The organism is Corynebacterium sp. HMSC29G08, from assembly GCF_001806875.1.
Taxonomy (GTDB): Bacteria; Actinomycetota; Actinomycetes; order Mycobacteriales; family Mycobacteriaceae; genus Corynebacterium.
Genome location: NZ_KV786260.1, coordinates 1 through 55,621, shown reverse-complemented (window position 1 = coordinate 55,621; position 55,621 = coordinate 1). Strand labels below are relative to the sequence as shown.

General features: G+C 60.6%; 57 protein-coding genes, 4 tRNA genes and 1 pseudogene (1 of these 62 cut by a window edge). 37 read left to right on the top strand and 25 right to left on the bottom strand.

The window, feature by feature from the left end:
- On the top strand, positions 1–313 hold the end of the coding sequence (locus HMPREF3101_RS08090) for an ATP-dependent Clp protease ATP-binding subunit (RefSeq protein ID WP_070464237.1). Its footprint begins 2,534 nt before the window's first position; the window shows 313 of its 2,847 coding nt (coding positions 2,535–2,847); its start codon lies off the left edge, out of view; it ends in the stop codon at positions 311–313.
- Between the two features lie 19 nt (positions 314–332).
- Here HMPREF3101_RS08090 and HMPREF3101_RS08085 read toward each other — a convergent pair whose 3' ends face one another.
- On the bottom strand, positions 333–1,670 hold the full coding sequence (locus HMPREF3101_RS08085) for a lipase family protein (RefSeq protein WP_141737402.1): 1,338 nt from the start codon (positions 1,668–1,670) through the stop codon (positions 333–335).
- A 122-nt stretch (positions 1,671–1,792) separates the two neighbouring features.
- Between HMPREF3101_RS08085 and HMPREF3101_RS11780 the strand changes: the two genes are divergently transcribed.
- On the top strand, positions 1,793–1,963 hold the full coding sequence (locus HMPREF3101_RS11780; protein ID WP_083280166.1) for a DUF4236 domain-containing protein: 171 nt from the start codon (positions 1,793–1,795) through the stop codon (positions 1,961–1,963).
- 6 nt (positions 1,964–1,969) lie between these two features.
- Here the strand turns inward: HMPREF3101_RS11780 and HMPREF3101_RS08080 are convergent, their stop codons facing one another.
- Positions 1,970–4,465, bottom strand: coding sequence for a hypothetical protein (locus HMPREF3101_RS08080; RefSeq protein WP_141737401.1), 2,496 nt, complete (start codon positions 4,463–4,465; stop codon positions 1,970–1,972).
- A gap of 183 nt (positions 4,466–4,648) precedes the next feature.
- The gene (locus HMPREF3101_RS08075; RefSeq protein WP_070464232.1) at positions 4,649–5,494 is read right to left on the bottom strand and encodes an HhH-GPD family protein; all 846 of its coding nucleotides are present in this window, start codon (positions 5,492–5,494) and stop codon (positions 4,649–4,651) included.
- Between the two features lie 22 nt (positions 5,495–5,516).
- Between HMPREF3101_RS08075 and HMPREF3101_RS08070 the strand changes: the two genes are divergently transcribed.
- Entirely contained in the window at positions 5,517–6,119 is a 603-nt protein-coding gene (locus HMPREF3101_RS08070) for a carbonic anhydrase (RefSeq protein ID WP_070464263.1), read from the top strand.
- Positions 6,120–6,128: 9 nt separating this feature from the next.
- Positions 6,129–6,854, top strand: a complete 726-nt coding sequence (locus HMPREF3101_RS08065) for a hypothetical protein (RefSeq protein ID WP_070464230.1) — start codon at positions 6,129–6,131, stop codon at positions 6,852–6,854.
- A 20-nt stretch (positions 6,855–6,874) separates the two neighbouring features.
- Here the strand turns inward: HMPREF3101_RS08065 and disA are convergent, their stop codons facing one another.
- The 3 genes from disA to HMPREF3101_RS08050 are packed head-to-tail and all read right to left on the bottom strand — an operon-like array spanning position 6,875 to position 9,856.
- Positions 6,875–7,912: a DNA integrity scanning diadenylate cyclase DisA gene (gene disA, locus HMPREF3101_RS08060; RefSeq protein ID WP_168160175.1), complete on the bottom strand. Its 1,038-nt coding sequence runs from the start codon at positions 7,910–7,912 to the stop codon at positions 6,875–6,877.
- Complete coding sequence (gene radA, locus HMPREF3101_RS08055) at positions 7,909–9,294, bottom strand: DNA repair protein RadA (RefSeq protein ID WP_070464225.1); 1,386 nt, start codon at positions 9,292–9,294, stop codon at positions 7,909–7,911. The genes disA and radA overlap by 4 nt, the downstream gene beginning before the upstream one ends.
- A 25-nt stretch (positions 9,295–9,319) precedes the next feature.
- Positions 9,320–9,856 carry a hypothetical protein gene (locus HMPREF3101_RS08050; RefSeq protein ID WP_070464224.1) on the bottom strand — a complete coding sequence of 179 codons (537 nt, stop codon included), beginning with the start codon at positions 9,854–9,856 and terminating at the stop codon, positions 9,320–9,322.
- A 138-nt stretch (positions 9,857–9,994) separates the two neighbouring features.
- Between HMPREF3101_RS08050 and HMPREF3101_RS08045 the strand changes: the two genes are divergently transcribed.
- The 6 genes from HMPREF3101_RS08045 to rlmB all read left to right on the top strand — a co-directional run bounded on the left by HMPREF3101_RS08045 (position 9,995) and on the right by rlmB (position 15,347).
- The gene (locus HMPREF3101_RS08045) at positions 9,995–10,579 is read left to right on the top strand and encodes a CarD family transcriptional regulator (protein ID WP_070464222.1); all 585 of its coding nucleotides are present in this window, start codon (positions 9,995–9,997) and stop codon (positions 10,577–10,579) included.
- Positions 10,569–11,312, top strand: coding sequence for a 2-C-methyl-D-erythritol 4-phosphate cytidylyltransferase (ispD, locus tag HMPREF3101_RS08040; RefSeq protein ID WP_070464220.1), 744 nt, complete (start codon positions 10,569–10,571; stop codon positions 11,310–11,312). Before HMPREF3101_RS08045 ends, ispD begins: the two co-directional genes overlap by 11 nt.
- Before the next feature lie 116 nt (positions 11,313–11,428).
- Positions 11,429–12,535 (top strand): HNH endonuclease signature motif containing protein, encoded by a 1,107-nt coding sequence (locus HMPREF3101_RS08035; protein ID WP_083280169.1) that lies wholly within the window; start codon positions 11,429–11,431, stop codon positions 12,533–12,535.
- An 11-nt stretch (positions 12,536–12,546) separates the two neighbouring features.
- A complete protein-coding gene (ispF, locus tag HMPREF3101_RS08030) occupies positions 12,547–13,047 on the top strand; it encodes a 2-C-methyl-D-erythritol 2,4-cyclodiphosphate synthase (protein ID WP_070464217.1) in 501 nt (166 codons plus the stop codon).
- A 5-nt stretch (positions 13,048–13,052) separates the two neighbouring features.
- On the top strand, positions 13,053–14,405 hold the full coding sequence (gene cysS / locus HMPREF3101_RS08025; RefSeq protein WP_070464215.1) for a cysteine--tRNA ligase: 1,353 nt from the start codon (positions 13,053–13,055) through the stop codon (positions 14,403–14,405).
- Positions 14,406–15,347, top strand: a complete 942-nt coding sequence (gene rlmB / locus HMPREF3101_RS08020) for a 23S rRNA (guanosine(2251)-2'-O)-methyltransferase RlmB (protein ID WP_070464213.1) — start codon at positions 14,406–14,408, stop codon at positions 15,345–15,347. It abuts the gene before it with no gap.
- 149 nt (positions 15,348–15,496) lie between these two features.
- Here rlmB and HMPREF3101_RS08015 read toward each other — a convergent pair whose 3' ends face one another.
- Positions 15,497–16,111, bottom strand: a complete 615-nt coding sequence (locus tag HMPREF3101_RS08015; RefSeq protein ID WP_246816703.1) for an alpha/beta hydrolase family protein — start codon at positions 16,109–16,111, stop codon at positions 15,497–15,499.
- Positions 16,112–16,133: 22 nt separating this feature from the next.
- Here HMPREF3101_RS08015 and HMPREF3101_RS08010 point away from each other — a divergent pair, with 22 nt between their 5' ends.
- Positions 16,134–17,141, top strand: a complete 1,008-nt coding sequence (locus tag HMPREF3101_RS08010) for a LacI family DNA-binding transcriptional regulator (RefSeq protein ID WP_246816702.1) — start codon at positions 16,134–16,136, stop codon at positions 17,139–17,141.
- Between the two features lie 19 nt (positions 17,142–17,160).
- Here HMPREF3101_RS08010 and HMPREF3101_RS08005 read toward each other — a convergent pair whose 3' ends face one another.
- From HMPREF3101_RS08005 to HMPREF3101_RS07995, 3 genes are read right to left on the bottom strand one after another with little or no spacing between them, the layout of a single operon-like run.
- The gene (locus HMPREF3101_RS08005; protein ID WP_070464209.1) at positions 17,161–17,595 is read right to left on the bottom strand and encodes a hypothetical protein; all 435 of its coding nucleotides are present in this window, start codon (positions 17,593–17,595) and stop codon (positions 17,161–17,163) included.
- A 2-nt stretch (positions 17,596–17,597) separates the two neighbouring features.
- Complete coding sequence (locus tag HMPREF3101_RS12145) at positions 17,598–17,993, bottom strand: histone (protein WP_070464207.1); 396 nt, start codon at positions 17,991–17,993, stop codon at positions 17,598–17,600.
- On the bottom strand, positions 17,993–19,447 hold the full coding sequence (locus HMPREF3101_RS07995; RefSeq protein ID WP_083280164.1) for a threonine/serine exporter ThrE: 1,455 nt from the start codon (positions 19,445–19,447) through the stop codon (positions 17,993–17,995). Before HMPREF3101_RS07995 ends, HMPREF3101_RS12145 begins: the two co-directional genes overlap by 1 nt.
- A 68-nt stretch (positions 19,448–19,515) precedes the next feature.
- Between HMPREF3101_RS07995 and HMPREF3101_RS07990 the strand changes: the two genes are divergently transcribed.
- From HMPREF3101_RS07990 to HMPREF3101_RS07980, 3 genes are all read left to right on the top strand, one after another.
- Positions 19,516–19,591: transfer RNA gene (locus HMPREF3101_RS07990), tRNA-Thr, on the top strand.
- 218 nt (positions 19,592–19,809) lie between these two features.
- Complete coding sequence (locus tag HMPREF3101_RS07985; protein ID WP_070464205.1) at positions 19,810–20,514, top strand: response regulator transcription factor; 705 nt, start codon at positions 19,810–19,812, stop codon at positions 20,512–20,514.
- Positions 20,514–21,887: a sensor histidine kinase gene (locus HMPREF3101_RS07980; RefSeq protein WP_070464203.1), complete on the top strand. Its 1,374-nt coding sequence runs from the start codon at positions 20,514–20,516 to the stop codon at positions 21,885–21,887. The genes HMPREF3101_RS07985 and HMPREF3101_RS07980 overlap by 1 nt, the downstream gene beginning before the upstream one ends.
- On the opposite strand, the gene HMPREF3101_RS07975 is transcribed toward HMPREF3101_RS07980, so the two are convergent.
- Positions 21,862–22,269: an HIT family protein gene (locus HMPREF3101_RS07975; RefSeq protein ID WP_070464201.1), complete on the bottom strand. Its 408-nt coding sequence runs from the start codon at positions 22,267–22,269 to the stop codon at positions 21,862–21,864. The two genes, HMPREF3101_RS07980 and HMPREF3101_RS07975, sit on opposite strands and share 26 nt — an antisense overlap.
- A 31-nt stretch (positions 22,270–22,300) precedes the next feature.
- Between HMPREF3101_RS07975 and purD the strand changes: the two genes are divergently transcribed.
- Positions 22,301–23,563: a phosphoribosylamine--glycine ligase gene (gene purD / locus HMPREF3101_RS07970; protein WP_070464199.1), complete on the top strand. Its 1,263-nt coding sequence runs from the start codon at positions 22,301–22,303 to the stop codon at positions 23,561–23,563.
- Positions 23,560–24,993 (top strand): adenylosuccinate lyase, encoded by a 1,434-nt coding sequence (gene purB / locus HMPREF3101_RS07965; protein ID WP_256365751.1) that lies wholly within the window; start codon positions 23,560–23,562, stop codon positions 24,991–24,993. Before purD ends, purB begins: the two co-directional genes overlap by 4 nt.
- 9 nt (positions 24,994–25,002) lie before the next feature.
- On the opposite strand, the gene HMPREF3101_RS07960 is transcribed toward purB, so the two are convergent.
- The gene (locus HMPREF3101_RS07960; RefSeq protein ID WP_141737400.1) at positions 25,003–25,527 is read right to left on the bottom strand and encodes a hypothetical protein; all 525 of its coding nucleotides are present in this window, start codon (positions 25,525–25,527) and stop codon (positions 25,003–25,005) included.
- A 52-nt stretch (positions 25,528–25,579) separates the two neighbouring features.
- Between HMPREF3101_RS07960 and HMPREF3101_RS07955 the strand changes: the two genes are divergently transcribed.
- From HMPREF3101_RS07955 to HMPREF3101_RS07945, 3 genes are read left to right on the top strand one after another with little or no spacing between them, the layout of a single operon-like run.
- Complete coding sequence (locus HMPREF3101_RS07955) at positions 25,580–26,470, top strand: phosphoribosylaminoimidazolesuccinocarboxamide synthase (RefSeq protein ID WP_070464196.1); 891 nt, start codon at positions 25,580–25,582, stop codon at positions 26,468–26,470.
- On the top strand, positions 26,471–28,600 hold the full coding sequence (locus tag HMPREF3101_RS07950; RefSeq protein WP_070464194.1) for a S9 family peptidase: 2,130 nt from the start codon (positions 26,471–26,473) through the stop codon (positions 28,598–28,600). It begins immediately after the preceding gene.
- Between the two features lie 5 nt (positions 28,601–28,605).
- Positions 28,606–29,280, top strand: coding sequence for a DUF2334 domain-containing protein (locus HMPREF3101_RS07945; RefSeq protein WP_070464192.1), 675 nt, complete (start codon positions 28,606–28,608; stop codon positions 29,278–29,280).
- Positions 29,281–29,336: 56 nt separating this feature from the next.
- On the opposite strand, the gene HMPREF3101_RS07940 is transcribed toward HMPREF3101_RS07945, so the two are convergent.
- The 6 genes from HMPREF3101_RS07940 to HMPREF3101_RS11910 all read right to left on the bottom strand — a co-directional run bounded on the left by HMPREF3101_RS07940 (position 29,337) and on the right by HMPREF3101_RS11910 (position 33,763).
- Entirely contained in the window at positions 29,337–30,158 is an 822-nt protein-coding gene (locus tag HMPREF3101_RS07940; protein ID WP_070464190.1) for a metal ABC transporter permease, read from the bottom strand.
- Entirely contained in the window at positions 30,155–30,832 is a 678-nt protein-coding gene (locus tag HMPREF3101_RS07935; protein WP_070464188.1) for a metal ABC transporter ATP-binding protein, read from the bottom strand. Before HMPREF3101_RS07935 ends, HMPREF3101_RS07940 begins: the two co-directional genes overlap by 4 nt.
- Positions 30,833–30,843: 11 nt before the next feature.
- Positions 30,844–31,806: a metal ABC transporter solute-binding protein, Zn/Mn family gene (locus HMPREF3101_RS07930; protein ID WP_070464187.1), complete on the bottom strand. Its 963-nt coding sequence runs from the start codon at positions 31,804–31,806 to the stop codon at positions 30,844–30,846.
- A gap of 277 nt (positions 31,807–32,083) precedes the next feature.
- Positions 32,084–32,854, bottom strand: a complete 771-nt coding sequence (locus HMPREF3101_RS07925) for a Rib/alpha-like domain-containing protein (RefSeq protein ID WP_070464185.1) — start codon at positions 32,852–32,854, stop codon at positions 32,084–32,086.
- Between the two features lie 13 nt (positions 32,855–32,867).
- Positions 32,868–33,542 carry a hypothetical protein gene (locus tag HMPREF3101_RS07920; RefSeq protein WP_070464183.1) on the bottom strand — a complete coding sequence of 225 codons (675 nt, stop codon included), beginning with the start codon at positions 33,540–33,542 and terminating at the stop codon, positions 32,868–32,870.
- On the bottom strand, positions 33,539–33,763 hold the full coding sequence (locus HMPREF3101_RS11910) for a hypothetical protein (protein ID WP_141737399.1): 225 nt from the start codon (positions 33,761–33,763) through the stop codon (positions 33,539–33,541). The genes HMPREF3101_RS07920 and HMPREF3101_RS11910 overlap by 4 nt, the downstream gene beginning before the upstream one ends.
- A 136-nt stretch (positions 33,764–33,899) precedes the next feature.
- Here HMPREF3101_RS11910 and purS point away from each other — a divergent pair, with 136 nt between their 5' ends.
- From purS to purL, 3 genes are read left to right on the top strand one after another with little or no spacing between them, the layout of a single operon-like run.
- Positions 33,900–34,130 (top strand): phosphoribosylformylglycinamidine synthase subunit PurS, encoded by a 231-nt coding sequence (gene purS / locus HMPREF3101_RS07915; RefSeq protein WP_070464181.1) that lies wholly within the window; start codon positions 33,900–33,902, stop codon positions 34,128–34,130.
- Entirely contained in the window at positions 34,127–34,807 is a 681-nt protein-coding gene (gene purQ / locus HMPREF3101_RS07910; RefSeq protein ID WP_052206206.1) for a phosphoribosylformylglycinamidine synthase subunit PurQ, read from the top strand. The genes purS and purQ overlap by 4 nt, the downstream gene beginning before the upstream one ends.
- A gap of 6 nt (positions 34,808–34,813) precedes the next feature.
- The gene (gene purL, locus HMPREF3101_RS07905; protein ID WP_070464179.1) at positions 34,814–37,087 is read left to right on the top strand and encodes a phosphoribosylformylglycinamidine synthase subunit PurL; all 2,274 of its coding nucleotides are present in this window, start codon (positions 34,814–34,816) and stop codon (positions 37,085–37,087) included.
- Between the two features lie 9 nt (positions 37,088–37,096).
- Here purL and HMPREF3101_RS07900 read toward each other — a convergent pair whose 3' ends face one another.
- Positions 37,097–38,116, bottom strand: coding sequence for an acyl-CoA thioesterase (locus tag HMPREF3101_RS07900; RefSeq protein WP_070464177.1), 1,020 nt, complete (start codon positions 38,114–38,116; stop codon positions 37,097–37,099).
- A gap of 52 nt (positions 38,117–38,168) precedes the next feature.
- Between HMPREF3101_RS07900 and HMPREF3101_RS07895 the strand changes: the two genes are divergently transcribed.
- From HMPREF3101_RS07895 to purM, 3 genes are read left to right on the top strand one after another with little or no spacing between them, the layout of a single operon-like run.
- The gene (locus HMPREF3101_RS07895; protein WP_070464173.1) at positions 38,169–38,564 is read left to right on the top strand and encodes a sterol carrier family protein; all 396 of its coding nucleotides are present in this window, start codon (positions 38,169–38,171) and stop codon (positions 38,562–38,564) included.
- A gap of 18 nt (positions 38,565–38,582) precedes the next feature.
- Entirely contained in the window at positions 38,583–40,049 is a 1,467-nt protein-coding gene (gene purF, locus HMPREF3101_RS07890; protein WP_246816701.1) for an amidophosphoribosyltransferase, read from the top strand.
- On the top strand, positions 40,050–41,111 hold the full coding sequence (purM, locus tag HMPREF3101_RS07885; RefSeq protein ID WP_070464170.1) for a phosphoribosylformylglycinamidine cyclo-ligase: 1,062 nt from the start codon (positions 40,050–40,052) through the stop codon (positions 41,109–41,111).
- A 93-nt stretch (positions 41,112–41,204) separates the two neighbouring features.
- Here the strand turns inward: purM and HMPREF3101_RS07880 are convergent, their stop codons facing one another.
- Positions 41,205–41,444, bottom strand: a complete 240-nt coding sequence (locus HMPREF3101_RS07880; protein WP_070464168.1) for a DUF3073 domain-containing protein — start codon at positions 41,442–41,444, stop codon at positions 41,205–41,207.
- Between the two features lie 91 nt (positions 41,445–41,535).
- Positions 41,536–42,576: a CAF17-like 4Fe-4S cluster assembly/insertion protein YgfZ gene (locus HMPREF3101_RS07875; RefSeq protein ID WP_070464258.1), complete on the bottom strand. Its 1,041-nt coding sequence runs from the start codon at positions 42,574–42,576 to the stop codon at positions 41,536–41,538.
- A gap of 40 nt (positions 42,577–42,616) precedes the next feature.
- On the opposite strand from HMPREF3101_RS07875, the gene HMPREF3101_RS07870 reads away from it, so the two are divergent.
- Complete coding sequence (locus HMPREF3101_RS07870; RefSeq protein ID WP_070464166.1) at positions 42,617–43,513, top strand: aminodeoxychorismate lyase; 897 nt, start codon at positions 42,617–42,619, stop codon at positions 43,511–43,513.
- On the opposite strand, the gene HMPREF3101_RS07865 is transcribed toward HMPREF3101_RS07870, so the two are convergent.
- The gene (locus HMPREF3101_RS07865) at positions 43,510–44,163 is read right to left on the bottom strand and encodes a heme-binding beta-barrel domain-containing protein (RefSeq protein ID WP_070464165.1); all 654 of its coding nucleotides are present in this window, start codon (positions 44,161–44,163) and stop codon (positions 43,510–43,512) included. The genes HMPREF3101_RS07870 and HMPREF3101_RS07865 overlap by 4 nt on opposite strands.
- 23 nt (positions 44,164–44,186) lie before the next feature.
- Between HMPREF3101_RS07865 and mshD the strand changes: the two genes are divergently transcribed.
- The 5 genes from mshD (at position 44,187) to pstB (ending at position 49,321) form a co-directional block, all read left to right on the top strand.
- The gene (mshD, locus tag HMPREF3101_RS07860; protein ID WP_070464164.1) at positions 44,187–45,005 is read left to right on the top strand and encodes a mycothiol synthase; all 819 of its coding nucleotides are present in this window, start codon (positions 44,187–44,189) and stop codon (positions 45,003–45,005) included.
- A 189-nt stretch (positions 45,006–45,194) separates the two neighbouring features.
- The gene (gene pstS / locus HMPREF3101_RS07855; RefSeq protein WP_070464163.1) at positions 45,195–46,343 is read left to right on the top strand and encodes a phosphate ABC transporter substrate-binding protein PstS; all 1,149 of its coding nucleotides are present in this window, start codon (positions 45,195–45,197) and stop codon (positions 46,341–46,343) included.
- Between the two features lie 148 nt (positions 46,344–46,491).
- Positions 46,492–47,556 carry a phosphate ABC transporter permease subunit PstC gene (gene pstC, locus HMPREF3101_RS07850; protein WP_070464161.1) on the top strand — a complete coding sequence of 355 codons (1,065 nt, stop codon included), beginning with the start codon at positions 46,492–46,494 and terminating at the stop codon, positions 47,554–47,556.
- 18 nt (positions 47,557–47,574) lie between these two features.
- Complete coding sequence (pstA, locus tag HMPREF3101_RS07845) at positions 47,575–48,510, top strand: phosphate ABC transporter permease PstA (protein ID WP_070464159.1); 936 nt, start codon at positions 47,575–47,577, stop codon at positions 48,508–48,510.
- A gap of 37 nt (positions 48,511–48,547) precedes the next feature.
- Complete coding sequence (gene pstB / locus HMPREF3101_RS07840) at positions 48,548–49,321, top strand: phosphate ABC transporter ATP-binding protein PstB (protein WP_070464157.1); 774 nt, start codon at positions 48,548–48,550, stop codon at positions 49,319–49,321.
- Here the strand turns inward: pstB and HMPREF3101_RS07835 are convergent, their stop codons facing one another.
- Positions 49,322–49,993 carry a phosphate signaling complex PhoU family protein gene (locus tag HMPREF3101_RS07835; RefSeq protein WP_070464155.1) on the bottom strand — a complete coding sequence of 224 codons (672 nt, stop codon included), beginning with the start codon at positions 49,991–49,993 and terminating at the stop codon, positions 49,322–49,324.
- Positions 49,983–51,122 carry a tRNA dihydrouridine synthase DusB gene (gene dusB / locus HMPREF3101_RS07830; protein WP_070464153.1) on the bottom strand — a complete coding sequence of 380 codons (1,140 nt, stop codon included), beginning with the start codon at positions 51,120–51,122 and terminating at the stop codon, positions 49,983–49,985. The genes HMPREF3101_RS07835 and dusB overlap by 11 nt, the downstream gene beginning before the upstream one ends.
- A gap of 164 nt (positions 51,123–51,286) precedes the next feature.
- Between dusB and HMPREF3101_RS07825 the strand changes: the two genes are divergently transcribed.
- From HMPREF3101_RS07825 to HMPREF3101_RS07800, 6 genes and pseudogenes are all read left to right on the top strand, one after another.
- Positions 51,287–52,789 carry an acetyl-CoA hydrolase/transferase family protein gene (locus tag HMPREF3101_RS07825; protein ID WP_070464151.1) on the top strand — a complete coding sequence of 501 codons (1,503 nt, stop codon included), beginning with the start codon at positions 51,287–51,289 and terminating at the stop codon, positions 52,787–52,789.
- Between the two features lie 129 nt (positions 52,790–52,918).
- Positions 52,919–52,991: transfer RNA gene (locus tag HMPREF3101_RS07820), tRNA-Lys, on the top strand.
- Between the two features lie 124 nt (positions 52,992–53,115).
- A pseudogene (zupT, locus tag HMPREF3101_RS07815) lies at positions 53,116–53,927 on the top strand (zinc transporter ZupT).
- 33 nt (positions 53,928–53,960) lie between these two features.
- A complete protein-coding gene (locus HMPREF3101_RS07810; RefSeq protein WP_210386188.1) occupies positions 53,961–54,365 on the top strand; it encodes a YccF domain-containing protein in 405 nt (134 codons plus the stop codon).
- Between the two features lie 68 nt (positions 54,366–54,433).
- A tRNA-Glu gene (locus tag HMPREF3101_RS07805) sits at positions 54,434–54,506 on the top strand.
- 1 nt (position 54,507) lies between these two features.
- Positions 54,508–54,584: transfer RNA gene (locus HMPREF3101_RS07800), tRNA-Asp, on the top strand.
- Between the two features lie 78 nt (positions 54,585–54,662).
- Here the strand turns inward: HMPREF3101_RS07800 and HMPREF3101_RS11775 are convergent.
- Positions 54,663–55,621 (bottom strand): IS1249 family transposase (locus tag HMPREF3101_RS11775; protein ID WP_083280160.1); only part of this gene is annotated, 959 nt, incomplete at its 5' end.

The following is a 55,621-nucleotide window of genomic DNA, read 5'->3' as shown; positions in this document are numbered from 1 at the left end:
CGACGAGGCTGACATCGAGCTGGAAAGCGAAGTCCGCGAGATCGACCCGTCCCGCGTTGAGCCGGCAAGCCCGGCCTCAGAGTTCCCGGACGAGGCTGACACTGTGGACACTGGTGCTGATCAGGAGTCGGCAGGCACTGTCCTGGACCGGGACCTGGAGCGGGACCTGAACACGGACGACGCTGCTGACTCCGACAACAACACCGGCAACGGTGACGACCGCGACAACGGCAACGGCACCGGCACCGACAACAGTGAGGGCGAGGACGGCGAGGCCGGCCCGAGCGGCCGCGGCCCGATGGAACCGGCCTAAGCGCCAGCCGGCCTAAACGCTAAAGCTGCGGCACCATCCCCAGCCACTCGCTGGGGATAAGTCCCAGGTTGTAGGCGGCCCAGCCGCCCAACCCGACAATCCCCGCCACCGCCGCGAGCACGCCTAAGGCAACGGCGGTTTTCTCCACGGAATTCAACTCACCGTCAAGCTCTACCGGGGTGTCCTCACCGGGGCAAACCTGCGTAAATTCTTTGCCCGCCATGCGATCGTCTAGCCAGGCGATCGCATGTTTCGTTTGCAGCAGCACCGGCACCGCATGCCCGCTGCCGGGAAAACGCTTCGCGGGGTACGACGAGCCGCCACTGGAAGCGGTGAACAGCGGCGCTGACGCGGTACCCGGTACCAGTACCTTGCGGTACTCAACCGGCGCACCAATCGAGCAGTAATCACGCGCAAGCTGCGTGGCCTGCGGTTCTGGCACCAAATCATCATCCGGGTTCGTCAGCACCATAATCGGCGCGGACGTGGTTGCATGGCCAAGCGCGTTGCGGGCCAACACGGAAGAGATACGTTCGTCTGAACGCGCCAGCTGCGCTAGCGACATCCCAGTTTTGGTGTACGCCTCAAACGGTTTCGGGGCAATCTTCGGTCCGTCGAGCACGCACGCGGTGCGCAGCTGCTCAAGCATTGCCAAGCCCTCATCATTCATCACCTCTTCGATGGCTTTTTTGAACTCGGGGTTCGAATCGGAAAAACCGATCACGCCGAAACCGGCGACGGTGGTGAGCAACGCACCACTTGGCTGGTCCAACACGCGCAGCGGGTCGGCCGGGGGAGCGCCCGCAAACGTGCCCACCACGTTCAGCTCCGGCGCGTAATCCGCAACAAGCTCGGCTGCCGCAGCGGCCGCGCCGCCGCCCTGGGAGTAGCCCCAAAACGCGACTTTTTCGTTTTCGTGGGCGGTGTGGCGTGCGGCGTCGATAAGCGCATGGCCCTGATCAATCCTGTTGAGATACGTGTGTGTCCGGACGGTGCCGCGCTCACCCAAGCCCATGTAATCCGTGACAACCACCCGGTAGCCGGCGTCATTGAGCATGCGCACCACCGGCGCCTCATAGTTCACATTCACCGAGCTGCCACTGAGTGAAGACACACCATTTTTCGGCGAGCTCGGCGCGCAATGCACCCCCATGCCGCGTGTACCCGGCGCCAGCGCCACCAACCCCTTGGCGTTATCCACATCAAACAAGGCACCACTGACCCGCACAGCCTCCCCCCGCTCATCTACCGAGTCGTACACAATACGCTCACCAGTGCGCTGCTTGCCGACGCTCGACAACACCCCCGCCATCGACGAACCAAAATCAGCGCCCGATGACAGGGAATCAGCACTCAAATCTGGAGTAGTGGAAGCATCTGAAGCAGAAGCATCAGGAGCGCAGAACAAAGGGACTGTGACGGCAGCTGCGAGCGCCAAGGGGAGGAAACGAGATATAGACAAAGTGTAAGCTTTCACGCATGGGCCTTCAGTATCGGAAGAAACACAAAGTGGGCAAAAACGTCTGGATCAACCAGACAGGCACCGGCGCCTCAGTATCCACCAAGGTTGGGCCGGTGACGTTTAACTCGCGCGGCGGCGTGTGGGTCAAATTGCCCGGCGGCATGACCTACCGCGGCCGCTGGAAGTAAAACCTCTTACATTCGGGACAGCACTTCAACATACGGCGCCGGGTCTCCGACGTTGTCCCACTCAGCAAACTTTTTGAGGTGAGACACGGCGAAGTCCATCAGATGGCTGGCACCAGCGTCCCTTGAACGCTGCCACATGGTCTCAAGCACCAACGCCGCATCCTTATCACGCCCCGCGTTACCAAGCGCAATGGCGTACTCGCCCATAAGCAGCACACTTTGGTCAGTCTCACCGTCCTGGCTGAACACCGAGCGCGCCCACACACTGAAATCGATCGCCTCTTCGTGGCGATCCTGCCAACTCAACCCGCGGATCAGCAAAACTGCAACATTTGCAAGCGTGTCCATCATGTCTGGCGCATCCTCATCCTCTTCAAGGACCTGGATGAGCAAACGCTGAACACGCTCCCGCGCCTGCGGCCATGACTGGCCAAAAAACGGATCCTTCAACAGCGTGATGAACCGAGCAATTGCTTTGGCGCCTTCAAGCTGCGCCCACGGCTCAGCACCGAGATTGGGGTCATCGATAATCTCAGTCAGCTCATTATGTAAGACGCCGGCGCGTTCAAACTCCATGTAGTCCATCAGCAAGTTGGAGGCGGAAGCAAGGTTAGCCAAAAAATTGGTCATATCCCCGCGCTGCAGGCACATTCGCGCAGCCTCGACCAGTTCCTTTGAGCCTCCCACAGGGTTGCCCAGGCGCGTGAGGCGAATCCCCTTCAAAGCTCGGTTGGTGATGAGGTCAGCTTCAGCATCTTCTGAAAGCTCAGGGTCGATAGCAAGTGCCTCCTGAGTGACACTGATGAAGGCTAGGACGTCCATGCCGCGATTCGCCGCAAGAGCTTGCTGCTTTAAGTACTCCGACACTTGCACAGTGATTGCGCCAGTGCGCACCAGCCCACCAACGAAATCGAAAACGGTATGCGCTTCCGGGGAAGAAAGATGACCGTCGCGCTTCCACAGGTCCTCCAACACGCCAACTGCAAACGCCGCAGCCTGTTGTGGAATGACGTGCGCAGCCGCAGGCAACGCTGCAATCGCCACTGAGCCAAGATGGAGACCCTCAAAACCAACGTGGCTCAATATGAAGACTTCAGTGACCTGACGGACAAAAGGGTCAAGTTCCCGGCTGCTGACCCACTGGCTCAGCTCTTGCATGATGTCGTGAAGCTGTCCCAAGCTGTCCACCGGAAACTGCTTCCAGAGATGTCCTACATGCGGATCATCCAGGACACGTTGCGGGATCATATCGAAGTTAAATGAAGCCCTGTTGCCCAGCAGTGCCTCAGTAAACGCAACCAGCTCAGGGTGAAGTTCAGTGCCCACAGCGTAGTAGTGCAGCGAGCGGTCGGCCATGGTTTGAGCTAAGGCTGCGACAGTGAGTGCGTACACTTCCGGGTCAAGTTGCGGCACAGAGAAACGCTGCTCAAAACGCCGCAACGCCACCTCCGACCCGGTGGTTTCCTTCGTCTTGAGCGCCTCCGCACGTGCAGCGCGTTCGAAACCCTCCGCTAGATCAGCTACCAGTGGGGATGCCGAAATTCCCAGCTCCATCTGCCAACGCGGCGAGCTATAGCGTATCGACGCCCGGTCGCCGTAGCCATTTTCCGTAGCAAAGCGGAAGAAGCGGTACAAAGCCTCAACTGCGTTTTCCGTCTGTGCAATGAATGGTTCCGTGAAATGCACAAGATTAAACGCCTCCTGGACAAGCCCGCCGAGCAGAAGAAACGTCGCCGCCTGAATTGTCGCCTCGGCTTTTTCTGGGGATGCGAAGCAGCCTTTCAACACGAACAGGCTGCGGTCTACCGAGGTTTCAAGCGGGATGTGTTCCGCCAAGGGCAGCAAGGATTCAGCCACCATCACAAGCGGCTGCGTGTCATGTGCAATTCCGGAGCGAAGCATCTGATCGACCGTGGTGTTGCATTCCTCCAGCATGTCTTGCTGCAGGTAGGCCATCGCCGCCATGTCATAGCGCTCTAACCAATCATCCGCGCTGATCTGCTGGTTCTCATACGCCTCTACAGGAGGCAGGTAGCCGCGCAAAAGCGGAATCACTTTTTCGCCTTCGCCCAGGTTTGTGTAGGCAATGATTTGAAGGTGGCGAAGACCCTCCGGGTCATGGAAAACCCGCGGAGCAAGAAACATCAGCCGTTCGACTGCTTCGCGGCCGGACTTCTGCGTGAGCCACCAGATGAGGTACTCCGCTATGGTTTCAAACCAGCTACCCTCCTGCTCAAAAGGGTGCGCCGCATAGGTTTGCGGGTTTGACTCATGTATGGACAAAAGCGCCTCAAACTCGTCCAGTGCCGCAACTGGGTCGAGGGAGGTGCGGGGGTAGATGGCGTGCAGGCGCATTGCGTATGCCAAGGGGTCAGCCGGGTCGAGCTGATCAAGCAGCCCTTCAACTCCGACGAGGAAATCCACCTTTGGCATACCATCGTAGAGCTGTTGAACGAGGGTGTCCCATTGCTTCTCAATAGCCGCATTATCTGAAGATGACATAAGAGGGAGTGTAGAGAGGTCTTGGGAAAAAGGTGGCGTGTAGGGGGTCTTTGATCGTAACCTTCAGGGGTGGGTCGTAGGCTCAGCATCTACCCAAAGATTCTCCGTCGCTGCGCCCACGCTATATATCCACGGAAATCCACAGATATCCACCGAGCCCCGCTGCCACGACAAGCATCAAGCTCAGTGCGGCAAATGGAAGTAGCCGCGTTCGTTTTGGACGGCAAGGCCGTCTTCAAGCAGGGAGTACAACGCTCGCGAACGTTGCGCATCGTCGGGCCACACCACGTCGATGTCGGATTGGGGGACAGGGTCGGGGGCCTGGCGAAGCACGCGCATGATTTTGCCGCGCACCTGTCTGTCGGTGCCGGCGAATTTCTGCGAGGGAGCTTTCACAAACGCTTTGGGGCAGCCGCGCTCGCGCCACAGACACGAGCTGACCGGACACACCTGGCACAGCGGTTTGGTTTTGCAGACCAGCGCGCCGAGCTCAATGAGCCCCTCGGAGAACACCGGACCTTGCTCAGCGGGCAGCAGCTCAGCAAGGTCGGCGATTTCTGATTTGCGGGGCTTTTGGTTTTCCTCACCAAGCACCACACGGGCATGGACGCGGCGCACGTTGGTGTCCACCACCGCTACGTTCTGCCCGTAGGCAAAAGCGGCGACGGCCCGCGCGGTGTACTCACCAATCCCTGGAAGGGCCAGTAGCTTATCGACGTCACGTGGAACCAGCCCACCGTAATCGTCCACAAGAACCTGCGCACACTCCTTCAACCGCAGCGCACGGCGGGGATAACCCAGCGACCCCCAGGCGCGTAGGACGTCGGCGGTGCTGGCGGCGGCAAACGCTTCGGGGGTGGGCCAGCGCTGCATCCAGTCGACCCAGATGGGTGCCACGCGTTCAACTTGGGTTTGGTGGCTCATCACTTCACTGACCAACACGCCCCACGGGGTGGTCGCTTCATTACGCCACGGCAGGTCGCGGGCATTGTTGGAATACCAGTGGATGATTTCGTCTTGCAGGCTCACAATGAGTGCAACAATAGTGGCTATGGAACATTCTTCCCCACGTCAGGTTTGGAACAGCCTTTTGGAAGGCAACGAGCGCTTCGCTTCAGAGCAGGCAACGACACCGCATAGGGATCCGCGGCGCCGCGCAGAGATCATCGAAGGCCAAAACCCGGTCGCTGCGATCGTGGCGTGCAGTGACTCCCGCGTGCCGGTAGAGCTGCTGTTTGATGCCGGTTTCGGAGACCTGTTTGTCATCCGTACCGCAGGAGGCTGCGTGGACGCGGCAGTTTCGGCGAGTGTGGAGTACGCCGTTGAGGGCCTTGGCGTCCCACTGGTTGTAGCGCTAACGCACGAGTCTTGTGGCGCTATCGGTGCAGCAATTGGTTCGGTGGAGGACCCGGAACACGCCCCACACGGCTTGACCCGCGTGTTTACGGAAAAGATCGCACCGTCCGTGTTGGCTGCGCGTGCGGCGGGCGAGAACTCCCGTGAGAAGATCGAAGAGACCCACGCAAAGATCACGGCGCAGCACCTGGTGGAGCGCATCCCCTCCATTAACAAAGAGGGCACGGGTGTGGTGGCTGCACGCTACCTCCTTGACTGCGGCCGCGTCGAGACCGTCTGGGAGCATTTCGCGAACTAGAGTGAGGGCATGACAAACCAGCGCCCGCTCCCAGATGAGATCTATGTGCGCCGCAGGGTCGGTGCGCTTGTCATTCTTTTGGTCCTTGTTGCCCTGGTGATCTGGGGTTTAAGTGCGGTAGCGAAGTCCGGAAATAGGTCCGGCGACGGCTCCGACGCTGCGGTGTCCACCACTGACTCCACCCCGAGTGTCACACCTGTGACCGAGCCGACGGTACCTGCCCCGGAGGATGCCGAATCCACCACCAAATCCACCACCGGGGCCACGACTGCGGCAACCAAGGAAGAGACGGAGGGGGAGGGCGAGGAGGCGTCGGCAAGCGACGAGCCCATCGCGAAAGGCTCCTGCGAGCTGTCTGACCTGCGCATCACCGCACTGACGGAGTTCCCATCGTTTAAGGTGGGCGATTCGCCGAAGATCTTCATGGAGGTGGAAAACCCCACCGATACCGACTGTGTGCTCGACCTTAACGACGGCGACATGCGCTTCGAAGTCTACGACATGGCCACCAACGCCCGAGTGTGGAGTGATACGGACTGCTACGCCTCTATCGTGGTTGGCCAGGAGACCTTCCCAGCAGGCGAGAAACGCCCGTACCAGGCAGTGTGGTCCGGCACCGCATCCGCGCCGGGTGTGTGCACTGACCGCAAGACCGTGCCGACGGGCTCTTACTACCTGCACGCGGTGATCGGTGACAACGCTTCGGACGCCGCACCGTTCAACTTCACGGCTTAGCCGCTCACCTCCAACCTGCGCTAGCTAATCCGGCGCAGGCCTTCTGCGATGTGGCGCGCCCACAGGCCGGAAACGTGGTTGGCGCTGGCGAGCTCCTCGGGCGTGGCGTTGACAATCGCGGGCAGCTCGCCGAAGGCCGAAACGATGTGATCCATGAGGAACTTCTGCACACGCGGTACGCGCGAAAGCGCGCGGTAGCCGCGCGGCACCACTGATTGCATGAGGTTTTCCTCGGAAGCCGGAAGCCCAAGTTGGCGCGCGAGTGCAGAGCTGTGCAAAAGCTCAGCGTCCGGAAGCGCTTCGAGTGCGCGCACGGCGTGGGCGACCTGCTCATCGGCTGGCACCGTGTCGGCGGCGATGTAGTCGCGCACCAGCATCTCAATGTCGGTGGCGTTGGAGCCTTCCAATTCAGTCAGTTGCAGGATCAGCTGGCGGGCGTCTGAACCAAGCTCCACAATCGTCAGGTCTAGGTCCATGGCGGCGCGCTCAAGCATCATTTGGCGCTGCAGCGTGCCCACCACATCACCTACGGTGGCGTAGCCGTTCATCTCTGCGACGAACAGGCGCTGGTTTGCCATGTCCAAGCGTTGACGGTAGCGCTCAATGGTGGAAAGCGCCTGGTTTGCGCGTGCAATCAGCACGGCGGATTCTTCCAAGCGGTGGCGGGTGCCGTCGTGGTACAACGTCACCGTGTTCATGGATGCGGACACACTGACCACCGGAACGCCGGTCTGCAGGGCGGTGCGTTCGGCGGCGCGGTGGCGGGTGCCGGATTCAACCGTCAAATACTCCGGCGAGGGCACAAGTTGGACGTTTGCACGCGTGATTCGTGAGCCGTCGGCAGAAAGGATTACCGCGCCGTCCATTTTGGAAAGCTCGCGTAACAAGGTGGGGGAGAAGGGGGCGTCGAAGGTTACGCCGCCGTCGCAAATCTTGGTTACCTCTGGGGGATCTCCCAGCACAATCAGCCCTCCGCTGCGGCCGCGTTGGATGCGCTCCAAGCCGTCGCGAAGCGGAGTGCCGGGGGAGAGCTTGGCCAAGATTTCACGCAGTGTCACGCAAGCAACCCTATCGCCTCGGCCACCGTGGATACTTGCTGGACGCGCATACCCTTCACGCTGATCTTCTCGCCGGCGGGCACGATCGCACGCGTGTAGCCCAGGCGCGCGGCCTCCTGCAGGCGACGGGCAAGGTTAGGCACCCGGCGCAACTCGCCTGCAAGGCCAACTTCGCCCACCACCACCGTCTTTTCCGGCAGTGGTTGTTCGTGCAGCGAGGACCATGTGGCCAGCGCCACCGCCAGGTCCGTGGCCGTTTCCGTAATGCGCACGCCACCCACAGTGGCTACGTAGGCGTCCTTATCGTTGGTGCGCTCCCCGCAGCGAGCCTGCAGCACCGCAAGCACCATGGGCACGCGGTTGCCGTCTAGGCCCGTGACCACGCGGCGTGGCGACTTATTTACCGGGTCTACCGTCAGCGCCTGCACCTCAGCCAGCATGGGGCGCACACCATCCATGGCTACGGTTACCGCCGAGCCGTCCGGGGTTTGGCCGCGGTGGCTCAAAAATAGCCCCGATGGATCCGACACTTCACGGATACCGTCCGCGGTCTGCTCGAAACAGCCAACCTCATCGGTGGCGCCGAACCGGTTCTTCAGCCCGCGGAGCATGCGCAGGCTGGACTGTCGGTCGCCTTCAAAGTTCAGCACCACATCCACGAGGTGCTCAAGCACCCGGGGGCCGGCTACGTTGCCGTCTTTGGTCACATGCCCCACCAGTAGCACTGGCAGGTTTGTGGTTTTGGCCAGCGTGGTCAGGGCGGCGGTCACGGCGCGCGATTGCGCCACACCGCCGGCTACTCCTTCCACTCCGGAGGCGTGGATGGTCTGTACCGAATCCACAATCAGCAGACTGGGTTTGACCTCTTTGACGTGCCCAAACACTGTATCTAGGTTGGATTCTGCGGCTAGAAACAGTGTGTCCTGCAGTGCGCCTGTGCGCCCTGCTCGCCCGCGCACCTGTCCGGCAGATTCCTCGGCGGTGACATAAAGAGCCTTTTTGCCTATCGACGCCCACCTTGACGCCACCTCCAACAACAACGTGGATTTACCCACGCCAGGCTCACCGGCAAGCAAAATAACGGAGCCGGGGACCACGCCGTTGCCAAGTACGCGGTCAAGTTCGCCGATACCGGAAGGCACAGCATGGGCGGCGTCGGCCGCAACTTTGGTGATTGGGCGTGCCGGGGTGGCAGGAGTCAGTGCTCCTGCGGTCACGCTGACGTTTCCCCCGATGCCGCTTTTTGCGGCACCACCAGTGCTGACAAGAGTTTCTTCTTGCAGCGTCCCCCAAGATCCACATTCGGGGCACCTCCCCAACCATTTGGGGGAGGAATACCCGCATTCAGAGCAGGTGTGGATTACCCGCGCCTTTTTGGCCAAGTGTTTCTACTTTGCCTTTGCGTGCTTACTTGGTAACGTCGCGGTCTTCTTGGCCGGAAACCACGTTTGGTGCGGACACGGTTGCGTCCACCTCAACGGTCGAATTGTCAAAGGTGAAGGAAACCGGGACGTTGCCTGCGAATGCGAAGTCCTTGTTTACAACAGTGTTGGGCACGTACTGGATGCAGGGATCATCAGACTGCGGGATGCGGTTCAGGCCCTCAGCGGAGTCAGATACCAGGGTGCAGTTGTAGGTCACCGGCTTGGACACGCCCAGGTTGACCGGGGTACCTGCAACGCTGACGGACTGCAGGGTGTGGTCCTTCATAGAGGTGTCCTGGTTGGTTGCCACAAACTTCAGTGCAGCATGGCCGTCCTCGGTGAGAACCAGGGTGACATCCTGGACGGACACTGCGCCGTCTTCGGTGAATGCGGTGGCGCCATCAACAGCAGCGACCTGGTCTGCGGTCTGGGTGATCTGACCTGCAGAGCAGCCAGCCAGGACCAAAGCGCAAGCGATTGCAGCAACCGGCTTCAGGGACTTCACGGGGAGTGCCTCCATAATCTTTTTGGATATTCTTTCGCGCAAGGCAATAACCAAGGCAATGACAATGGGAATAACTCTAGTCTCCGCTGCCAGTTATTTCTAACTTTCCCAGTGGTAGTCTTGTGGGGCAATTGAGCCACTAAGGAGTGACGTATGGAGTTCAAGGTCGGGGAAGTCGTGGTGTACCCGCACCACGGTGCCGCAAAGATCGCAGATATTGAACAGCGTGAGATTGGCGGGGAAACCCTCGACTACCTGGTGTTGCAGATTCTTCAGTCCGATCTTGAGGTCCGTGTGCCGATCAAGAACGCTGAGCTTGTCGGCGTGCGCGACGTGGTCAATGAAGTGGGTTTGCAGCGTGTGTTCTCGGTGCTGCGTGAAACCGACGTTGAGGAAGCTGGCAACTGGTCTCGCCGCTACAAGGCAAACCAGGAGCGTTTGGCGTCAGGTGACATCAACAAGGTTGCTGAGGTGGTGCGTGACCTGTGGCGTCGCGACCAGGGTAAGGGTTTGTCTGCGGGCGAGAAGCGCATGTTGGGCAAGGCCCGCCAGATTCTGGTGGGTGAGCTCGCGCTGGCTGAGCCGGTGGATGAGAAGAAGGTCGAGGAGATGGAGTCCGGCATTGCCAAGATCATCGAGGAGCAGGTAAAAGCCGGTATTAGCGAGGATCCGAATGTAGTGGACGATGAGGATCTGGATCTGGATGACCTAAGCTTCGACGATGAGGATGAGGATTAAGCCCTCCGTTATCGCTATTGTGGCGGCGGCGGGCTTGGGCACTCGTCTGGGTGCTGCGCTGCCGAAGGCTTTTGTGGAGCTTCGCGGCCGCAGTTTGCTTGAGCGTTCTGTGAGTGCGATGGCGCAATCGGGGGTAGTTGACGCTATTTACGTTGTGGTGTCCCCCGAGATGGAGCCGCTCGCTGCACGTTTGCTGCAGGGCCATGATGTGACGTTTATCCACGGTGGGGCCGAGCGCGCCGACTCTGTGTGGAATGCGTTGCAGAGCATTCAGCTTGACGACGCAACGGTGCTCATCCACGACGCCGCCCGCGCCCTTACCCCGTCTGCCATGATCGCGCGCGTTGCCGCCGCTGTTGAAGACGGCGCTCAAGCGGTGATTCCGGTTGTGCCGGTGGCTGACACCATCAAGGTGGTGGACAACGGATTCGTGGAGTCTACGCCCGATCGTTCTCGCCTGCGTGCGGTGCAAACGCCGCAGGGTTTTGACCTGCGTACACTTCGTGAGGCGAACAGGGCTTACTTCGCGGCTTCGGCGTCCGGTGATGGCGTGGATTTTGTGCCTACCGACGACGCGAGCCTCATGGAATGGTTCGATATTCCCGTGTTCACGGTGCAGGGCGACCCGATGGCCTTCAAGATCACCACTCCGATCGACCTTGTGTTGGCACAGCGCATTACCGACGAGGCGCAACCTGCCGTTCTGGGCGCGCCCGACAATCCGGGCGCTTAAAACCCCCATCCTTACTTAGACTGCCTGTATTCCTTGTTGGTTCCATAAATTTTGGAAATGTGGGAAATCTCAAAAACCCTTGTAGAAGGGCACTTTTGATCAATATCTTTGGGGGCATGAACTTCAAAAATGTGATCGCGGCCTTATCGGGGGGCGCAATAGAAATGTTGGAAGGGTTTGACCGCGAAGCCGCGTTGGACGCCGGGATGTCGCAGACAACTGCGAATAACTGGAAGCTCGTGCACGAGGCGTATTACGGTCCGACGACGTCGCCGTCGAAGCAACGACAGGCGCGGGAAAAAGCTCGGGCGGAGGGGGTGAGCCTTGACAAACTTGTGCATATTGAGAAAAAGCTCAAGCAGATTAAGAACAACCGGACGCGCAACAAGCTCCGGCTGACTATGCTTTCCGTGCGCGGCACGTACACGGCGCTTCTCGCGCTGGTCAGGAAGATTCTGCCGAGTGCGGACAAGGCGCCGGAGAAGAAGATGACTATTTCGGCGTCGCGTTATGGTCGGCGTCGGGTGATGTTTTGGGCGGATGAGCGCGATGTCGCCGACTTGGAGCATGCGTTGCTGCAGAGGGTGGACCCAGACTTACCTCTTGCGGAGCAATTGCTTGAACATTTCCTTGCGCTCATACGCAGTGGCGGGGGAGTGCCGCACGCCGTTCCGCGGCCGCAGCTGCTTATCCCGTTGCCAGAGTGGGTGCGCATTATCCGCGGCGAGGGCGATGATGTCGTGCTTGGTCTTACTGACGGTACCACCATCACCGGCGCCGAGTTCCTCACTGCCCACACCGCCAATCCGGACAACGAATTGGAAGCGGTGGTCTTCCACCCCACGGAAGGCGCGGTGAACCAGTACCGTCTGGGTCGCTTCGCCAACGCGAAGCAGCGTGACATGTCGAGGGCTACGCAGCCGATCTGCACGAGCCCGGACTGTCGCCGTGGCGCGGACCAGTGCGAGATTCACCACATTGAAGCGTGGAAGAACGGTGGTGAGACCAATGTGAACAACCTGGCGCCGTTGTGCCGCTACCACAACCGCGTCAACGACGATGACGCGCACTTGGCTCGTCGCGGCCACGTCGAAATGCGTGGCGGGGCACCGGTGTGGGTCTCCCCACGTGGGTTCGCCCGGGCGAACAAGTTGCACCCCTTCGGCGGGATGCGATCCCTGTTCAACCACGACCCGGCGAAGGTGGTAGTTCACGCCAACTAGGATCGTGGGTCATGGAACTTACCCAGACCCCGAACCTGCTTTCCGTCCTCCGCGTTGGTACCGCCTTTGACGCCCATCAGATCCAGCCTGGCAAGGATTGCTGGATCGCTGGCATTCTTCACCCTGATCAGGATGGCTGTGAGGGCCATTCTGATGGAGACGTGGTCAGCCACGCCATCGTGGATGCTGTGCTTTCAGCCGCGGGGTTGGGTGATCTCGGTTCCTTTGTTGGTGTCGGCCGACCGGAGTATGACGGTGTGCGCGGTGTGCAGTTGTTGCAGGAGCTGAGGCAGCTTTGCGACGCTAAAGGCGTCACCATCATCAACGCCTCTGCCCAACTCATCGCGCAGACCCCCAAAATGGCGGCAGTGCGAGAGACATGCGAGCGGGTGTTGAGTGATGCGTTGGGCGCGCCGGTGTCTGTGTCTGCAACCACTACGGACCACATGGGTTTCACCGGGTCTGGTCAGGGGCGCGCTGCGATTGCGACGGCGCTGGTCAAAGTAGGGTAAGAAACGTGCAACAAAAGATTTTCGACACTGCCACCAAAACGCTTCGAGATTTCGAGCCGCTAAAACCCGGCCACGTCTCCATGTACGTGTGCGGAGCCACCCCGCAATCCGCCCCACATATTGGGCATTTGCGCTCCAGCGTGGCGTTTGACATTGTGCGTCGCTGGTTTTTGGCCAACGAGTATGACGTGGCGTTTGTCCGCAACGTCACCGATATTGATGACAAGATTTTGACCAAAGCTGCAGACAACAACCGGCCTTGGTGGGAGTGGGTGTCCACCTATGAGCGCGAGTTCACCCGCGCTTACAACGCGCTTGGTGTCATGCCGCCAAGTACTGAGCCGCGCGCCACTGGGCACGTGACCCAGATGGTGGATTACATGCAGCGCCTGATTGACAAGGGCTTTGCCTACGCATCTCAAGGGTCGGTCTACTTCGACGTCAACGCGTGGGTCTCGGCTGGCGGAGACTACGGTTCGGTTTCCGGTAATAGGGTTGAGGATTTGAGGGGTGAGGGGGGCGTCGATAAGCAAAATGCCCTGGACTTCGCCTTGTGGAAAGCGGCCAAGCCGGGTGAGCCGCACTGGCCAACTCCCTGGGGTGACGGACGGCCGGGCTGGCACCTGGAGTGCTCGGCAATGTCCACCTGGTACCTGGGCCCAGAGTTTGACATTCACGGCGGCGGGCTTGACCTGCAGTTCCCGCACCACGAGAACGAGCAGGCACAGTCACACGCAGCGGGCGATGGCTTTGCCAACTTCTGGATGCACAACCACTGGGTGACCATGGCGGGCGAGAAAATGTCCAAGTCTTTAGGCAACGTGCTCTCCTTAGATGCCATGCCGGTGCGACCGGTGGAGCTGCGCTACTACCTGGGCTCCGCGCACTACCGCAGTGTACTGGAGTACTCGCCAGAAGCACTTCAAGAGGCGGCTGCGGGCTACAGGCGCATTGAGGAGTTTGTGAAGCGCGCCGGCTACCCTGAGCCGACAACCTGGACCGATGCGTTCGCAGCCGCGATGTGCGATGATTTCGCGGTACCGCGCGCGCTGGCAGAAATCCACAACACGGTGCGCGAAGGCAACAAGGCGAAAGACGCTGAGGCAGTCACTGCGGCTGCGGCACAAGTGCGCGCAATGTCGGCAGTGTTGGGCATTGACCCAGGCCAGTGGCGTGACAACGAGGCCGCTGACAGCACCAAGGCACTCGACGTGCTGGTCAGCGCAGAGCTTGAGAGGCGTGCCACGGCACGTGCAAATAAGGACTGGGCCGAGGCGGACGCAGTGCGTGACAGGCTGGCCGCGGCCGGCATCGAGGTCACGGACACCCCCGAGGGACCGAAATGGGAGATGAAGTAAATGGCGAAACCGTACGGCCGTCCCGATAAACAGAAGAAAAACAAGAAAGGCGCAACGAAAGGCTCTGGCGGGCAGATCCGCCGCGGGCTGCGCGGCAAGGGCGCTACGCCGAAGGCGGAGGACCGCGTGTACCACGCGGCACACAAGCGCAAGTTGGAGCAGCAGCGTCGCAACCAGGGTCGCCACGAAAAGGAGCAGGCTGACCTGGTTGTTGGCCGCAACCCAGTGGTGGAGTGTCTGCACGCCAAGGTGCCTGCAGAAGCACTCTATGTTGCGTTTGGCACCGGCCACGATGACCGCTTGAGCGAAGCCGTGACCTTGGCACACTCTCGTAACATCCCGGTGCATGAGGTGCCGCGCCAGCAGCTGGATGACATGACCGGCAACGGTATGCACCAGGGCGTGGGTTTGAAGATCCAGCCGTACAAGTACGCTGACGTCTTCAACCTGATCGCTGGTGTGAAGGAGCGTGGCGAGGTCGGCATGTTCGTCGTGCTGGACAACATCACAGACCCGCGCAACCTGGGTGCGGTGATTCGTTCAACCGCAGCGTTTGGTGGCCACGGTGTGGTGATCCCGGAGCGTCGCTCCGCACAGGTCACGGGTGTGGCGTGGCGTACCTCTGCCGGTACTGCGGCTCGCCTTCCGGTGGCGCGTGAGACGAACCTGACGCGCACCATCAAGCAGTTCAAGGACAACGGCTACATGGTCGTGGGCCTCGATGCCGGTGGGGAGCACACCTTGGATACTTTCGACGGTGGTACTGACCCGGTGGTCATTGTGGTTGGCAGTGAGGGCAAGGGGATTTCCCGCCTGGTACGTGAAAATTGTGACGTGATCATGTCCGTGCCGATGGCGCCGTGGGTGGAGTCCCTCAACGCTTCTGTTGCCGCGGGTGTTGTGCTCAGTGAGTTTGCGCGGCAGCGTCGAGGAAACGCGTAAGCAGCTGCGCCCCGGTCACTTTGTCGGTTCCTGGTCCGAGCCGGGGGTCTAGTTTCTTATCGACGGGCACGAGATGCCCCACCCCCGCCACCGACACCAGCCTCACCGGCTGGGCGCCTGGCGCATGCCAGGTATCTTGCGTGTAGCCGTCATGCTGCGTGTGGGTGTGCTGGGTTGTGGCGGCATCCGGGTCCGCACCGTTGTAGCGTGCCAGGCGCCTTGCGGAATCCATGGCGGACATTGTCGCCCCCGCGGTTGGCGTTGCCGATGCCAGCCATGCCGCCGTGGTACGGCACGAGCGGGTCCTCAGTGCCTTGGACAATCAGCAGCGGAGTGGGGGTGAAGGGGGTGGTAAGGGGGATGACGTTGGCGTCGATAGGCAAAGAGGCTCCGAAGAGCGCTGCCGCCTGGAAGCTGACCGGAGACTCCCACAAGAGCCTGAGCACCATCTGCCCGCCGTTGGAAAACCCGCAGGCGATAACCCGGTCGAAGCGGCTAGCCAGTGCGGTGAGAAAGCCCACATCATCGATGTTGTTGCGGCGGGCACGCTCCTGGAACCCAACCCGCAGATCGTTGAAATGATGGTGGTAGCCATCCGGGTAAATCACCGTGGTTCCAAGGCCCTCAAACTGGCGGTTTGTGAAGTTACGCACCACGGACGCCGACTGGCGTGAGCCGTGAAGAAACATGATCGCCGTGTCATGCTTGCCGTCGATCTGAATCCAAGTGCGTTCATGCCCGCCGTAGTCCATGGAGTGCCGCATGGGACGCGATACTATCGGCTGCATGCCGTCTCTTGCTTCACTGGCCGCAGAACTAGGCGTTTCACGCACCACAGTGTCCAACGCCTTCAACAACCCAGACCAGCTTTCAGAGGCGCTGCGCGAACGAATCCTAGCCGTCGCGAAAGCCCAAGGTTACGCAGGGCCGGACCCCATGGCCCGCTCCCTGCGTACGCAGAAAACCGGGGCTGTGGGGGTAGTGCTGACAGAAGAACTCAGCTTCGCCTTCGAAGACCGCGCCTCCGTTGATTTCCTGGCAGGGCTGTCGTCCATCAAGAACTACTCGCTGACGTTGATCCCCGAGTGCGCCAGTGTGCACGACGCGATTGTGGACGGCATCGTGGTCTACTCCGTCCCCGAAAACGACCCCCAGCTGCAGGAAGCCATCGCCCGTGGTCTGCCACTTGTTGTGTGTGATCAGCCGAAACAGATCGATGCCCCGTTTGTTGGCATTGATGACTACACGGCGATTCAGTCCGCGGCGCATGCGTTGAAGGCTGCCGGGCATACGCGTGTGGGCATTTTGGCTAAGCGCATGTTCTCCACACCGTTCAACGGGGAGGTTGCCGATGTATCTCTGGCAGACCTTCAAGTGCAGCGCGCCCGTGTCGAAGGTGCACGCGCGGTGCTGGGCAACGTTCCTGTGGTCACCCGTCATCTCAACGACATTGACTCGGCCGCTGACGGAGCCCGCGAACTGCTCACCCGCCACCCGGACCTCACCGCAGTGCTGTGTACCACGGACTCCATGGCACTTGGAGTGCTCGGCGCTTATGGCGACCGCGTTCCTCACGACCTCTCAGTCACCGGGTTCGATGGCATTGAGGCAGCAGAGCTTCGCAGCTTATCGACGGTCCACCAACCCAACCACCTCAAAGGCACCACAGCCGCCACCTTGCTCAGCGGTCTCCTTGCCGGACACACTGGCAGCCTTTCCACGGGTGCTTCCCGCGTGCTTCTTGATACCGAGTTCATCCCCGGCGCCACCATCGCACCCCCGCGCACGGACTGACCTACGGACTGACCCAGCGTTAGAGCTTGCGCAGGGTGATGATGGGGGTGTCCACCACGTCCGGGTCGACTTTCACTAGGGAGAGGCGGGAGTTGGGGTGGACGTTGACGTCGAAAAGCAAACCAGGTTCCAAAAGCGACGCAAGCTGCTCGTGCGTGTGGAGGCGGCCGCCGGTGCAATCAACGCCGCTACGGGGGCGCATGTCGACGCTGTCGATACTCACCTGCTCATCTTCTAGCGTGACCTGAGCAGTGACCAGTGCGCAAGGAGTTGTGCCGTGCACAGTGCTGCCGGATAGGGAGAAGTTGGCGGAGCCGTGGGCGTCCGCAGGCAGATCCCCGGGAACCGAAGGGTCGGTGTAAACCGCCGTGACCTGCCAGATGTCCTCCTTGGCGCCGCATGCGCTCAGCGTGAGCGCCGCGGCTGTCGCAAGAGCGTAAAGCGCACGCGCCATGACTACTCGGTGGTCGTCGTTTTCTTTGCAGCCTTCTTTGTCGTCTTTTTCGCCGCCTTCTTGACGGCCTTCTTGGTGGTTTTCTTGGTCGCCTTCTTTGCGGCCTTCTTGGCAGTTTTCTTCGTTGTCTTTTTCGCCGCCTTCTTGGCAGTCTTCTTGGTGGTCTTCTTGGCAGGCTGCGCTGCCGCTGCCTCTGCTGCTTCCGCTTCAATCTGCTCTGCGTAGCGCTTGTAAACAAAGCCCTTCGGCTCCACGCCAAGCATGGACATGAGCGTTACGCCGTCAAAAAAGTCCTCCGCGTAGGTGGCCACGATCCGACGTGTGCCTGCTGCGGTCTGCTCCTCCATCTCAAGAACAGCATCGGGTGCGGGCCGCGAGTCCGTGATCTTCGGTGGCACTAGGGATTCCTCCTTGGACGTTTACGAGATACTCCGGTCATGCTACCGAAGGTCATCCGCCCAACGCGCTTCAGTGCACGATATGGCAGATATGTTTGCGGTGCGCGCAGCCTGCGGGCGATCCATTCGCCGAAGACCACGCCGCCGGCCAAAGCCATGCAGGTAGCGATTGCCATGAAAATGTTAGTCAGGCCAACAACCATTTGCTCGTTCATTACCGCATACATGCCGCGGTAGATGCCGGAACCCGGCAAAAACGGGGTGACACCTGCAACGGCGGTGATCACAGGGCTGATCAGGTAGCGGCGTGCGATCAATCCGCCAGCGAGTCCGATGACGATTGCGCAGGCGGTGGTTGCAATGAACCGCCCAGTGCCAAGCGGCAGCAGGAACAGGTAGTACATCGCAGAACCTGCGCCGGCGGTGATGAATGACAAAAACACGGCAGGTTTTTCTGCGAAGCAGGTCACGGCAAACGCGCCGGCTGCTGTCGCGCCGCCGAGGATGCGCCACACTACGGAGTCCAAAGACGGCTTGCCCAGCATCGTTTCAATTGGCGGCAGGCTCACGCCCACCACATCAGAGACGTACAGTCCCATGGCCACGCCGGCAACGATGCCGCCTGTGAAAAGGACTGTTTGGAAGAAGCGGGCGGAGGCGGTGACGGGGGAGCCCGTTATGCCGTCGAGAAGCGACTGCACCAGCGTCAAACCAGCAAGCAACACCACGATCCCGGAGGCGATGACCTGGCTGGGCACGATGGTGCGGCCGATGTGCGCCGAGAAGTCATAAAACACCGCCGCCGGGATGGTGGCCAGGAAACCACCGATGACGCAGTGGAAGAAATACGGCAGCGAGTTTCTGGACAGGATTTTGTTGAACCCCATGATCAAAAACGCGGTGATACCGCCGATGAGCGACATCAGCCAGTCTCCACCAAGCAGAATGGAAACGGCGGCGCCCATGACAAACCAGCCCGCGAGGAAACGAGTGTTGCGGTACGGGATGGGGGAGCGATCAATGTCCTCCAGAATCTTTTCGGCCATCTCTGGTCGCGTCGCGCCGGCTCGGATGGAACGGATCAGCCGGTCTGCTTCCTGCAGCTTGTGGTAGTTCTCGCTCATCATGGTCACCACACGGAAGACGGTGACCGGGGTTCGCTTCTCCTTACCGACGATCACCGTATTCATCGTGATCGTATTCACCGTAATGTCCACGTGGCAGTAGTGAAGGCCATACGAGGAGGTCACGGTACGGATCTGGGCAATTGCGTCCGACGACGTCGTGCCGTTCGCAATCAAAATCTCGCCGATGCGCGCGGCGATAGTCATCACAGCAGCGACCTGCGTCGGGTCCGTCAGGACGACAGGAGCGAGCACGCTCGGCGGCGGAGAAGTTCGTGCAGCGTCAATTGTGGCCACGCGTTGCCGCGAGCCGCGCAGCATGTCCCACATTGATTTCACGCGTCAAACCCTAGCCGATGTACCACTTTTCGGTTTCGTTCTGTAGGCTGTCTCCCATTGCTGGAGTGGCGCAATCGGTAGCGCAACGGTCTTGTAAACCGTAGGTTGCGAGTTCAAGTCTCGTCTCCAGCTCCATTTCTTTTTTTGGGCGGGTTTGTTTGGGGGTTGGGTTTCTGCACTCTGATTCAACGTCGCGGAACTTCCCGTTGCACATGCAGTGAACGTTCAGGAAACGTACAGTCTGTAGGTGTTAGATACCTGTGAGATACACGTTTGAGCTGCCATCCAGCTGGCCATAAAGCTGGCCCTGAAGCTAGGACTTCGGCAGAAACAAAAAGGAGATGACCCCGCACATGGCTGAAAATCAGGCGGTAAAGGTGCTTGTTGTTGATGACGAGCCGAACATTGTTGAACTGTTGACCGTGTCCCTGAAATTTCAAGGTTTTGAGGTTGAAAGCGTGACGTCAGGCCAAGAGGCGCTTGAGTTGGCGCGTTCCTTTAAACCGGACGCCTACATCCTGGACGTCATGATGCCTGGGATGGATGGCTTTGAGTTGTTGACCGCCCTGCGCTCTGAGGGGTTGGATGCGCCGGTGCTGTTCCTTACCGCGAAGGATGCCGTGGAGGACCGTATCCACGGTCTGACCATTGGTGCAGACGACTATGTGACCAAGCCGTTCTCCTTGGAGGAGGTTATTACCCGGCTGCGTGTAATTCTGCGTCGCGGACACGTGATGGAGGACGAGAAGGGTGACGGCACCCTGCGCTACGCGGACCTGACGCTCAACGATGAGACTCATGAGGTAACCAAGGCGGGCAAGATCGTGGATCTTTCACCGACTGAGTTCAACCTGCTGCGCTACCTTATGCTGAACGCTGAGGTTGTGGTGTCCAAGGCGAAGATTTTGGACAACGTGTGGCATTACGACTTCGGTGGTGATGGCAATGTGGTGGAGTCGTATATTTCGTATTTGCGTCGCAAAGTGGACCAAGGCGAGCAGCAGCTGATCCACACGGTGCGTGGCGTCGGCTACGTGCTGCGCACCCCGCGCCAATAATGCTGTTTTTCAAGTCCTACGGCCAGAACACCCCACTGCAGAAGAAGCTGGTGACAGTGGTGGTGGCCGTGTCTTCGCTGGCGATGCTGCTCAGCTTTGTCACCGTCTACCTGCTGATGCGTTCGCTGCTGTACCAGCGTGCGGACGATCAGCTTGAAGACGGTTTGGATACCTGGGTGGGCCAAACCGCGTGGCTGCCGTCCTATGGTGCGCCGAGCGATTTCCACCAGGGGATGCTGTTTCCTGGATACACGCATTTGTGGGAGCCATCTTACAGTGCGACGCCGCCGGACTACACCCAGCTGCGCAGCTTCAACAATGGCCAAACCATCGGTTCCCAAGAGGGGGCAGATTTCAACCGCCAGTGGCGTGCCATGAAACGCCTAGAACCGGACGGGACTGTGAAGTTTGTGGCCAAGAAGTTGGACCAGGAACGCAGGACGCTGACAGCGCTTGCGATTGCAGAGTCCGCAATTGGTGCGCTGGCTACATTGGGCATTGTCTACGTAGGCCGCAGGCAAGTGGACCGGGCGCTGGAGCCGTTGAGGGTGGTGGAGTCCACCGCGCTGGCGATTGCGGCTGGCGAGCAGTCACGACGCGTGCCCCGTTGGTCGCGTGAGACTGAAGTGGGCAAACTTTCCTACGCGATGAACACCATGGTGTCGCAGCTGCAGGAATCCGTGAAGGAAGCAGAGGCGAAAGAGGAACAGATGCGCCGCTTCGTGGGCGATGCGTCGCATGAGCTTCGCACCCCGCTGACCAGCGTGCGCGGGTTTGCGGAGCTGTACAACAAGGGGATGGCGCCGGACGCGGACATGGTGATCCGCAAGATCGACGAGGAGTCTGCACGCATGCAGCTGCTGGTGGAGGACCTGTTGGCGCTCACCCGCGCCGAGGGTGCACGCTTAAACAAGCGTGAGGTGGACATGCTGGAGCTGACCGCCTCCGTGGCAAGCTCACTCGGCGCGGCGTTCCCTGACCGTGTGCTTCGCGTCAACCACGATTGCAGCCGCCCGCCTGTAGTAAACGGGGACCCGGACCGTCTCTACCAGGTGCTGACGAACCTGATCACCAACGCGTTTAAGCACGCCGGTCCCGACGCGGAAGTCACGGTGACGCTCAGGGAGTACCTGGACCGAGTGTCTATAGATATCGCAGACAACGGCATTGGCATGGATCCGAAGGATGCGGCGCACATCTTTGACCGCTTCTACCGTGCGGATACCTCGCGCACCCGCGGCACCGGCGGCGGCTCAGGGCTGGGCCTTGCTATTACCAAGTCGCTGATTGAGCAGCACGACGGCACCATCAGCGTGAAAACCGCACCGGGCGAAGGCTCAACGTTTACTATTTCGCTGCCAATGCCTGCCTAAGCGCTTCGGCAACCTCGTCCATCTTGGCCGGGTCCGTAGCGTCTGCGGCCATGACGTTTGCCAGGTTGTAGCCGCTCATGTCATTGGCAGGGAAGACGTGGATGTGGGTGTGGGGGACTTCAAAGCCTGCGATGAGGTATCCGGCACGCTCGCTGCCGCACACGTCGAGGACGGCCTGGCCGACCTTCTGCGCGACGTCGTTAAGGTGAGCCCAAACTTCGGGGGAGAGGTCGGTCCACTTATCCACCTCCTCAACTGGTACGACCAGCGTGTGGCCGTACGCAATCGGCTCGATGGTGAGGAACGCGACAACGGTCTCATCGCGGTACACAAAGCGGCCGGGAATCTCGCCGGCGATGATCTTGCTGAATACGGTGCTCATGGTTGCCCAAGCTACCTGTAAATTTGTCTGTATGCGCATCCTTGTCATCGGTTCGGGCGGCCGTGAACACGCCCTGCTTGCAGGTTTAGCCAAAGACTCTTCCGTTGAACTCACCGTCGCGCCGGGTAACGCCGGGATGGCGTCTTTAGCTACGGTTCGTGACGTTGACGTGAAAAACCCTGAGGCCATTGTGGCGTTGGCGAAAGAGATCAGCGCTGAATTGGTGGTTATCGGGCCAGAGATCCCGCTTGTTGCCGGGGCGGTAGACGCCTTGGTGGCGGCAGGAATTCCTGCGTTTGGGCCCTCGAAGCAGGCTGCTCAGCTTGAGGGTTCGAAGGCGTTTGCAAAGGACGTCATGGCGGCAGCTGGTGTGCGTACTGCCAAGGCGCGTCGTGTGACGGCGGAGGATGAGATTGGTGTCGCGCTGGATGTGTTTGGCGCGCCGTATGTGGTCAAGGACGACGGTCTTGCCGGCGGTAAGGGCGTTGTGGTGACCCATGATCGCGATGAGGCGAAAGCGCACGCGCAGGCGGTGATCGCGGCGGGTAACCCGGTATTGATGGAGTCCTTCCTGGACGGCCCGGAGGTCAGCCTGTTCTGTCTGGTTGATGGTGAGACTGTTGTGCCGCTTCTGCCTGCGCAGGACCACAAGCGTGCGTATGACAACGATGAGGGTCCGAACACGGGCGGAATGGGCGCGTACTGTCCGCTGCCGTGGTTGCCGGAAGGTGGGGTTGAGCGCATTGTTGAGGAGGTTGCCAAGCCGGTTGCGGCCGAGATGGTCAAGCGTGGCATCCCGTACAGCGGTTTGCTCTATGTGGGGGCGGCGTGGGGTGCCGGGGGCCCGTCGGTAGTGGAGTTCAATGCTCGCTTTGGTGATCCGGAGACCCAGCCGGTGCTCAGCATGCTGGAAACCCCGCTTTTGGAGCCGCTTTGGGCAGTTGCTTGTGGACGCTTGCGTGAACTCCCACCCCTGCAATGGAAGCCCGGCTACGCCGCCACGGTGGTGTTGGCCGCCGAGGGCTACCCGGCGCAGCCGAAAACTGGCGGCGTGATCACGGGTCAGCGCCTGGATGATCCAACCCGCGTGCTGCACGCAGGTACCGGCAAGGATGCTGATGGCCAGCTGGTGGCCACGGGGGGCCGCGTGCTCAACGCTTTGGGCCAGGGCGAGACGCTTGAGGCCGCGGTTGCAAACGCCTACGAGGTGATTGAAGCGATAAACCTGGATGGTGCGCATTACCGTCGTGACATTGCCCGCCCTGCTATTGATGGAAGGATCACCCTAAAGTGAGTGCCGTGAAACCGAATAACGCCAATGTTTTGAGTAACCGCTACGCTTCGCCGGAAATGGCGACGCTGTGGGCGCCTGAGCACAAGATCATTCTGGAGCGCCAGCTGTGGATTGCTGTGCTGCGTGCACAGGAGGCTTTGGGTGTGGAGGTTGCCAAGGGTGCAATCGAGGCGTATGAGCGTGTGATTGACCAGGTGGACTTGGACTCCATCGCGGCTCGTGAGAAGATCACCCGCCATGATGTGAAGGCGCGTATTGAGGAGTTTAACGCGCTGGCTGGTTTCGAGGAGATCCATAAGGGGATGACCTCGCGCGACCTGACGGAAAACGTCGAGCAGCTGCAGCTGTACCGCTCGCTGGAGCTGACCCGCGACAAGGCGGTGGCGCTGCTGAAGGCAGTGGGCAACCGTGCGGGCGAGTACAAGTCTTTGGTTATGGCTGGCCGTTCCCACAATGTGGCGGCGCAGGCCACCACGTTGGGCAAGCGTTTTGCGTCCGCTGCGGATGAGATCTTGGTGGCTATTGAGCGCATCGAGGAGCTTCTGGGCCGCTATGCGCTGCGTGGCATCAAGGGTCCGATGGGTACTGCCCAGGACATGCTGGATCTTTTGGGTGGCGACGAGGCGAAGCTTGCCCAGCTTGAGCAGGGTATTGCTGCGGGCCTGGGCTTTGAGCGCGTCTTTGACTCGGTGGGGCAGGTATACCCGCGCTCCTTGGACTTTGATGTGGTTTCTGCGTTGGTGCAGTTGGGTGCTGGCCCGTCGAGCTTGGCAACTACGATCCGCCTGATGGCCGGCAACGAGACGGTCACGGAGGGTTTTAAGGAAGGCCAGGTTGGTTCTTCTGCGATGCCGCACAAGATGAACGCCCGTTCTTGCGAGCGTGTGGGCGGTTTCCAGGTGATTCTGCGCGGTTACCTCACGATGGTGGCTGATTTGGCTGGCCAGCAGTGGAATGAAGGTGACGTGTTTTGCTCCGTGGTGCGTCGCGTGGCGCTGCCGGATGCGTTCTTTGCCATCGACGGCCAGCTGGAGACCATGCTCACCGTGCTGGATGAGTTTGGTGCGTTTCCGGCCATGATTGGCCGTGAGCTGGACCGTTACCTGCCGTTTTTGGCTACCACCCGTATTCTCATGGCCAGTGTTCGCGCGGGTGTTGGCCGGGAGACTGCTCACGAGGTAATCAAGGAAAACGCGGTTGCCATGGCGTTGGATATGCGTGAGCGTGGTGCGGAGCAGAACCTGGTGGAGCGTCTTGCGCGGGATGAGCGTCTGCCGCTGACTCAGGAGGATCTGGAGGCGGCGCTGGCGGATCGTCACGCGTTTATTGGTGCGGCGGAGTCTCAGGTGGATCGCGTGTTGGCGCGCATCCAGCAGGTTGTGGACGCCCACCCAGAGGCCGCCCAGTATCGCCCGGGCGACATCCTCTAGCTGGGGCAGTTACTCCCAGGTCACCGTCTGTGTCTGCGTGCGCAGGCGGATCCCGGTCGCTGCGGTGCCGTAGAGGCCGTCCCAGCTGGCTACATAGAACTCAAACGGGGTGCCCACCTTAAGCTCGCCGGTGTAGCCATGGGGTGGGGTTTCGGGGCCGCAGATGGAGGCGTCGTCGAGGTAGTTGGCTGCTAAGTCACCTGCCGCGGCGGTGAACTTCGGCACTGCCACCGTGACGTCCACCGGGTACTCACCGATCTCCTCAGGTGTCATGGTCACCGCAAAGCACAACACTTCCGGGAATGTGGGGGTTGCGGCTTTGAGCTTTGGCTTATCGACGTCCACGCTCCACACCACCGGCACCCCATACCGCACATCTCGCGTCACCACCTTGGCGCTTTGGCCAAATGATCGAGTTTGGGTTTTCGTCTCCGTCACCGCAATGGATTCGGTGTATGGGGGAGGGGGTGTGCAGGAGGTGAACGTGAGCGTCGTAAAGCAAAAGGCTCCAACCGTCCACCTGCGCAATCTCATGAGCGGGAGCCTACCACCGTGAAAACCTGCCCAAGGGCATACACTGTGACGCATGCCTGCAGATCTTTCTGATTACAAGCATATTTCTGGCGGCAAAGTACGCGAGATTTATGAAGTAGATGACCAAACGCTGCTGATGGTGGCGTCTGACCGCATTTCGGCCTTCGATTTTTCCCTGGAGCCGGCGATCCCAGACAAAGGGCGCATCCTCACGGCAACGTCGATGTTCTTCTTTGACTTGCTCGAAGGCGTGCCGAACCACCTGGTCGGCGGCGTGGAAGACCCGCGCATCCCGGAGAGTGTGCTGGGGCGCGCCATGGTGGTCAAAAAACTGGAGATGGTGCCGTTTGAGTGTGTGGCGCGCGGCTTCCTCACCGGATCCAGCAAGAAGGAATATGACGCTCGCGGCAAGGTCTGCGGCGTTTCCCTGCCGGAGGGCCTAGTTGAGGCGTCGAAGCTGCCGGAGCCGATTTTCACCCCCGCGACGAAGGCGGAGCAGGGCGACCACGATGAGAACGTCACCTTCGAGTACATGGCTAACAAGCTGGGTGTGGAGCTTGCAGAGAAACTTCGCGATCTCACCTTGCACGTCTACACCACCGCCGCCGAGCATGCGGCGGAACACGGCATCATTCTGGCGGACACCAAGCTGGAGTTTGGCCTGGACGCTGACGGCACGATTGTCTTGGCGGACGAAGTGCTGACCCCGGACTCCTCTCGCTACTGGCCCGCTGACTCGTACGAAGTGGGCAAGGTGCAGCCGAGCTTTGACAAGCAGTACGTGCGCAACTGGCTGACCGGCCCGAAGGCGGATTGGGACCCGGCCAGCGGTGTGCAGCCGCCGGAGCTGCCGGGCTCTGTGGTGGAGGCGACCAGGGATCGCTACATTGAGGCCTACGAGCGCCTCAGTGGGAAACGCTTCGCCGACTGGCCGGGGGCGTAAATGGTCAACTCCCAGACACAGCCGCAACCGCCTCATGCGAAGAAGCAGCCGTACACCCGCACTTTCCACGGCCGTGAGTTTGTAGATAACTACGAGTGGCTGCGTGAGAAAGAAACCCCTGAGGTCATTGCGCACTTGGAGGCGGAAAACTCCTACACGGAGGCCATGACCGCTAACTTGGCTCCGCTGACTGAGAAGGTCTATGAGGAGATCAAGTCGCGGGTGAAGGAAACGGACATGTCGGTGCCGCGTCGCCAAGGCAACTGGTGGTACTACGGCCGCACGGTGGAGGGCAAAAGCTACGGCATTTCTTGCAGGGTGCCGGTTGAAGGCGACCCGTGGACCCCGCCCGAGGTCACCGACGACATGCCTGGCGAGCAGGTGCTGCTGGACAGCAACGAGCTTGCACAAGGCCATGAGTTTTTCGCGCTTGGTGCATCCTCGGTGTCTACCAGCGGCAGGTTTTTGGCGTACTCCGTGGACACGGTGGGAGATGAGCGGTTCACGCTGCGTATCAAAAACCTTGACACCGGCGAGCTGTTAGAAGACCAGCTGGAGAACGTGTTTTACGGCGCGACCTGGGCAGGTGAAGACTACCTGTTCTACATCCGTGCGGATGAGGCGTGGCGTCCGTACCAGGTGTGGCGCCACCAGGTGGGCAGCTCCGGAGAAGACGTGCTGGTCTACCAGGAAGACGACGAGCGTTTTGCTGTCGGCGTGGGTGCAGACCGCGCGGAGCGCTACCTGTTTATTGTCGCGTCTTCCTCGTTGACCACGGAGTATCGCGTGGTGCCGGTGGCAGATCCGACCGCCGTCCCGCAGGTGTTGTGGCCGCGCGAATCCGGTGTTGAGTACCACGTGAACTTCGCCGAAATCGCGGGCCAGGAGCATTGGGTGGTGACCCACAATGCGCACGGACCGAACTTTTGCGTGGCACTAGTTCCCACAGGGGAGCTTCCCAAGCTTGCCGACGCTCACGTGATCACCCCACACCGCGACACCATCCGCATCGAAGGCGTGGATACCTACCGCGATTTCGCGTTCATGGAATACCGCCGCGGCGGCATCTCACGCCTGGCCGTGGCGCCGCTGGGGGAGACGTTCGGCGAGTTCAAGGAGCTTGAATTTTCTGAGGAGCTCTACACCGTGGGCCTGTCCGGTAACCCGGAGTGGGACGCACCCGTGGTGCGTGTGGTCTACACCTCGTACACGCAGCCTTCGCAGCTTCTGGACTACGAGGTAGACACCGGCACATTCACCCTGCTTAAAGAGCAGGAGATTGAGGGCGGCTACAACGCGGATGAGTATGAGGCGTTTCGCGTGTGGGCGCAGGCTCCGGATGGGGCGGAGGTGCCGGTGTCGGTGGTGCGTCGTAAAGCAGCAAGCTCTGAAGCCGCCCCACTGTTGCTGTACGGCTACGGCTCCTACGAAGCCTCCATGGACCCCGGGTTCTCCATCGCGCGACTGAGTCTGTTGGACCGCGGCATGATCTGGGCGTGCGCGCACGTGCGCGGCGGCGGCGAAATGGGACGTCAGTGGTACGACAACGGCAAGATGCTGCACAAGACCAACACGTTCACGGATTTCATTGCGTGCGCGGACAAGATGGTTGAGCTGGGGCTGACCACGCATGAGCAGATGGTGGCTGAGGGCGGTTCCGCAGGCGGCCTGCTCATGGGCGCGGTGGCGAACCTGGCCCCGGAGAAATTTGCGGGCATCCAGGCGATCGTGCCGTTCGTGGACCCGCTGACATCCATCTTGAAGCCGGAGCTGCCGCTGACGGTTGGGGAGTGGGAGGAGTGGGGCGACCCGTACCACGACCCTGAGGTGTACGACTACATGGCGACGTACGCGCCATACGAGAACATCCGCGACGTGGAGTACCCGCCAATTCTTGCAGTGACCAGTCTTAACGACACCCGCGTGCTGTACGTCGAGCCCGCCAAGTGGGTAGCCAAACTGCGCGAGATTGGCCGTGGTGGCCCATTCCTACTGAAAACGGAGATGTCCGCCGGCCACGGTGGCGTGTCCGGGCGCTACGCAAAGTGGAAGCAAACCGCATTCGAGTACGCGTGGACGCTAGTGACCGCGGGTGCGGTGGATGCGGCTGATCTGGCTGTGCGAGACTAGTGCCTATGTCTGGCCGTCTGCTTGTTTCCGTCTCTTCGATTTTCGACGAAACACTCGACGGCGTCCGCACCCTCGTCGATGCTCTCGACCGTGCGGACATCCCCGTCTCCCTGCTGATCGCCCCGCATATCGACGCCAAATGGCACCTCGCCAAAGACACCACCACCCGCGCCTGGCTTCAACGCCAGGTGGACACCCGTGCGGTACTGCTCAATGGGTTCGATCAGGCGGTGCAAGGCAGGCGCGCGGAGTTTGCCACGTTGCCTGGCCATGAGGCGCGGCTGCGTCTCAAAGGAGCAACACGGCAGATGGAATCCCTGGGCTTTGCCTTTGACATGTTTGCGCCCCCGCGCTGGCAGATGTCCGAGGGCACACTCGCAGTGCTGCCGGACTTTGGCTTTGACCTGGCTGCATCTACTGCCGGTATCCACCAGCTGCGCACCGGCGAGTTCACGCAGTGCCGCAACCTGTCCGTGGGCGAGGGTTTTGGCGCGGCGAAGTGGTGGCGCCGCAACATCATGAAAGCCGCGGTGCGTGGCGCGGAGCGCGGCAACACGATCAGGTTGTCAGTTTCGGGTCGTGAGTTGGGGGAGAAGAAGGTTTGCCGCGATTTTGTGGCCGCCGCTCGTGCGGCCGTGAGCGCCGGCAGCGTGCCTGCGGATTACCGCGCGTACCTGTAGCGCGGGCTAGCGCGGACTGCCGTGCGTTACTGTGCGTTACTGTGCGTTACTGTGCGTTACTGTGCTTTGATTCGTGAGTCCTTCACCCGCGCAATAACCCGGCACACCAAGTAGATGCCAAACGAGATAAACGCCACGAACACACTCACCGGCACACCCGGGGCAAGGGAAAGCACCATGCCTCCAACCGCGGCAGCCTCGGCAAACAGGATGGACAGCCACACCGCACGCACTGGGTTGGCAGTGACTTGGGCGGCGGCTGCGCCTGGCGTGATCAGCAGCGACATAACCAGCAGAGCGCCTACAATCTGCACCGACTGCGCTGAGGCGATACCCACCAGCACTGCGAACATAAGCGCCATCGTGCGCACGTGCACGCCGGAGGCGGCAGCCATTTCTGGGTCAGCAGATGCAAACAACAACGGCCGCCACAGCGCCGCCACAGCGACGACGATCAGCGCCGTGGTCCCTGCCAGCAGCCACAAGTCTTGGCCGGTCACACCAACAATCTGGCCAGTAAGTAGCGCAAGCGCGCGGTTGGCGTTGCCGGGGTAGAGGTGGATAAACAACACGGATAAGCCCATGCCGAAACTCATGACCACACCCACAGCCGAGTCTTGCTGCCCTTTCAGCCCCAGGGCGGCCAGCACCAGTGCCGCGACGATCGCCCCCACAATCGCACCCGCCCCCACGTTGATGCCCACCAGCAGCGCGGCAGACGCACCCATCAGAGCCAGCTCACTGGTGGCGTGTACTGAAAAGGACATCTGGCGCAGCACAATCAGCGGCGCCATCACACCAGAGAGCACCCCCAGCAGGGCACACGCAATCAGGGTTGCTTGGACAAAGTCGAGTTGCAGCAGCTCTAACGTGGTCACAGGACCACCAGCTTCCCGCCGACCTCGGCAACGTCGACGTGGGTGCCGTAGAGCTCGCTAAGCACTGAGGAGCGCATGACCTCGTCCACCTCACCAATCACATGGCCCTCAGGTCCGAGGTACAGGACGCGATCGACCACACCCAACACCGGGTTAATCGAGTGGGTTACGCACACCACAGCGGCGCCGGATTCGATAAACCTGTCTACGGCTTCCCGTTGTTTGGAGGGGTCGAGGGAGAGCAGGGGTTCGTCGGCAAGCAAAAGCTCCGGATCTTGCGCAAACGCCTGGGCCTGACGAATCAGCTGCTGCTGGCCGCCCGAAAGCGTGCCCACGCGCTGATCCGCAAACGGTGTGGCACCGACGCGGTCAAGCAACGCATCAACCCGCGCACGATCAGCACGAGCCCGGTGATTGACCGCAAGCGAGACCAAATCGCGTCCACGCATGGGTAAATCACGCGGAAACATCCGCTGCTGCGGAATCAACCCCACTCGGCCATTGGTCTCTACCGAGCCATGTGTGAGCTTGCGCGTGCCCAAAATCGTGCCCAGCAGCGTGGATTTGCCCACGCCATTAGGCCCGAGCACCGCGAGGAACTCACCACGGTCAAGCTCAAAATCCAGGCCGTGCCACAATGGGGCGACGGCAGCGTCAGTGAATCGAAGGATCACGGAAAAGCAGCTTAATTGTTGAAACGCGGAAGCTCCGTGTCCGGGCGAGGCTCAGCCGCATTCACGATCGCCTCAATCTCATCAACTACCTGGTCAAAGTAGTCCAGGAAGTTCATGCCCTCCGGCGGGGTCTCGCGTATCTCAACAATCGGCAGGTTGTTGTCCTTCGCAGCCTGCGCCAGGCGATCCGTAGCGCTGTTGGTGCTCTGCGGGTTGACCACAAGGAAGTCGAGGAAGCCACTCTCAATCAGCGCGAGGGTCTCCGCGACGGCGGAAGCGGACGGCTCTACCTCATTAAGCGTTGCCAAAAGGTAGGACTCCGGGGTGATGTCGTGCAGCTCAGTGCCCCAGATCAGCGGCGCGGCAATCGGCTCGGTCATAGCCAGGTGGACGTGCTTGAAGGAGTCTAGACGCTGCTGGAGCGCGTCCATGCGGGCGACGACGTCGTCCGCGGAGCTGCCCGTGCGGTCCGCTACCTGCGTTGCCACGTCCTTGACCTTGCTGGTGGCAAACCAGACGTGCTCGAGTTCATCCATGGACTCCGGGATGGAGTCGATCCAGCCGTGCTCGTGGTCGTGGCCCTCGTGGTCGTGGCCGTCGTGCTCATGCTCGTGCTCGTGTCCCTCGTGTGCGTGCGGCGGCACTGCGAAGATCACACGATCTTGTTCGGCAACCTTGTAAATTTCCTGGTCGTAGTGGCCGCCGTTGGCAACCACAAGGTTCGCAGCCTTGACGCGTGCAAGGTCTTTTGCTGCGGGTTCGAAGTGGTGGGGGTCGATGGAAGCGTCGTTAATAATGGCCTCAACCTCGTTGCCCGTCACCGCGGCAGCCACATCGGCCCACACGTTGGTGGTGGCAATGATGTCTGCTGCGTTATCACTTTGGCTTTCAGAGGAGCAGCTGCTTACCGACGCCCCAACCAACGCCACCGCCGCCACAACCGCAAAACTGGGGAACTTTTTCGTTTTGTACATGCGAGCGATTAAACCACTACTGAAAACGGGTTTCAATTGAGGGGTGGCATTGCGGGTGCTTGAGCTGGGGTGCGGGTACACCATTTTGCGTTGCGCCAGCATGCTGCCAAACCGGGAATATCTGCGATTGCCACAACTGCAGCCGCCGTTACCGCGAGGCCGCCAGCGAGCTGGAGAGCCTGCTTGCTGATCGGAAGCGGGTCGATAGTGCTGCTGGTCTGATCCTTCACCGGTGTCAGCGCCGGGATATCCATGGTGGCAGCCAGTCCCAGCGGGATCAGAGCAAGCAGCGCTGATTGGTATCTTTGCTCGGATTCGTCGGAGTGATGCCGTCCTTGCCGTCCTTGCCGTTCTGAATCTCGGCCTTGACAATGTAGCGGGCCTTCGGCTTGACGTTCACCACAACCTCAACGGTGTCGGTGCTGCCATCCGGGTAGGTCACGGTGATCACACCAGGCTGATTATCGCCAGCGTTGTTGGTGTCCACCGTCGCGGTCCACTCGAAGGTCGTTCCCTCGGGCAGTTGGGTGGTGTTGGTGAGGGCGGATGGGGCGTCGGTAAGCAACTTGCCCTGTGCAACCGTGACTGCCTCGACTGCCTTGCCAAAGCCAACCTTCACCGGGTCGTGGTCGGAGGAGCGGAACGTGTTGCCGTCGCCGAAGAAATTATGGACGTTGTAAAGGCGACGGGAGTACTCAAACACGTCCGACTCATCGCCGTTGATGTTCCAGACCGCAGAATCCTGGATCAGCTTCTGCGCCGCCTCGTTGGCAAGGATGTGGTCAACCGACCCCAACTGGCCGCTGAACTGGTACGACGCCTGGTCAAAGTCACGCTCGGACTCCACGATGCTGAAGCCACCTTGCTCAACGACGCCGATGGCGTCCTGCTTGGAGTATGTGTTGAAGTCTCCAACCAAGAACGTCGGTAGCTCAGCCCACTTGGACTGCTGGACACGCAGGCGCGCGTTGTTGCCGTGACCGTCACCGGTGTCTTTGTCGCCCTTGGCAACGGAACCCTTGGACTTGAAGTGGTTTACTACAGCCACGAAGTTGTCATCTTCATCGTTGCCGAGGGTCCGGCTCCACCTTCGCTGGCTGGTAGATGAATGCGACGCGAATGACGTCCTCGTCAGAGCCGAGTTTCTGCAGCGCCTCATCGCGCTTCGACACATCGCCGGTCGCGCTGTAGGTGTTTTCAATCTCAGACAGCCCGAGTACGTCAGTGTCCAGTTTGTTAATCGCAGAAACGATCTTCGCCTGCTGGTCCCGGAACGCTTGCTGGGGAAACGCGCCTCGGACGTTGCAGCGGTTCGTCGCGACTGGGTCGCCGTGAATATCGTTGTGCGTCGTGCAGCCCGTCTCGTTTTCGCCCAGGCTGCTGAAGTAGTTCAACACGTTGAAAAAGCCGATGGAGTAGTCGCCTTTAACGTGGTCCGGCACGTTGTACGGCGTCTGGCGCGAATCCTCCCACGCAATCGGCAGCTCCTTCGCCGCGGTTTTGCCGGTGATCGGCTGCAGCGGGTGGAAGCGCCATTTGTCAAAGGAGGAATCCGCAACATCATCGGTCTGGAAGTAGTCGTGGGTGCGGACGTCGTCAAGCGTGACAAGCTCCAAATCCTGCTGCTGCAAGGTGGCTGCAGGCGCACCCAGTGCCTCAAGGGCCTCGCTGAGCTCTTCGATTGCAGAGGCCGTGCGTTGGGTCTGCTTGAAATACTCACTGACTTTGCCGGTCACGCGTATCGACGCCCTCCGCAGTCACCGTTCGACCCTCCAGCGGGGAGGCGGCGCCTGTGGGTTCTCCGACCTGCGGGCGCTGGACAGACACGGAGTTTTTCGTCGTGGGTGTAGGTCGCGCCGGAGTTGCCGCCGCCGTAGACCTCGTTCATAACAACGTTGGAGCCGTCCGGAGCTGCAAGAGCAGTTAGCGTGACGACGGTTACGATACCTGCTGCCATGTTCAGTTGTGCGAAGACGTCTTTGTGCTGTTCAACGTATGTTCGAGGGGTGTGTGTTGGTGTCGGATATACTGGTGCGCGTCCTTGTAAGAAAGGCGTTTAAGGCGTCCAACCTCCCTCAACACGAAGGATTCTCATGGCACGAGTCGTCGTCAATGTCATGCCCAAGACTGAAATTTTGGACCCGCAGGGCCAAGCAGTGCTGCGCGCACTGGGCCGCATCGGGGTGGAGGGCGTCACTGACGTCCGCCAGGGCAAGCGGTTCGAAATCGAGGTAGATGATTCCGTAACTGATGAACAGCTTCGCCACATGGCTGAAACCCTGCTGACCAACACTGTGATCGAGGACTTCGAGGTTGTGCGATGAGCGCAACTATCGGAGTCATTACTTTTCCCGGCACACTGGATGACGTAGATGCCCTGCGTGCAGTCCGTCTTGCCGGCGCAACCCCGAAGCAGCTGTGGCATGCGGATGATTCGCTCGACGGTATTGATGCAGTCGTCGTCCCCGGCGGATTCTCCTACGGTGACTACCTGCGCACCGGCGCGATTGCTGCGCAGGCGCCGATGATGCAGGCTGTGATCGACGCTGCGAAGCGTGGCATGCCGGTGCTGGGTATTTGCAACGGTTTCCAGATTCTCACCGAGGCTGGCCTGCTGCCGGGCGCACTGACCCGCAACCAGGGCCTGAACTTCCACTGCGTTGACACCTACCTTGAGGTGGCAAACGCCGATACAGCTTGGACCAGTAAGTTCGAGCAGGGGGACAAGATCCTCGTTCCCGCCAAGCATGGTGAGGGCCGCTTCCAGGCGCAGCCGGAAACCATCGAGGCGCTGGAGAAGGAGGGCCGCGTGGTTTTCCGCTACACCGATAACTTCAACGGCTCGATCAACGCGATCGCGGGCGTGACCAATGAGACCGGCCGCGTCGTCGGACTCATGCCGCACCCGGAGCACGCTATCGAAGCCCTCACCGGCCCTTCCACTGACGGGCTGGGACTGTTCCATTCCGCCATCGACGCGATTTCGAAGATTGGAGCGTAAGACGCTGTGACTGTGGTGAACGATACCGTCGATAATGCAAAAGCAACCCCGGAAATTGAGCAGCCATACGCTGAGCTGGGGTTGAAGGACGATGAGTACCAGAAGATCAAGGAGATCCTGGGCCGCAGACCGACGGATGCGGAGCTGACCGTTTACTCCGTGATGTGGTCTGAGCACTGCTCGTACAAGTCCTCCAAGGTGCACCTGCGCTACTTCGGCGAGACCATGACGGAGGAAATGGCCTCCAAGATCCTCGCCGGCATTGGTGAAAACGCTGGTGTGGTGGACATCGGTGGCGGTGATGCGGTGACCTTCCGCGTGGAAAGCCACAACCACCCCTCCTTTGTGGAGCCATACCAGGGTGCCGCAACGGGCATCGGTGGCATTGTGCGCGACATTATGGCCATGGGTGCACGCCCGATTGCCGTGATGGATCAGCTGCGCTTCGGCGCGATTGATGCAGATGACACCAAGCGCGTGTTGCCGGGCGTGGTGCACGGCATTGGCGGCTACGGCAACTGCCTGGGCTTGCCCAACATTGGTGGCGAGACCGTGTTTGACCCGGCATACGCCGGCAACCCGCTGGTCAACGCCCTGTGTGTGGGCACGCTGAAGGTGGAAGACCTCCACCTGGCATTCGCCTCCGGCACCGGCAACAAGGTGATCCTGTTCGGCTCTCGCACCGGCCTTGACGGCATTGGCGGCGTGTCCGTGCTTGGCTCCGCCACGTTTGAGCAGGGCGAGGAGCGCAAGCTGCCTGCCGTCCAGGTGGGCGACCCGTTTGCAGAGAAGGTGCTCATCGAGTGCTGCTTGGAGCTCTACCAGGCCGGCGTTGTTGTGGGCATCCAGGACTTGGGCGGCGGCGGCCTGTCGTGCGCTACCTCCGAGCTTGCTGCTGCCGGTGACGGCGGTATGCGCGTGGACCTGGACGCAGTCCCGCTGCGCGCAGAGAACATGACCGCCGCAGAGATCCTCGCCTCTGAGTCGCAGGAGCGCATGTGTGCTGTTGTGGCCCCGGAGAATGTGGACCGCTTCATGGAGATCTGTGCGAAGTGGGAGGTTGGCGCAGCCGTCATCGGTGAGGTGACGGATGAGACTGACCGCCTGGCTGTCTACCACCAGGGTGAGCTGGTGATGGATGCACCGCCGTCAACGATTGATGCGGGCCCAGTCTATGAGCGTCCGTACGCACGCCCGGAGTGGCTGGATGGCGTCCAGGCAAAGACCGAGGTAACCAAGTCCGATGACCTGGTGGGCACCTGGAAGCAGATGGTTGCATCGCCTGCGCTGTGCTCGCGTGACTTCATCACGCAACAGTACGACCGCTACGTGCGCGGCAACACCGTGCAGGCCAAGCACGCCAACGCTGGTGTGCTGCGCATCAACGAGGAGTCCGGCCGCGGCGTGGCCATCTCCGCGGATGCTTCCGGCCGGTACACCTACCTGGACCCGAACATGGGCGCACGCTTGGCATTGGCAGAGGCATTCCGCAACGTTGCCGTCACCGGCGCGACCCCGGTTGCCGTGACCAACTGCCTGAACTTCGGCTCCCCGGAAAATCCGGATGTGATGTGGCAGTTCGCTGAGGCAGTGCATGGTCTTGCCGACGGCGCACGTGAACTCTCCGTCCCAGTTTCCGGCGGCAACGTGTCTTTCTACAACCAGACGGGCGGCACCCCGATTCTGCCGACCCCGGTGGTTGGCGTGCTCGGCGTGATCGAAAACGTGGAAAACTCCATCCCGCACGCCTTGCCTGCCGGTGCTGAAGAGCATGTGCTTGTGCTTTTGGGCGAGACTCGCGATGAGTTCGGCGGCTCCGTCTGGCAGGACATCTCCGGCCAGGGCCTTGCCGGCCTGCCCCCGCAAGTGGATCTGGCCAATGAAGAGCGTCTGGCGCAGTTCTTTGGTGGTGTTGAAGGTATTTCCGCAGCCCACGACCTGTCCGAGGGTGGCCTGTCCCAGGCGGTCTTCGAGCTGTTGCTCGCCTCCGGCCTGGGCGCAGACCTCAACCTGGAGGCTGTGCACGAGGATGCGTTTACCGCACTGTTTTCCGAGTCCGCGTCCCGCGTACTCGTTGCCGTGTCCCGCGACCGCGTTGATGCAGCACTTGAGCGCGCCAGCGCTGTGGGGGTGTCGGCTGTGGTGGTTGGCGAGACGTCGGCAAGCGGCAAGCTCTCCTTCGGTAACCAGGAAGTCGCAGTGGACGAGCTGGCTGAAGCTTGGGCCGCGACCCTGCCGCAGCACTTCGGCCACAGTGTGGCGCCGAACGCTGCGGTCTAAACCGGGAAGCTAGTCCACGCGCTGGGTGGCCTTTGGCATCTCCACCAAAGGCACCGGCTCGTACTGGCCGCGCAGATCCTTCAAGGTCTGCGTGTGCTCCCATAGCTGCTTGTCCTCCGCCGTTACCGGGGTGAACTGGCGGGCAGGCAGCGGGGTGCCGTCGATGTCCGTGGCCAGGTAGGTCACGGACGCATGGATGGCTTCCTCGAGATTCTCGCGCCCGCCCCGCGGGTCGCCGGAACGCACGTGGATTGAGGTGTGCAGCGAACGGTTATCTGTACGCGTTAGGCGAGCCTCAACCTCAATCAGATCCCCGATGTGGATCGGGCGGTAGAAACGAATGCCGCCCGCATACACGGCAACGGTGCGTTCGCCCGACCATTCCATGGTGCAAGCTATCCCCGCCTCATCTATCCACTCCATAGCTGTGCCGCCGTGGACGTTGCCGCCCCAGTTCACGTCCGTTGGCTTAGCCAGGAAACGGTGCACTACCCGCGGCGCGGTGGAGTCTTTGGTGTAGGTTTGCTCGCTCATCTCTGTTTCGATGGCCTTGCGCAGGTCAATGCGGCTCAGCGCTGCCCGCTCCACGCGGCGTTCCTCATCGGTGGATGGCACAAAGGCAGGAACCGGGGTGGGTTTGCCGGTCTCGGTGTCTTTAGCTACGAAAATGACTAGGCAGTCGCAGGCGCGCGTGAAGATGCCCTGGCGAGGATCCGCCGATAGTACCTCATTGACAATGTGCATGGAAGAACGTCCGGTCATGGCCACGCGTGAGCGGACTTCCACAATATGGCCGGAAGGAATCGGGCGGGTGAAGTGGATGTGCCCAACGTAGGCGGTCACGCAGTAGGTGGATGACCACTGGGCGGCGCACGCGTAGGCGGCTTTATCAATCCATTCCAGGACACGTCCGCCGTTGACGCCTTGGGCGCCGGCGTGCAGCACGTCTGTTGGTGCGGCCATAAAGCGCAGCGTGATGGAGGGGGACTTTTCAGTGGCTACGGGTGTTTCGGACTTGCTTCCAGACATAGCAACACAATAGCCACCGCCGCATGTTGAGGCGTCATGGCACTATGCAGTTATGGCGAGCAAGAAGGTTGATCCGGCGGAGATGGCGGAGGCTGTTGCGGAGGTGGCAGCGTGGCTTGAGGGGGAGGGGGAGAAGCCGACGCGTGCGCAGCTTGCGGCAGCCTGTCGTACGACGGCTCGCACGCTGGCGCAGGAGTTGCCGGGGCATGCGGTTGAGCTGCGTATTCCGCCGTTTGTGGCTGTGCAGTGCGTTGAGGGACCCCGGCATACGCGTGGTACGCCTCCGAATGTTGTGGAGATGGATCCGGAGACTTGGTTGCGGCTTGCAACAGGGCTCTTGCTTTTCGACGCCGCGTTGCAGTCCCCCCACGTCACCTCCTCTGGTTCTCGCGCGGGCGAGGTGGCGCGGGGGCTTCCGGTCGTTTCACTTTCGGCGGTTCGGCGCTAGTCGGATACCATAGGGGTCGTGCAAGGTGAAGCCAGGGAAGAGTGCGGCGTCTTCGGGGTATGGGCGCCGAAAGAAGACGTATCTAAACTGACGTATTTTGGGCTGTTTGCGCTGCAGCACCGCGGTCAGGAGGGCGCCGGCATTGCTGTTGGCGATAAGGAAAACATCGTGGTGTTTAAGGACACTGGCTTGGTCAGCCAAGTTTTCGATGAAACCGTCCTGGGTGCGCTGCAGGGTGATGTGGCGATTGGCCATACTCGCTATTCCACCGCGGGTGGAAATAGTTGGGATAACGTGCAGCCGATGTTCCGGACGTCGCCAAACGGCACCGATGTGGCGTTGGCGCACAACGGCAACTTGGTCAACTACGCTCAGCTGCAGGCAGAAGCTATTGAGGAGAAGTTGGTGCCCGCTGATGGGGTGGAAGGCCAGGGTTCTTCCTCTGACACTGCGGTGGTCTCTGCGCTGCTGGCGGATCTGATTCGTGAGGATCACACGCTTCTCGACGCATGTGAGCAACTCCTTCCGCGCATCCACGGTGCTTTCTGCTTCATGATCACGGACGGGCATACTCTCTACGCCGCGCGTGACCCGCATGGTGTGCGGCCGCTGTCGTTGGGGCGTCTTGAAGAGGGTTGGGTTGTGGCCTCTGAGACCTGTGCTTTGGACATTGTGGGTGCGGCCTTTGTCCGTGAGATCGAGCCAGGTGAGTTGATCTGGATCGATGAGACGGGGGTGCATTCCAAGCGTTACGCCGAGACTACTCGCGCTCACTGCGTGTTTGAGTACGTCTACGTCGCCCGTCCTGATTCTGTGATTGAGGGCCAGACGGTAAACAACTCTCGCATTGAGATTGGCCGCAGGCTGGCGCGTGTCAACCCGGTTGAGGGCGACTTGGTGATGCCGGTGCCGGAGTCCGGTACCCCGGCCGCGATTGGTTACGCCGAGGAGTCCGGCATCCCGTTCAAACAGGGCTTGATGAAGAACGCCTACGTGGGCCGCACCTTCATCCAGCCTTCTGACACGCTGCGTCAGCTTGGTCTACGTCTGAAGCTCAACCCGGTGCGCCAGGTCATTGAAGGCAAGAAGCTGATCGTGGTAGATGACTCCATCGTGCGTGGCAACACGCAGCGCAAGCTGATCCGCATGCTGCGTGAGGCAGGTGCCGCGGAGGTGCATGTGCGTATTGCCTCACCGCCGGTGAAGTGGCCGTGCTTCTACGGCATTGACTTCGCCAGCCCCGGTGAGCTGATTGCAAACCATGGTCGCGGTGGCTCGGATGAGGAGATTGCGGAATCCATCCGCACCATGATTGGTGCAGACTCCCTGGCGTTTGTGCCGATTGACGATATTGTTGCGTCATCCCATCAGGATGCTGACAATCTTTGCGCCGCGTGTTTCACCGGCCATTACCCATTAGGGTTGCCGGAGGGTAACCCGAACGCGGACCTTGTCCGTCGCATGAAGAAAGGCGCCGAAGCGTAAATGAGTAACCCCGAGATTTCCTACGAGGCCGCAGGCGTATCCATCGAAGCCGGCGACAAGGCCGTTGAACTGTTCGCGCCGCACGCTAAGCGTGCCACGCGTCCGGAGGTCCGCGGCGGCCTCGGCGGCTTCGCCGGCCTGTTTGCCTTGGGCAAGTATAAGGAGCCGTTGCTGGCGGCAGGATCTGACGGCGTGGGTACGAAGCTGGCCGTCGCCCAGGCGATGGACAAGCACGACACCATCGGCATTGACCTGGTAGCCATGTGCGTGGATGACCTGGTGGTCTGCGGTGCCGAGCCGCTGTTCCTGCAGGACTACATTGCAATTGGCAAGGTTGTTCCGGAAAAGGTTGCCGAAATCGTCGGCGGCATTGCCGAGGGTTGCGTCCAGGCGGGCTGCGCCCTGCTCGGCGGCGAGACCGCAGAGCACCCCGGTGTGATGAACCCGGATGACTACGACGTCTCCGCAACCGCAGTTGGCATCGTCGAGGCTGATGAGCTGCTCGGCCCCCACCTGGTGCGCGAAGGCGACATCATCATCGCCATGGCCTCCTCCGGCCTGCACTCCAACGGCTACTCTCTTGCCCGCCACGTGCTTCTTGAGCGTGCTGGGCTGCCGCTGGACGGCCACATCGAAGAGCTTGGCCGCACGCTTGGTGAGGAACTACTTGAGCCCACCCGCATCTACGCCCTTGACTGCCTTGAGTTGGCCGCCGAGTGCGATGTGCGCACTTTCTGCCACGTCACTGGCGGTGGCTTGGCAGGCAACATGGAGCGCATCATCCCAGAGGGCCTGGTTGCAGAGATGCGCCGCGCCACCTGGACCCCGGGCCAGATCTTCCGCACCATCCGCTCTGTTGGCCAGGTGCCGGATGCGGAAATGGAGAAGACCTTCAATATGGGTGTGGGTATGGTTGCCGTCGTTTCGCCTAGCGACCGCGACCGTGCACTTGCCATCTTGGCCGCACGCCACATTGACAGCTGGGTGCTTGGTGAGGTCCGCGCCGCTACTAGCGACGACGAACCCCGCGCCCTGCTCACCGGCGAACACCCGCAGTACTAGTCGCAGCGCCTGAAAACGGCGCGCGAAAAGAGCGCACCCCGGGTATTTGCTCGGAGTTGCGCTCTTTTTCGCTGCGTTCAGAAGGTGGGGGAGTTAGCGAGCAACGCGACGCTGGCCGCGGTTGTCCTCGTCCTCATCGTCCCAGTTGCCGTAGTCGGCGTAGTCGGCGTAGTCGCCGTACTGGTCGTCCACCTCATCGTCATCCTCAGCCCAGCCTCCTGGGACCTGCGCTGCAAGCTCACGTTGCAGGGAATCGAGATCCATTTCCGGAGAGTTGTACTTGAGCTGGCGAGCTACCTTGGTCTGCTTTGCTTTGGCGCGTCCGCGGCCCATGGCGTGACCCCCTTGAGGTGCTATTTATCTAATCGTATTTGTCCTGCCAGACATAATAGCTTGTGCCACTAAAAAATTCCCCTCTACCCATCTACCTGCGCAGATTCGGGCCGCCGCGGAGTTTTTCAATGGCGACACGTCCAGCGCGCTCGCCTTCATCCGCGGGCAGCGAATCCGGGTCAACGTTGGCGGCTACCCCGGAAATGTCCAGCGGTACGGTTGGGTCTGCAAGTGCGGAGCGTTTCACTAACGCCAACGCGATTGGGCCGTAGTCGGCGTCTTGGACCACGGTGCCAAGCCTGCCAACCTTGCGGCCGCCAAGCGTGATGTCGGCGCCGGGGGAGGGAAGCTCAGGGGCGGAGCCATCGAGCTGCAACATGACCAACAGGCGCGGGGAGCGGCCCAGGTTTTCCACACGCGCCACGGTCTCCTGGCCGCGGTAGCAGCCTTTTTGCAGGTGGACGGCGCCAAGATGATCGCCGCGGCCGATGAAGGTGGGCACCTCGTGGGGGATGGAACGATCATCAAGATCCACGTCCAGCTCCGGCTCGACTGCGCGTACGCGTGCCGCGGTGTACGCCATCAAACCGGCAACGCGCCCGCCGTCGGCCTGCCACGCTTCCAGGGTGGGGGTGACGGTGGTGGGGGACAACAGGGCGTCGTGAAGCAAGAAGCTCCCGAACTGGCGGGTGCGGGTGGCAACGGCGCCATCGACAGGCCGGCCGAAGGTGGAGACCAACACCAGGTCGGATTCTTCGATGGTGACATCGGACCAGAAGACCATGCGACGCAGGAACTCCAGGAAGGACTCGCGCTGCTGTGGTGGCATGTCCAGGTAGAACGTCGTGCCGTCAAACATCACGCCCACGTGGTGCAAGATGTGGCCCTGAGCGTTCAAATCAAGCGCGAAAGCACCAAAACCGGCGGCTACATCGTCGAGCTTTTGGGAGAGCAGGTTGTTCAAAAAAGTCGGCGCATCAGGGCCGGAAACGGCGATGACGTCGTAATACGAGCGGTCAATCAGCGTCGGCGTTTCAGCCAACGCGCGCTGCTCCGCTAAAGGATCCCCAAAGTGGAGCGCAACATGCGTCTCCGGATCAGCAACGGCACCAGGAAGATCAACAGAGAACATTCGAGTCACGGCCCCGATCATAAGGGCATAATGGGTAGATATGTCACTCCTAGCGCCAGAACCCGTCATCTACCTGGTAGAGCCCTACGGCGGATCCATCCGCAGACAAAACCCGAACACACCGCACGTGTTTTGGGACGACGCAGCCGTCACGCGCGGAGACGGCGTATTTGAAACCATCCTGATCCGCAACGGCAAACCACGAAACGTGGAGCGCCACCTGGAGCGCTTCGCCCGTTCCGCGGAGGCGCTTCAGCTGCCGGTGCCGGACGCGGAACACTGGCTGAAAGCCACCCAGGAGGCGGTGGCGGATTACGTGCGGGAGCGCGGCGGCAACCCGAAGGAAGTCAAGGAAGCAAAATGCACCTGGACGCTTAGCCGCGGACGGGAGACCACAGGTGTGGCCACCGCGTGGCTGACCGTGCGCGATATTGACCCTGAAGTGCGCAAACAACGTGAAAACGGTGTGAAGGTAGTGACCACCCCGCGCGGGTTTGTGGCGGACCCGGACGTGCCGTGGATGGTGGGGGAGGCGAAAACCCTGAACTACGCGGCAAACATGGCGGCGCTGCGCTGGGCGCGCGGGCAGGGTGCTGATGACGTGATTTACGTTGAGCGTGGGACCGGCCGTGTGCTGGAAGGCGCTACAAGTACCGTCATCATGCTGAAGAAGGGCGGGCGCATGCGCACCCCAGCTCCAGGGCATGGGGTTATGGCCGGCACCACGCAGGCGGCACTGTTTGCTCTTGCAGAAAAAGACGGCTTCAAGTGTAAAGCCAAAGACATCTACCTCAACGAGCTGCTGAAGGCGGAGTCGGTGTGGCTCGTGTCCTCGACGCGCATGTGTGCACGCGTCACCCACATTGATGGCACGACGCTTGCCGCCCCTGAAAATGAAGCGGAGATCAAGGCGCTGATCTCCGCTGCGGCGCGCTAGCCCGCGATGCGCTTGAGCTCTGCCGACATGTACGGCACTAACTCGCCGTCTACTACGCGCTCGTCGACCCAGCCGAGATTGTTGTTGGGCATCAGGCCGTAGAGGCGGCGGCCTGGGCCGTGGTGTGCCGGGCCGGTTTCGGTGGCGATGGTGGATGCGGATTCTAGCTGCCAGGCGCGCTCGTTGCGCATGCTGCCGTAGAGGATTTCCACCAGGCCACGGGGGTTGGCCAGTACAACCTCAATCTCGTCCTTTTCGGAGATGCGCCAGAAACCGAGTTCGCGCTGCTCCGGGCCGGTTGACTCGCCGTTTTCGTCCAGACGCCACATGCGGGAGTCGAAGCGTAGGTAATTGCCACCGTCGTGGGAGAAGATGAGCTGCTGGCCAAAGGCGTATTCTTCGCCCTGTTCGTTGATCTGGCCGCTGCCGTGCCAGACGCCGACGAGGGGGAGGAGGGCCAGCAGGCCGTCGTGAAGCGAGGGGCCCTGGCGCAGGTTCGCGGTGTCGTCTTCCAGTGGGAACTCCTCGAAGCCGAGGCCTGGGATGTTGCGGTGGGCGGTTGCTTTGGACTGTTCGGCGGCGAGGTTGACGGCGTCGCTGCCGTTGAGCATGTCGCTTTGCTGGTCGGTTTGTTTGTCATTTTCAGTCATGCCTTCAAGGGTAGCCTGGCAGCATGACTGACTACGTAGAGCTTGTGCAAGCTGCGGAAAAACACGATGGTGTGGCTCCGTTGTCGGAGGCTTTCTTGCGCGGCCTGGATGGCGATTATGCACGTTTTACGGTGGATGGGGGTTTGGCCCTTGCGGCGCCGGATGGCAGCGTTGAGCTGGTTGTCCACCCGGATTGTCGCAGGCAGGGCAAAGCGAAGGAGCTTTTCAAGCTTGTCGACGCCAACGTGAACCACCCCAAACTGTGGGCCCACGGCAATCTACCCGCGGCCCAGGCCACAGCGGAGTCTTTAGGCCTGCGGCCGGTACGCGAGCTGCTGGTCATGTCCATCGACGCTGACCAGGTCAGTCGCGCCCCCGCCGAGCTTCCGGAAGGCTTTGCAGCGTTGACGTATGGGCAGGCCGTTGAGCGTTTTGGGCGTGAGAGTGTGGAGCAGGCGTGGCTGGATGTCAACAATGACGCCTTTGATTGGCACCCTGAGCAGGGTGGGTGGGACCTTGAACGTTTGCGCAGCGCAATGGACACCGACTGGTTCGATCCGGCAGGCGTGTGGCTGCTGTATAAGGGGGAGCAGTTAGCGGGCTTCCACTGGACCAAGCGCCACCCGGAAAACGTCGGCGAGGTGTATGTCATTGGCCTGTCTTCAGCCCATCGGGGGGAGGGATTGGGGGTACCGCTGCTGCAGTTGGGGTTGGAGTCCCTCTTAGCCGGTGGATCTACGCAGGTCATCCTCTATGTTGAGGCCGATAATGAGCCCGCGGTAAAGCGGTATTCTCAGGCTGGTTTCACAATTGCTGAATCACACGTGATGTACCAGAAATAGGGCGATACGCTGCGGATATGTGCGCACAGATGGCGTGTTCACTGATTGTTCACTTGGCACGCAACCCTCGGTTAACCCACGGGTTCTAGGTTTATCAGCCGTGAGTAATCAGCGCTGCTGCCTGCCTATGGCGTAGGGCCCGCGCGGGTTCTCCTTGAACGAGCTACCAATGACCTGAAAGGTTATCCCGTGATCCGCAACATTAAGCGCACCGCCGCAATCGCTGGCGTCGTTGCAGTTTCCTCTGTCTCCCTCGTTGCTTGCAACAGCTCCGATGACACCGACACCGCCGCTACCGAGACTGCTGCTGAGTCCTCGGCTGCCAAGACCCAGGCTGAGGGTTCTGAGACCGCAGCTGCTGGCGACTACGTACTGTCCGGCGAGACCGGCGCGCTGGTTGCTGAGGGCGCTTCCTCCCAGCAGAAGGCAATGGACTACTTCGGCGAGATCTACGCCAAGGAAGTTCCGGGTGCGAACCTGGCATACAACCCGTCCGGCTCCGGCGCTGGCCAGAAGAACTTCATTGCAAACCAGGTGAAGTTCGCCGGCTCTGACTCCCCGCTGAAGGATGAGCAGGTTGAGGAGGCAGCTGCACGCTGCGGCGGCAACGAGGCGTGGCACCTGCCGTTCGTCATCGGCCCGGTTGCAGTTGCTTACAACGTTGAGGGCGTTGATGAGCTGAACCTGACCATTGACAACATCGTTGACATCTTCCAGGGCACCATCACCAACTGGAACGACCCGGCTCTGGCTGAGTCCAACCCGGGGGCAACCCTGCCGGATCTGCCGATCCAGGTTGTCTTCCGCTCCGACGAGTCCGGTACCTCCGACAACTTCCAGAAGTTCCTGGCTGCCGCATCTGACGGCAAGTGGACTGGCGAGGGCAAGGCCTTCCCGCAGAACGTCGGCACCGGCGCGAACGGCTCCACCGGTGTGGCACAGGAGGTCAACGCAACCAACGGTGCAATCACCTACGTTGAGGCCGGCTTTGCAGAGAACAAGGCAAACATTGACTTCGGCCACGGCCCGGTTGAGCTGAACACGGACACCGTTGGCAACGCTCTGGCCAACATGGAGTTCAAGACCGAAGGCCACAACATGGTGGTTGACGCGGACAAGCTGTTTGCTTCTGACGCGGCTGACTCCTACCCGCTGATCCTGACCACCTACGAGATCGTTTGCTCCGCTGGTTACGACGAGGCAACCTCCAACCAGATCAAGGACTTCCTGAACCTGGCGCTTGACCACCAGGATGAGGAGCTGGAGTCCGAGGGCTTCATCCCGGTCACCGGCGCTCACGCTGAGCGTCTCCGCGACGCCATCAACGCAATCCAGTAAGCGAGGTCGTTGACCTTCTGCTCCCCGCGCTACTAGCGCGGATGGCGAGTGCGCCCCCCACATGACATTCGTCACCTGGGGGGCGTAATTGCGCAGGACACCCGCCCCTGAAACTTTTGTTCTCATCCACCCAAAGGAACTGCGAATTATGGCTGACAATGATCTGTCACCAAACACTGATCCGGTAGCGCAACGATCCACCGCAACTCCCGTTATTGAGGGCGGTGACCCGCAGGCTGAGAGTGCGCCGTCTGCGGTTGCGACGCGTCGTGGTGCTGGCACGAAGCGTCCCGGTGACCGAGTGTTTGAGTTTCTCTCAACTATCTCTGCAACCCTGATCACTGTGTTGGTGGCGGCGGTGGGTCTATTCCTGCTCCGCCAGGCAGTTCCACCACTGTCTCGTAATGAAGGCGGTGTGCTTGGGTTCTTCACCTACGGCGGACAGTGGAGCACGTCCGACCTGGAGAACATGCAGTTTGGTATCCCGAACCTGTTCTTCTCCACGGTGACTATTTCGCTGATCGCGCTTGTGATTGCAATGCCGATCGCGCTTGGTATCGCGCTGTTTTTGTCCAACTACGCCCCGAAGTCTCTGGTGCGACCGTTGGGCACTTTGGTGGACATGCTGGCCGCTGTGCCGTCGATCGTGTTCGGCCTGTGGGGTGCGCAGGTGCTTGGCCCGAAGCTGGGCAAACTCTACGACTGGATCAACAGCTGGGGAGGGGAGTTCTTCCTCTTTGCCACGTACCAAAACTCCCCGCCGTTTTCCACGGCTCGTAACATGCTCACCGGTGGCATTGTGCTGGCGATCATGATTCTGCCGATCATCGCGGCAACCGCCCGCGAAGTGTTCGTGCAGACCCCTCCGGGCCAGATCGAATCCGCTTTGGCACTGGGTGCTACCCGCTGGGAAGTGATCCGCATGACGGTTATCCCGTTCGGCTGGTCCGGCTTCATTGCCGGCGCCATGCTGGGTCTGGGCCGCGCACTGGGTGAGACTATGGCGCTCTATATGGTGGTGGCGCCTGCGAACGACTACCGTGGTTCGCTCTTTGACGGCGGCACAACGTTTGCTACCGCAATTGCAAACGCCGCAGCGGAGTTCAACAACCCGATCAGTGCAGGCGCTTACATCGCTGCTGGTTTGGTGCTGTTCATCCTCACATTCATTGTCAACTCGATCGCCCGCGCGATTGTGAACAAGAGCAAGTAGGCAGGAGGAGTAAACACAATGTCTACCGCTATTTCAAGCACCAGCCCAAGCGTTCCTGCCCCGCAGCAGAGCGGATCCCCATTCACCCACATCTCCAGCGGGCGTAAGACCACAAACTCCATCATGGGGGGCCTCATGTGGTTCTGCATGATCCTGGCGTTGATTCCGCTTCTATGGGTGCTGTTTACCGTGATTATTAACGGCTGGAAGGTCGTTGTTGATCCTGCCTGGTGGACACACGACATGGTTGGCGTTCGCGCCTCCAAGGAAGGCGGCGGCGCGGCCCACGCCATTGCCGGTACGCTGCTGCAAACCTTCGTTGCGTCCCTGTTCTCTATCCCCGTGGGTGTGTTCACCGCGATCTACTTGGTGGAATACTCCAACGGCAACAGGCTGGGCAAGCTGACTACCTTCATGGTGGATATTCTCTCCGGTGTGCCGTCTATCGTCGCGGCGCTGTTTATCTACGCACTGTGGATTACGATCCTGGGCCAGCAGCGTTCCGGTTTCGCGGTGTCGCTGTCGTTGATCTTGCTGATGATCCCGGTCGTGGTGCGTAACACGGAAGAGATGCTGCGTGTGGTACCGATGGATCTGCGTGAGGCTTCTTACGCGCTCGGTGTGCCGAAGTGGAAGACCATCGCACGCATCGTGTTGCCAACCGCACTGTCTGGCATTGTCACCGGCATCATGCTGGCAATTGCACGTGTTATGGGTGAGTCTGCTCCGGTGTTGATCCTTGTGGGGTCCAACCCGGCGATGAACCTGACCCACATGTTCAACCAGCCGCAGTCTTCGCTGCCGCTGTTCATGCTTGACATGTGGAAGACCGGCGCTACCGGCCCGGCGAATGAACGCCTGTGGGGTGCGGCGCTGACCCTGGTGATCATCGTTGTTGCACTGAACCTGTTTGCCCGCTTCATCGCAGCTAAGTATTCGGTGAAGAAGAAGTAACCCGCCGTAACCCCTTCGAATTACAGGAGAACTACTGATGTCCAAGCTTTCGTTGAAAGACGTCAACATTTACTACGGCGACTTCCACGCCGTGCAGAACGTGAACATGGAGATCCCGGCCCAGGCCGTCACCGCGTTCATTGGCCCCTCGGGTTGCGGCAAGTCCACGGTGCTGCGCACTATCAACCGCATGCACGAGGTGATCCCCGGCGCTTCGGTGAAGGGCGAGATCCTTTTGGACGGCCATAATATCTACGGCAAGGGCGTTGATCCGGTGTCTGTGCGTAACACCATCGGCATGGTGTTCCAGAAGGCCAACCCGTTTCCCACCATGTCTATTCGTGACAACGTGGTTGCTGGCCTGACCCTGGCGGGCGAGAAGAACAAGAAGAAGCTCGACGAGGTTGCTGAACAGTCTCTGCGCGGCGCCAACCTGTGGGATGAGGTTAAGGACCGTCTGGACAAGCCGGGGGGCGGTCTTTCCGGTGGTCAGCAGCAGCGTCTGTGCATCGCTCGTGCGATTGCGGTTCGCCCGGAGGTCCTGCTTATGGACGAGCCGTGCTCCGCCCTCGACCCCATCTCCACCCTGGCCGTCGAAGATCTGATCCACGAGCTGAAGGAAGACTTCACCATCGTGATCGTGACCCACAACATGCAGCAGGCTGCGCGTGTGTCCGACAAGACGGCGTTCTTCTCGCTTGAGGCAACCGGCCGTCCGGGCCACCTGGTGGAGTTCAACGACACCACTAAAATCTTCGAGAACCCGGACCAGAAGGAAACCGAAGATTACATCGCCGGACGCTTCGGCTAGCTACCGCTCGGCGGTGGCGATAAACGTCAGTTGCCGGGCGATGCTGACGCAGTGGTCAGCAAAACGTTCGTAGAAGCGAGAGATCAGCGCGGTATCAACAGCGTGGCGGTTCGTGTACTGCCACGCTTCGCTTTTTGCGGCGTCGGTCAGTTCGGCGGAGATGGTGTCGATGGCATCGTCGGCGTCGTCAAGCGAAAGCTCCTGTGTGCCATCCGTAATCATTGCGCAGACCCGCTGGGCCATGGTGTCGGCGGCCTGGGCCATATCCATCACCAACGGCACAATATCTGCAGGCAGCGTGGGGGAAGGGTGGTATTGGCGCGCGATTTTGGACACGGATTTGGCCAGAGAGCTCATACGCATCAGGTCGTGACCGATGTGGATGTACGCAAGCACCTGACGCAGCTCCGTAGCCACCGGGGTTTCACGCGCAAGCAGCTGCAACGAGCGATGCTCACACCTGCGGTGGATCTCCCCCAACGCGTCAGACTCCGTCATCGCGCCTTCAGCGGCCTCGAGGTCCTGATCCGCTAGCGCCTGCGAAGCATGCCGCATGCTCGCGCGAGCAAGCTCGGCCATTGCGACCATGTCCTTGGTGTAGTTGTGCAGTTCATCGCGGTACACCAAGCGCAGCGGCACCGGGTCACGCCCGAAGCCTGTGCTATCCACCATTGTTTTCTATCTCCGCTCCTTCCGGAACTGTCTCATCTTCCGGATCATCCAACCACCCCTCAGGCAGCGCGACCTTCGACGGGGAGCCCTGTCGGCCGCGCGCATCATTAGCATTGTCGGCTAGTTCAGTGGAATCCGCAATCGTGTCCAGCAGCGCCTGAAGCTGTGCCAGTGACGTGACTTGTGCGAGCTTTTTACGAAACTCTCCACCCACGGGGAAACCGCGCAGATACCAGCCGGTGTGCTTGCGAATGTCGCGGCACGCGTGGTCCTCACCATCATGTTGCGCAAGCAGCTCTGCGTGTCGGTAGATAATGCGCGCTACCTGGCCAAGCGTGGGCTCCGGCGGCACTTCCTCGCCGCGTAGCTGGGCGCCAAGCTGTGCAAACAACCAGGGGCGGCCCAAGCAGCCGCGACCAACTTCCACACCGTGGCAGCCGGTCTGCGACATCATGCGCGCTGCGTCTTCAGCGGCGAAAATGTCGCCGTTGCCAATCACCGGAACGTCGGTGCCGTCCAGGTGATCCACAAGGCGTGCGATCTCGTCCCACCGTGCGCTGCCGGAGTAACGCTGGTCTGCGGTCCGCGCGTGCAGTGCCACAGCCGCAGCGCCTTCTTCGGCGGCGATGCGCCCGGCATCTAGGTGCGTGTGATGATCATCATCAATCCCGATGCGGAATTTCACCGTCACTGGGATATCGGTGCCTTCCGTTGCTGAAACCGCAGCGCGCACGATGTTGCCGTACAGCCTGCGCTTGTATGGGATTGCCGAACCACCGCCACGCCGAGTCACCTTGGGCACCGGGCAACCGAAGTTCATGTCGATGTGGTCCGCGATATCTTCGTCCACAATCATGCGCACCGCTTCATACGTGTACTTCGGGTCCACGGTGTACAGCTGCATGGAACGCGGGTGTTCCACGTCGGCGAAGGTGGTCATGTGCATCGTTTTTTCGTTGCGTTCCACCATGGCGCGCGCGGTGATCATTTCGCAGACGTAGAGTCCGGATGCTGTGCCGGTGAGTTCTTGCTCAATTTCGCGGCACAACACGCGAAACGGCATGTTTGTCACCCCCGCCATCGGAGCAAGGATGACGGGGGAGTTTGTCTCAATTTCCCCTATACGCATGGCTGCCCATTTTCCCATGACTCACACTTTCGGGGGTAGGGCTTTTTGCTTTTCGACGTTCGTCCGATGCGTTATAGGTCACAATAGGGACGCACTGTAACTAATCGGTTGTCCCCGGCGTCGCGCCGGGATGCATAACCGGTACGTATGAAGAGAGGGATCACATGAGCGATCGCATCGCCTATGCAAAACTGCGTGACAAGGTCATGACTGCCGAAGAGGCAGCCCAGTTTGTCAATCACGGCGACAAGGTTGGTACCTCCGGCTTTACCGGCGCTGGCTACCCCAAGGCCATGCCGGCAGCAATCGCAGAGAAGGCTAAGGCAGCACACGCCAAGGGCCAGGACTTCTCCATTGACCTGTACACGGGTGCTTCCACGGCGCCGGAGTGCGACGGCGTGCTGGCTGAGGCAAACGCGCTGCGCTACCGCATGCCGTATCAGTCTGACCCGCAGATGCGTAACAAGATCAACGCTGGTGAGATGAAGTTCCAGGACATCCACCTGTCGCACTCCGGCATGATGGTGGAGCAGGGCTTCTTCGGCCAGGTGGACCTGGCAATTGTTGAGGCCGTCCGTATCACCGAAGAGGGCAACATCGTGCCGTCTTCGTCTGTGGGTAACTCCGTTGAGTTCCTCAACGCGGCTAAGAAGATCATCATTGAGGTCAACTCTTGGCAGTCCGAGGAACTCGAGGGTATGCACGACATCTGGACCGTGCCGGCGCTGCCGAACCGTATTCCGATCCCGATCACCAAGGCTGGTGACCGTATCGGTGCCACCTACATTGAGATTGACCCGGAGAAGGTCGTCGCAGTCATTGAGACCAACGACCCAGACCGCAACGCTCCGTTCAAGGCTCCGGACGAGGTTTCCGAGCAGATCGCTGGCAACTTCCTCGACTTCCTGGAAAACGAGGTGAAGGCTGGCCGCCTTACTTACGACGGCTACGTGATGCAGTCCGGCGTGGGCAACGTCCCGAACGCCGTGATGGCTGGCCTGATGGACTCCAAGTTTGAGAATATCCAGGCATACACCGAGGTTATCCAGGATGGCATGGTTGACCTGATTGACGCGGGCAAGATGACCGTTGCCTCCGCAACGTCGTTCTCCCTGTCGCCGGAGTACGCAGAGAAGATGAACAACGAGGCTTCGCGTTACCGCGAGTCGATCATCCTGCGCCCGCAGTCCATCTCCAACCACCCGGAGGTCATCCGCCGCACCGGCCTAATCGCTTCCAACGGCATGATCGAGGCGGACATCTACGGCAACGCCAACTCCACCCACATCAACGGCTCCCGTCTGATGAACGCTTTGGGCGGCTCTGGTGACTTCACCCGCAACGCCTACATCTCCTCGTTCATCTCCCCGTCGGTGGCTAAGGATGGCGCCATCTCTGCAATTGTGCCGATGGTCTCCCACGTTGATCACACGGAGCACGACGCAATGGTGTTCATCACCGAGTACGGCGTGGCAGACCTGCGTGGCCTCGCACCGCGCGACCGCGTGGCAAAGATGATCTCCATCGCGCACCCGACCTACCGTCCGCTGCTGGAGGAGTACGTCGAGCTTGCATCCAAGTGCAAGTACCAGGCAACGCCGCACGACCTGCGCCACGCCTTCGACTTCCACACCCGCATCGAGGAAACGGGCACGATGTTGAAGTAGGGCTGCACCCTGAAGCACTGCTGATGTGCTGCTGATGTGCAGCTGATGCACTGCTGATGTGCAGTATCCGCGGGTAGTCCGCGCCCCAATTACCGGCTGAAGCCGGTGGGGCGCTAGGATATCCGCGTCGGGCCTTTAGCTCAGCTGGTAGAGCTACGGACTTTTAATCCGCAGGTCGCGGGTTCGAGCCCCGCAGGGCCCACCGTGATGCCCCGGTTAACGCCGGGGCATTTTGCGTACCAGGGTTTATCTGCAGGGTTTGTCGGCACGGTTTGTTCGCACGGTTTGTCGGCACCTTGCGACTCTGGCTTTGCTACGTTTTGCCCATGGGCATTGCTACTTCTTCAAGCGCAGTACTGCTTGCGCTTGGCATCTCGCTGCTGGCCGGGCTGGCTACCGGCCTAGGTGGCCTGGTGGTGGTGTTCAAACGTGCCCCAGGGGCGGCGTTCCTCGCTTCCGCGTTGGGCTTTCAGCCGGTGTCATGATCTACATCTCGTTTGTAGAACTGCTTCCAGAAGGCATCGCTGGGCTTGGGGAAGCCGGAAATGCTCGCGCTGAACTCTGGGGCGTTATCGCGTTTTTCGGCGGGCTTGCGTTGATTGCCTTTATAGACCGCTGCGTGCCCGAAGAGATTAACCCCCACGAAGAGCCCCGCCACCTGAGCGCCAGCGGAATCTCGCGGTCACGAATGCGAAACGTTGGCCTGGTGGCGGCGGCCGCTATTGCCATCCACAATTTCCCGGAAGGGTTTGCCACCTTTGCGGTAGCCCTGGCGGATCCTGCGCTAGCGGCACTGCTAGCATTTGCTATTGCTATCCACAACATTCCAGAAGGCGTGGCGGTAGCAGTGCCAATGCGTGAGGCCACCGGGTCGCGCTGGAAGGCCTTCGGCTGGGCCACGCTATCCGGCCTCGCGGAGCCCCTTGGCGCGCTGATTGGCTTCCTGCTGCTGCAGCCCTACCTAGGCCCGGAAACGCTGGGCATTACGTTCGCAGCGATCGCAGGCATCATGGTCTTTGTCAGCCTGGATAAGCTACTGCCCACGGCGATTGCTACCGGCAAACACCACGCCGCCATGTACGGCACTGTGGCCGGCATGGCAGTAATGGCCGCAAGTCTGCTGATCCTGCCGGGGTAGCAGCGCTGGGCCTATACTTTCCGCATGGGTCTACTGCGATTTATTCTGAACGTTATTTGGCTTTTCACCGCCGGTATCTGGCTGTTCATTGGCTATATTTTGGCTGGCGTTGTGGCATGTGTGCTCGTTGTGACTATCCCGTTCGGTCTGGCGTCGTTTCGCATCGCGGGCTACGTGATTTGGCCATTCGGGCGAGAGGTGATCCAGGGCAACGTTGGTGCGCTGGGGATGCTGGGCAACGTTATCTGGTTCATTGTGGCCGGTCTTTGGCTGTCTATTGGGCACATTGTTACCGCTGCGGCGCAGGCCGTCACCATCATTGGCCTGCCGTTGGCGTGGGCAAACCTGAAGCTGATCCCGGTCACTTGTTTCCCGTTTGGTGCACGTGTGGTGGATTCCAACGATGATCGATCGCGCTACACGCCGGTAGTTGGATAATGGTCCCTAGCTGCTCGTTTGTTTTGTATCCATGGGCTGACTTATGATGATCGGGCTGTCTTTTCAGCGCCCCCATCGTCTAGAGGCCTAGGACTCCGCCCTTTCACGGCGGCAACACGGGTTCGAATCCCGTTGGGGGTACGGCCCTGTGGCGCAGTTGGTTAGCGCGCCGCCCTGTCACGGCGGAGGTCGCGGGTTCAAGTCCCGTCAGGGTCGCCATATCGCCCCGAGGTTTTCCTCGGGGCGTTTTGTGTAGGCGCTTAAGCGCGCTGGGCTTAAGGGACATTTCGTGTGGATTTAGGCGCGTCCGGCCCAGCCTTTTCTTACGCCTAAGCTGGGGTTCCATTCGTTGTCGATGCCGGTGTCGAATGTGGCAGGTCGCCCGTCTGGGCGACCGCGCCGTTTAAGTTCTTCTTTCGCCCAAGCCTTGCGTGCGGCTTTTTCTCCTTGGCGTCCGAAGTCTTGTTGCTTGGCTAACTCCAGCGGGGCTACCGGGGCTTCGGTGTGGGTGTAGAGCCACCAGTCCATGGTGATGCGCTGATGTTCATCGAACATGCCACGATGGTTTCCGGCTAAGTCTTTGAGTTGTTTGTTGATGCCGCCTTCCAGCAGGTTTGTGGTGGCTTTTAAGTCCTGTGTGACACCTTCAGGCGGGGCAAGGAAGGTAAATAATTGTCCGGCGTGGATGAGTTTTTCCAAACGTTTTAGAGCCCTGCGGGCGTTACGGTGGGTGTACCACCATTTCTGGTTAGCGCTGACCCATTTCGGCACTTGGCCCGCAGGTATAGCACTGCGGTAGGTGCGCTGTTTAAGCCAATCAGCAAAGGTGATGCGGGTGTGGTGGACTGCAGCAGTAAACCGCGCAGCATCTTCAAGGCTGTGTACCTGGACAAGCATGTAGCCCAGTTTCCGGATGGCTTTATGCGCTGGATAAATCGGGTTGCGGCTGATATCGGCGAAGGTGTTGCGCTGGACGTGAACTAGGCAGCGCTGGATGGCAACGTCGGGCCATTTCATACGCAGTGCCTTAAGTGCTCCGCCTGCCCCGTCGGTGGTGACAACGAGTGGTTGAGCAATGTTGTCGAGCAGTTTCAGGTACTCGTATGAGCTTTCGCGCAAGCACCAGTGCCAGGCGATGACGTGTGTGTCGGTGCAGGCGACCAGCAGGCATTTCTTGTGAAAGTAGGTGCCGTCGATAAAGACCTGATCGTAAATGCGATAGGGGTGTCGATTCGGGGTAGTTGGTACCGTGAGTC

Coding starts and splice junctions, on each gene's coding strand:
- HMPREF3101_RS08065 (WP_070464230.1), top strand. CDS start 6,129: ATGACAAACCAGCGCCCGCTCCCAGATGAGATCTATGTGCGCCGCAGG.
- HMPREF3101_RS07995 (WP_083280164.1), bottom strand. CDS start 19,447: ATGTGGGACATGCTGCGCGGCTCGCGGCAACGCGTGGCCACAATTGAC.
- purQ (WP_052206206.1), top strand. CDS start 34,127: ATGAGCGCAACTATCGGAGTCATTACTTTTCCCGGCACACTGGATGAC.
- HMPREF3101_RS07985 (WP_070464205.1), top strand. CDS start 19,810: ATGGCTGAAAATCAGGCGGTAAAGGTGCTTGTTGTTGATGACGAGCCG.
- pstC (WP_070464161.1), top strand. CDS start 46,492: ATGGCTGACAATGATCTGTCACCAAACACTGATCCGGTAGCGCAACGA.
- purM (WP_070464170.1), top strand. CDS start 40,050: ATGAGTAACCCCGAGATTTCCTACGAGGCCGCAGGCGTATCCATCGAA.
- HMPREF3101_RS08045 (WP_070464222.1), top strand. CDS start 9,995: ATGGAGTTCAAGGTCGGGGAAGTCGTGGTGTACCCGCACCACGGTGCC.
- HMPREF3101_RS07955 (WP_070464196.1), top strand. CDS start 25,580: ATGCCTGCAGATCTTTCTGATTACAAGCATATTTCTGGCGGCAAAGTA.
- HMPREF3101_RS11780 (WP_083280166.1), top strand. CDS start 1,793: ATGGGCCTTCAGTATCGGAAGAAACACAAAGTGGGCAAAAACGTCTGG.
- HMPREF3101_RS08010 (WP_246816702.1), top strand. CDS start 16,134: ATGCCGTCTCTTGCTTCACTGGCCGCAGAACTAGGCGTTTCACGCACC.
- HMPREF3101_RS07835 (WP_070464155.1), bottom strand. CDS start 49,993: ATGGTGGATAGCACAGGCTTCGGGCGTGACCCGGTGCCGCTGCGCTTG.
- HMPREF3101_RS07975 (WP_070464201.1), bottom strand. CDS start 22,269: ATGAGCACCGTATTCAGCAAGATCATCGCCGGCGAGATTCCCGGCCGC.
- HMPREF3101_RS07945 (WP_070464192.1), top strand. CDS start 28,606: ATGTCTGGCCGTCTGCTTGTTTCCGTCTCTTCGATTTTCGACGAAACA.
- purS (WP_070464181.1), top strand. CDS start 33,900: ATGGCACGAGTCGTCGTCAATGTCATGCCCAAGACTGAAATTTTGGAC.
- HMPREF3101_RS08005 (WP_070464209.1), bottom strand. CDS start 17,595: ATGGCGCGTGCGCTTTACGCTCTTGCGACAGCCGCGGCGCTCACGCTG.
- HMPREF3101_RS07870 (WP_070464166.1), top strand. CDS start 42,617: ATGTCACTCCTAGCGCCAGAACCCGTCATCTACCTGGTAGAGCCCTAC.
- mshD (WP_070464164.1), top strand. CDS start 44,187: ATGACTGACTACGTAGAGCTTGTGCAAGCTGCGGAAAAACACGATGGT.
- HMPREF3101_RS08035 (WP_083280169.1), top strand. CDS start 11,429: ATGAACTTCAAAAATGTGATCGCGGCCTTATCGGGGGGCGCAATAGAA.
- purD (WP_070464199.1), top strand. CDS start 22,301: ATGCGCATCCTTGTCATCGGTTCGGGCGGCCGTGAACACGCCCTGCTT.
- HMPREF3101_RS07900 (WP_070464177.1), bottom strand. CDS start 38,116: ATGTCTGGAAGCAAGTCCGAAACACCCGTAGCCACTGAAAAGTCCCCC.
- HMPREF3101_RS07875 (WP_070464258.1), bottom strand. CDS start 42,576: ATGTTCTCTGTTGATCTTCCTGGTGCCGTTGCTGATCCGGAGACGCAT.
- HMPREF3101_RS08080 (WP_141737401.1), bottom strand. CDS start 4,465: ATGTCATCTTCAGATAATGCGGCTATTGAGAAGCAATGGGACACCCTC.
- HMPREF3101_RS08050 (WP_070464224.1), bottom strand. CDS start 9,856: ATGGAGGCACTCCCCGTGAAGTCCCTGAAGCCGGTTGCTGCAATCGCT.
- HMPREF3101_RS07950 (WP_070464194.1), top strand. CDS start 26,471: ATGGTCAACTCCCAGACACAGCCGCAACCGCCTCATGCGAAGAAGCAG.
- HMPREF3101_RS08070 (WP_070464263.1), top strand. CDS start 5,517: ATGGAACATTCTTCCCCACGTCAGGTTTGGAACAGCCTTTTGGAAGGC.
- ispF (WP_070464217.1), top strand. CDS start 12,547: ATGGAACTTACCCAGACCCCGAACCTGCTTTCCGTCCTCCGCGTTGGT.
- pstA (WP_070464159.1), top strand. CDS start 47,575: ATGTCTACCGCTATTTCAAGCACCAGCCCAAGCGTTCCTGCCCCGCAG.
- rlmB (WP_070464213.1), top strand. CDS start 14,406: ATGGCGAAACCGTACGGCCGTCCCGATAAACAGAAGAAAAACAAGAAA.
- HMPREF3101_RS11910 (WP_141737399.1), bottom strand. CDS start 33,763: ATGGCAGCAGGTATCGTAACCGTCGTCACGCTAACTGCTCTTGCAGCT.
- HMPREF3101_RS07825 (WP_070464151.1), top strand. CDS start 51,287: ATGAGCGATCGCATCGCCTATGCAAAACTGCGTGACAAGGTCATGACT.
- HMPREF3101_RS08015 (WP_246816703.1), bottom strand. CDS start 16,111: ATGCGGCACTCCATGGACTACGGCGGGCATGAACGCACTTGGATTCAG.
- HMPREF3101_RS07880 (WP_070464168.1), bottom strand. CDS start 41,444: ATGGGCCGCGGACGCGCCAAAGCAAAGCAGACCAAGGTAGCTCGCCAG.
- pstB (WP_070464157.1), top strand. CDS start 48,548: ATGTCCAAGCTTTCGTTGAAAGACGTCAACATTTACTACGGCGACTTC.
- ispD (WP_070464220.1), top strand. CDS start 10,569: ATGAGGATTAAGCCCTCCGTTATCGCTATTGTGGCGGCGGCGGGCTTG.
- HMPREF3101_RS07895 (WP_070464173.1), top strand. CDS start 38,169: ATGGCGAGCAAGAAGGTTGATCCGGCGGAGATGGCGGAGGCTGTTGCG.
- HMPREF3101_RS07930 (WP_070464187.1), bottom strand. CDS start 31,806: ATGTACAAAACGAAAAAGTTCCCCAGTTTTGCGGTTGTGGCGGCGGTG.
- HMPREF3101_RS07980 (WP_070464203.1), top strand. CDS start 20,514: ATGCTGTTTTTCAAGTCCTACGGCCAGAACACCCCACTGCAGAAGAAG.
- dusB (WP_070464153.1), bottom strand. CDS start 51,122: ATGCGTATAGGGGAAATTGAGACAAACTCCCCCGTCATCCTTGCTCCG.
- HMPREF3101_RS07865 (WP_070464165.1), bottom strand. CDS start 44,163: ATGACTGAAAATGACAAACAAACCGACCAGCAAAGCGACATGCTCAAC.
- HMPREF3101_RS07960 (WP_141737400.1), bottom strand. CDS start 25,527: ATGAGATTGCGCAGGTGGACGGTTGGAGCCTTTTGCTTTACGACGCTC.